The 57671-nt window shown below is 67.3% G+C and carries 49 protein-coding genes and 1 pseudogene (1 of these 50 running past the window's edge); 31 read left to right on the top strand and 19 right to left on the bottom strand.

Annotation, left to right across the window (positions count from 1 at the left end):
* Positions 1–1029, bottom strand: partial view of an MFS transporter gene (locus ACNJ7E_RS10760; protein WP_418339810.1) — the 5' portion only. Its footprint begins 171 nt before the window's first position; only the first 1029 of its 1200 coding nucleotides appear in the window; the start codon lies at positions 1027–1029; its stop codon lies beyond the left edge, outside the window.
* A 155-nt stretch (positions 1030–1184) separates the two neighbouring features.
* On the opposite strand from ACNJ7E_RS10760, the gene ACNJ7E_RS10755 reads away from it, so the two are divergent.
* A complete protein-coding gene (locus ACNJ7E_RS10755) occupies positions 1185–1628 on the top strand; it encodes a MarR family winged helix-turn-helix transcriptional regulator (RefSeq protein WP_009477657.1) in 444 nt (147 codons plus the stop codon).
* Positions 1629–1669: 41 nt separating this feature from the next.
* Here the strand turns inward: ACNJ7E_RS10755 and thpD are convergent, their stop codons facing one another.
* Genes thpD through ACNJ7E_RS10735 form a run of 4 tightly spaced genes read right to left on the bottom strand, consistent with a single transcriptional unit; the run spans position 1670 to position 4800 of the window.
* Positions 1670–2584, bottom strand: a complete 915-nt coding sequence (gene thpD, locus ACNJ7E_RS10750) for an ectoine hydroxylase (RefSeq protein ID WP_418339809.1) — start codon at positions 2582–2584, stop codon at positions 1670–1672.
* 36 nt (positions 2585–2620) lie between these two features.
* Positions 2621–3298, bottom strand: a complete 678-nt coding sequence (locus tag ACNJ7E_RS10745; protein WP_037241885.1) for a GntR family transcriptional regulator — start codon at positions 3296–3298, stop codon at positions 2621–2623.
* Positions 3285–4025 carry a maleate cis-trans isomerase family protein gene (locus ACNJ7E_RS10740; RefSeq protein ID WP_011596947.1) on the bottom strand — a complete coding sequence of 247 codons (741 nt, stop codon included), beginning with the start codon at positions 4023–4025 and terminating at the stop codon, positions 3285–3287. The genes ACNJ7E_RS10745 and ACNJ7E_RS10740 overlap by 14 nt, the downstream gene beginning before the upstream one ends.
* Positions 4026–4059: 34 nt before the next feature.
* Positions 4060–4800 (bottom strand): maleate cis-trans isomerase family protein, encoded by a 741-nt coding sequence (locus ACNJ7E_RS10735; RefSeq protein ID WP_489686828.1) that lies wholly within the window; start codon positions 4798–4800, stop codon positions 4060–4062.
* 83 nt (positions 4801–4883) lie between these two features.
* Between ACNJ7E_RS10735 and ACNJ7E_RS10730 the strand changes: the two genes are divergently transcribed.
* The 4 genes from ACNJ7E_RS10730 (at position 4884) to ACNJ7E_RS10715 (ending at position 9240) form a co-directional block, all read left to right on the top strand.
* Positions 4884–5858, top strand: coding sequence for a D-2-hydroxyacid dehydrogenase (locus ACNJ7E_RS10730; protein WP_418339807.1), 975 nt, complete (start codon positions 4884–4886; stop codon positions 5856–5858).
* Between the two features lie 36 nt (positions 5859–5894).
* Positions 5895–7265 carry an amidase gene (locus ACNJ7E_RS10725; RefSeq protein WP_105416794.1) on the top strand — a complete coding sequence of 457 codons (1371 nt, stop codon included), beginning with the start codon at positions 5895–5897 and terminating at the stop codon, positions 7263–7265.
* 140 nt (positions 7266–7405) lie between these two features.
* Positions 7406–8896 carry a protein kinase family protein gene (locus ACNJ7E_RS10720; protein ID WP_280778977.1) on the top strand — a complete coding sequence of 497 codons (1491 nt, stop codon included), beginning with the start codon at positions 7406–7408 and terminating at the stop codon, positions 8894–8896.
* A complete protein-coding gene (locus ACNJ7E_RS10715; RefSeq protein WP_247252241.1) occupies positions 8893–9240 on the top strand; it encodes a YidH family protein in 348 nt (115 codons plus the stop codon). Before ACNJ7E_RS10720 ends, ACNJ7E_RS10715 begins: the two co-directional genes overlap by 4 nt.
* Here ACNJ7E_RS10715 and ACNJ7E_RS10710 read toward each other — a convergent pair.
* The 8 genes from ACNJ7E_RS10710 to ACNJ7E_RS10675 form a co-directional block, all read right to left on the bottom strand.
* Complete coding sequence (locus ACNJ7E_RS10710; RefSeq protein WP_280779178.1) at positions 9232–10116, bottom strand: formylglycine-generating enzyme family protein; 885 nt, start codon at positions 10114–10116, stop codon at positions 9232–9234. The genes ACNJ7E_RS10715 and ACNJ7E_RS10710 overlap by 9 nt on opposite strands.
* A 74-nt stretch (positions 10117–10190) precedes the next feature.
* The gene (locus ACNJ7E_RS10705) at positions 10191–11132 is read right to left on the bottom strand and encodes an HAD family hydrolase (protein WP_280778979.1); all 942 of its coding nucleotides are present in this window, start codon (positions 11130–11132) and stop codon (positions 10191–10193) included.
* Positions 11133–11137: 5 nt separating this feature from the next.
* Positions 11138–12676 carry an arylsulfatase gene (locus ACNJ7E_RS10700; protein WP_418339806.1) on the bottom strand — a complete coding sequence of 513 codons (1539 nt, stop codon included), beginning with the start codon at positions 12674–12676 and terminating at the stop codon, positions 11138–11140.
* A gap of 107 nt (positions 12677–12783) precedes the next feature.
* On the bottom strand, positions 12784–13437 hold the full coding sequence (locus ACNJ7E_RS10695) for a hypothetical protein (protein WP_280778981.1): 654 nt from the start codon (positions 13435–13437) through the stop codon (positions 12784–12786).
* Between the two features lie 60 nt (positions 13438–13497).
* On the bottom strand, positions 13498–15699 hold the full coding sequence (gene treS, locus ACNJ7E_RS10690) for a maltose alpha-D-glucosyltransferase (RefSeq protein ID WP_280778982.1): 2202 nt from the start codon (positions 15697–15699) through the stop codon (positions 13498–13500).
* Between the two features lie 97 nt (positions 15700–15796).
* Positions 15797–16177: a DUF1937 family protein gene (locus ACNJ7E_RS10685; RefSeq protein ID WP_280778983.1), complete on the bottom strand. Its 381-nt coding sequence runs from the start codon at positions 16175–16177 to the stop codon at positions 15797–15799.
* Positions 16178–16223: 46 nt separating this feature from the next.
* Positions 16224–17012: an alpha/beta fold hydrolase gene (locus ACNJ7E_RS10680; RefSeq protein WP_418339805.1), complete on the bottom strand. Its 789-nt coding sequence runs from the start codon at positions 17010–17012 to the stop codon at positions 16224–16226.
* A 1-nt stretch (position 17013) separates the two neighbouring features.
* Positions 17014–17532: an RbsD/FucU domain-containing protein gene (locus ACNJ7E_RS10675; RefSeq protein WP_280778985.1), complete on the bottom strand. Its 519-nt coding sequence runs from the start codon at positions 17530–17532 to the stop codon at positions 17014–17016.
* A 252-nt stretch (positions 17533–17784) separates the two neighbouring features.
* Here ACNJ7E_RS10675 and ACNJ7E_RS10670 point away from each other — a divergent pair, with 252 nt between their 5' ends.
* The 15 genes from ACNJ7E_RS10670 to ACNJ7E_RS10600 all read left to right on the top strand — a co-directional run bounded on the left by ACNJ7E_RS10670 (position 17785) and on the right by ACNJ7E_RS10600 (position 35463).
* The gene (locus ACNJ7E_RS10670; RefSeq protein ID WP_280778986.1) at positions 17785–18543 is read left to right on the top strand and encodes an SDR family NAD(P)-dependent oxidoreductase; all 759 of its coding nucleotides are present in this window, start codon (positions 17785–17787) and stop codon (positions 18541–18543) included.
* Positions 18544–18670: 127 nt separating this feature from the next.
* Complete coding sequence (locus ACNJ7E_RS10665) at positions 18671–20308, top strand: GMC family oxidoreductase (protein ID WP_418339804.1); 1638 nt, start codon at positions 18671–18673, stop codon at positions 20306–20308.
* A complete protein-coding gene (locus tag ACNJ7E_RS10660) occupies positions 20305–20814 on the top strand; it encodes a hypothetical protein (RefSeq protein WP_418339803.1) in 510 nt (169 codons plus the stop codon). The genes ACNJ7E_RS10665 and ACNJ7E_RS10660 overlap by 4 nt, the downstream gene beginning before the upstream one ends.
* Positions 20815–20874: 60 nt before the next feature.
* Complete coding sequence (locus ACNJ7E_RS10655; protein ID WP_105416812.1) at positions 20875–21660, top strand: GntR family transcriptional regulator; 786 nt, start codon at positions 20875–20877, stop codon at positions 21658–21660.
* Positions 21653–23473, top strand: a complete 1821-nt coding sequence (locus ACNJ7E_RS10650; protein WP_418339802.1) for a putative nucleotidyltransferase substrate binding domain-containing protein — start codon at positions 21653–21655, stop codon at positions 23471–23473. Before ACNJ7E_RS10655 ends, ACNJ7E_RS10650 begins: the two co-directional genes overlap by 8 nt.
* The gene (locus tag ACNJ7E_RS10645) at positions 23470–24081 is read left to right on the top strand and encodes a 3'-5' exonuclease (RefSeq protein WP_418339801.1); all 612 of its coding nucleotides are present in this window, start codon (positions 23470–23472) and stop codon (positions 24079–24081) included. Before ACNJ7E_RS10650 ends, ACNJ7E_RS10645 begins: the two co-directional genes overlap by 4 nt.
* Positions 24082–24312: 231 nt before the next feature.
* Positions 24313–25776 carry an APC family permease gene (locus ACNJ7E_RS10640; protein WP_317570251.1) on the top strand — a complete coding sequence of 488 codons (1464 nt, stop codon included), beginning with the start codon at positions 24313–24315 and terminating at the stop codon, positions 25774–25776.
* 44 nt (positions 25777–25820) lie between these two features.
* Positions 25821–27260 (top strand): aldehyde dehydrogenase family protein, encoded by a 1440-nt coding sequence (locus ACNJ7E_RS10635; protein WP_418339800.1) that lies wholly within the window; start codon positions 25821–25823, stop codon positions 27258–27260.
* Positions 27257–27514: a hypothetical protein gene (locus tag ACNJ7E_RS10630; protein ID WP_280778996.1), complete on the top strand. Its 258-nt coding sequence runs from the start codon at positions 27257–27259 to the stop codon at positions 27512–27514. The genes ACNJ7E_RS10635 and ACNJ7E_RS10630 overlap by 4 nt, the downstream gene beginning before the upstream one ends.
* 36 nt (positions 27515–27550) lie before the next feature.
* On the top strand, positions 27551–28984 hold the full coding sequence (locus ACNJ7E_RS10625; RefSeq protein WP_418339799.1) for an FGGY family carbohydrate kinase: 1434 nt from the start codon (positions 27551–27553) through the stop codon (positions 28982–28984).
* Positions 28977–30416 (top strand): NAD(P)/FAD-dependent oxidoreductase, encoded by a 1440-nt coding sequence (locus ACNJ7E_RS10620; protein WP_280779000.1) that lies wholly within the window; start codon positions 28977–28979, stop codon positions 30414–30416. Before ACNJ7E_RS10625 ends, ACNJ7E_RS10620 begins: the two co-directional genes overlap by 8 nt.
* Positions 30413–31747 carry an NAD(P)/FAD-dependent oxidoreductase gene (locus ACNJ7E_RS10615; protein WP_280779001.1) on the top strand — a complete coding sequence of 445 codons (1335 nt, stop codon included), beginning with the start codon at positions 30413–30415 and terminating at the stop codon, positions 31745–31747. Before ACNJ7E_RS10620 ends, ACNJ7E_RS10615 begins: the two co-directional genes overlap by 4 nt.
* Positions 31748–31828: 81 nt before the next feature.
* Positions 31829–33169, top strand: a complete 1341-nt coding sequence (locus tag ACNJ7E_RS10610; RefSeq protein ID WP_280779002.1) for an MFS transporter — start codon at positions 31829–31831, stop codon at positions 33167–33169.
* A gap of 181 nt (positions 33170–33350) precedes the next feature.
* Positions 33351–34247, top strand: coding sequence for a dihydrodipicolinate synthase family protein (locus ACNJ7E_RS10605; protein ID WP_280779003.1), 897 nt, complete (start codon positions 33351–33353; stop codon positions 34245–34247).
* Positions 34248–34428: 181 nt separating this feature from the next.
* The gene (locus tag ACNJ7E_RS10600; RefSeq protein WP_280779004.1) at positions 34429–35463 is read left to right on the top strand and encodes a proline racemase family protein; all 1035 of its coding nucleotides are present in this window, start codon (positions 34429–34431) and stop codon (positions 35461–35463) included.
* Between the two features lie 43 nt (positions 35464–35506).
* Here ACNJ7E_RS10600 and ACNJ7E_RS10595 read toward each other — a convergent pair whose 3' ends face one another.
* Together ACNJ7E_RS10595 and ACNJ7E_RS10590 are read right to left on the bottom strand one after the other, a co-directional pair.
* A complete protein-coding gene (locus tag ACNJ7E_RS10595) occupies positions 35507–36391 on the bottom strand; it encodes an LLM class flavin-dependent oxidoreductase (RefSeq protein WP_418339798.1) in 885 nt (294 codons plus the stop codon).
* A 46-nt stretch (positions 36392–36437) separates the two neighbouring features.
* A complete protein-coding gene (locus ACNJ7E_RS10590) occupies positions 36438–37520 on the bottom strand; it encodes a LacI family DNA-binding transcriptional regulator (protein ID WP_348539582.1) in 1083 nt (360 codons plus the stop codon).
* Between the two features lie 218 nt (positions 37521–37738).
* On the opposite strand from ACNJ7E_RS10590, the gene ACNJ7E_RS10585 reads away from it, so the two are divergent.
* Genes ACNJ7E_RS10585 through ACNJ7E_RS10575 form a run of 3 tightly spaced genes read left to right on the top strand, consistent with a single transcriptional unit; the run spans position 37739 to position 41795 of the window.
* Positions 37739–38404 carry a ThuA domain-containing protein gene (locus ACNJ7E_RS10585; protein WP_005244749.1) on the top strand — a complete coding sequence of 222 codons (666 nt, stop codon included), beginning with the start codon at positions 37739–37741 and terminating at the stop codon, positions 38402–38404.
* Between the two features lie 20 nt (positions 38405–38424).
* Complete coding sequence (locus ACNJ7E_RS10580) at positions 38425–40212, top strand: thiamine pyrophosphate-binding protein (RefSeq protein WP_418339797.1); 1788 nt, start codon at positions 38425–38427, stop codon at positions 40210–40212.
* Complete coding sequence (locus ACNJ7E_RS10575) at positions 40209–41795, top strand: GMC oxidoreductase (protein ID WP_418339796.1); 1587 nt, start codon at positions 40209–40211, stop codon at positions 41793–41795. The genes ACNJ7E_RS10580 and ACNJ7E_RS10575 overlap by 4 nt, the downstream gene beginning before the upstream one ends.
* Before the next feature lie 72 nt (positions 41796–41867).
* Here ACNJ7E_RS10575 and ACNJ7E_RS10570 read toward each other — a convergent pair whose 3' ends face one another.
* The 3 genes and pseudogenes from ACNJ7E_RS10570 to ACNJ7E_RS10560 all read right to left on the bottom strand — a co-directional run bounded on the left by ACNJ7E_RS10570 (position 41868) and on the right by ACNJ7E_RS10560 (position 46253).
* Positions 41868–43091, bottom strand: a complete 1224-nt coding sequence (locus ACNJ7E_RS10570) for an MFS transporter (RefSeq protein WP_418339795.1) — start codon at positions 43089–43091, stop codon at positions 41868–41870.
* A 117-nt stretch (positions 43092–43208) separates the two neighbouring features.
* A pseudogene (locus ACNJ7E_RS10565) lies at positions 43209–44525 on the bottom strand (MFS transporter); the annotation flags it as partial.
* 186 nt (positions 44526–44711) lie between these two features.
* Entirely contained in the window at positions 44712–46253 is a 1542-nt protein-coding gene (locus ACNJ7E_RS10560; protein ID WP_280779010.1) for a PucR family transcriptional regulator, read from the bottom strand.
* Between the two features lie 132 nt (positions 46254–46385).
* Here ACNJ7E_RS10560 and hisD point away from each other — a divergent pair, with 132 nt between their 5' ends.
* From hisD to ACNJ7E_RS10525, 7 genes are all read left to right on the top strand, one after another.
* Positions 46386–47711, top strand: coding sequence for a histidinol dehydrogenase (gene hisD, locus ACNJ7E_RS10555; RefSeq protein ID WP_283352910.1), 1326 nt, complete (start codon positions 46386–46388; stop codon positions 47709–47711).
* Positions 47708–49102: an aspartate ammonia-lyase gene (locus ACNJ7E_RS10550; RefSeq protein WP_317570265.1), complete on the top strand. Its 1395-nt coding sequence runs from the start codon at positions 47708–47710 to the stop codon at positions 49100–49102. Before hisD ends, ACNJ7E_RS10550 begins: the two co-directional genes overlap by 4 nt.
* A 171-nt stretch (positions 49103–49273) precedes the next feature.
* A complete protein-coding gene (locus ACNJ7E_RS10545) occupies positions 49274–50860 on the top strand; it encodes a GMC family oxidoreductase (RefSeq protein ID WP_280779013.1) in 1587 nt (528 codons plus the stop codon).
* A gap of 35 nt (positions 50861–50895) precedes the next feature.
* On the top strand, positions 50896–52695 hold the full coding sequence (locus ACNJ7E_RS10540; RefSeq protein ID WP_280779014.1) for a thiamine pyrophosphate-binding protein: 1800 nt from the start codon (positions 50896–50898) through the stop codon (positions 52693–52695).
* A gap of 12 nt (positions 52696–52707) precedes the next feature.
* A complete protein-coding gene (locus tag ACNJ7E_RS10535) occupies positions 52708–53547 on the top strand; it encodes a sugar phosphate isomerase/epimerase family protein (RefSeq protein ID WP_280779015.1) in 840 nt (279 codons plus the stop codon).
* Positions 53548–53720: 173 nt separating this feature from the next.
* Positions 53721–55103, top strand: a complete 1383-nt coding sequence (locus ACNJ7E_RS10530; RefSeq protein ID WP_280779017.1) for an NAD(P)/FAD-dependent oxidoreductase — start codon at positions 53721–53723, stop codon at positions 55101–55103.
* Between the two features lie 72 nt (positions 55104–55175).
* Complete coding sequence (locus tag ACNJ7E_RS10525) at positions 55176–56240, top strand: LacI family DNA-binding transcriptional regulator (RefSeq protein WP_348539583.1); 1065 nt, start codon at positions 55176–55178, stop codon at positions 56238–56240.
* 1 nt (position 56241) lies between these two features.
* On the opposite strand, the gene ACNJ7E_RS10520 is transcribed toward ACNJ7E_RS10525, so the two are convergent.
* Positions 56242–57135, bottom strand: a complete 894-nt coding sequence (locus tag ACNJ7E_RS10520; protein WP_418339794.1) for a LysR family transcriptional regulator — start codon at positions 57133–57135, stop codon at positions 56242–56244.
* 111 nt (positions 57136–57246) lie between these two features.
* Here ACNJ7E_RS10520 and ACNJ7E_RS10515 point away from each other — a divergent pair.
* Positions 57247–57671 (top strand): aldehyde dehydrogenase family protein (locus tag ACNJ7E_RS10515; RefSeq protein ID WP_418339793.1); only part of this gene is annotated, 425 nt, incomplete at its 3' end.

Below are 57671 nucleotides of genomic sequence, written 5' to 3'. Positions count from 1 at the left end.
CCCGAGTGCATTGCCCACGTTGAAGGCGGCGATGTTCGCGCCGGACGCCATCGTCGGCGCCTGTGCCGCGTAGTTCATGATCCGCATCTGCAGCCCGGGGACGGTCGCGAAACCGAAGGCGCCCATGAAGAACAGGGCCACGATCGTCATCGGCTTGCTCCCCGCGGTGAGCGCGAACACGACGAGCACGACGGTGAGCACGGCGAGGATCGTGATCAGCGTGCGGGCGAGTGCCTTGTCGGCGGCACGGCCACCGAGGACGTTGCCGACGAACAGACCGCCGCCGAAGAGCACGAGGAGCCACGGGACGCTGGTCGACGCGAATCCGCCGACCTCGGTGAGGGTGAACGCGATGTATGTGAACGCCCCGAACATGCCGCCGAATCCGAGGATGGTGACGGCGATCGAGAACCACACCTGCGGAGACCGGAACGCCCGCAGTTCGGTGCGCAGACCGGCGGATTCCGGTGCGTCCGCCGGACGGGACACGGACGGCACCAGCGTTGCGATGCCGATCAGCGCCACGACGCCGATGACGGTGATGGCCCAGAACGTGGAGCGCCAGCCGAACTGCTGACCGAGGAACGTGCCGAACGGGACACCGAGAACGTTGGCGATGGTCAGTCCAGCGAACATCGTCGCGATCGCGCCTGCCCGCTTGCTCGCGGGCACGAGGTCGGCGGCGAGGACCGAGCCGATGCCGAAGAACGCGCCGTGGCACAGGGCTGCGAGGACGCGTCCGCCCATCATGACCTCGTACGTCGGGGCCAGCGCCGACAGCAGATTGCCGCCGATGAACAGCACCATCAGCGCCTGGAGCACACGTTTGCGGTCGAAGCGGGTGACGGCTGCGGTGATGACGATCGCCCCGATGGCGACGGAGAGGGCGTAGCCGGAGATGAGGTAGCCGGCCACCGACTCGCTTACCTGGAAATCGGCCGACACCTCCGGCAGCAATCCCATGATGACGAATTCGGTGAGACCGATCCCGAAGCCGCCCATTGCGAGGGCGAGCAGACCCAGTGGCATTGCAGCCACTCCTTTCGTACAGACTGGGAGATAAGAGCGCTAGCTCGAATACCGCGTCTGCATTGGTTGCAGGCGCGCCATAAATAGTTGCACACGCCTGATATGTGCGCAAGCTGGTATTCTGGCCTGACAGTCGTATCCACAGGAGGTGGGCAATGGCAGTCGCCGACGACGCCGTCGAGATCCGGTCGCAGGGATGGCGCACGCTCGCGGCCCTGCACGGGCTGCTCGAGGCGGAGCTCGAGCGCGCCCTACAGCGCGGGCACGATCTCTCGGTGGTCGAGTACACGGTGCTCGACGCCCTCAGCCGTCAGGACGGCTGGCACATGCGCATGGCGCAACTCGCCCGCGCGGCGGCGCTGAGCAGCAGCGCCACCACCAGGCTGGTGAACCGTCTGGAGAACCGCGGACTGCTCACCCGCATTCTGTGCGACGACGACCGCCGCGGCATCTACACCGAGCTCACACCGGCCGGGCGGGCGGCGCTGGACGAGGCCCGTCCCACCCACGACGCCACACTGGAAGCGGCGCTCGACCGGGCCGCCGACATTCCCGAGCTCGCCCACCTCGCCCGAGCCCTGCACGAGGTCCCCGCATAGGTGAGTGGCAAGGCGTGCCGGAGCACTCCTTGCCACTCACGTCAGGACAGCGGAGTGAAGTCGCGTGACGCGATGTACTCCGGCCGCGGACGCGCCGCGGCGAACGGCTCGACGAGGGTGTTCTCGACGCTGTTGAACACGAGGAACAGGTTCGACCGCGGGTAGGGCGTGATGTTGTTCCCCGACCCGTGCATGAGGTTCGAGTCGAACCACAGCGCGGTTCCTGCGGCACCGGTGAACTGGTCGATCCCGAACTCCGCCGCCATCCGCGTCACGTCCTCCCGACGCGGAACCCCGACCTCTTGCGAGACGAGGGACGACGTGTAGTTGTCGTCGGGGGTGGCGCCGACGCACTGGACGAATCGCTTGTGCGAACCGGGCATCACCATCAACGACCCGTTGAACGGGTAGTTCTCGGTGAGCGTGATCGAGCAGCTGACGGCCCGTGGGACGGGAAGACCGTCCTCGGCGTGCCAGGTCTCGAAGTCCGAGTGCCAGTAGAAACCGGTGCCCTTGAAACCGGGCATCGAGTTGATCCGGCTCTGATGGATGTAGACGTCGGAGCCGAGGAGTTGTCGCGCGCGGTCGAGGATCCTGCCGTCGCGGATCAGCTCGGCAACCACGTCACAGCGCCGGTGCACGTCGAAGACGGAACGAACCTCGTCGGTGCCGCGTTCGCGGATGACGCGCCCGCTGTCGCGCATCGCGGGGTCCCGGGACAGCCGGTCGAGTTCCTCCCGGCACGACATCACTTCGCTCGCGTTCAGGAAATTGTCGATGATGGTGAAGCCGCGTGACTCGTGTCCGGCGAGAGCCGACGAATCGAACGGCCCGTCGGCGGGTCTGCCCCACACGGCGGGTTCGCTTCGTTGGAGCATCGACGGCTCGGCGGCGATCCGAGTCGGGTAGCGATCGTGGCGGTTGGTGTCTCCCTGAACCTCAGCTACCTGAGTCATTGTCCCTCCTCGGCACTTACCTCTGCTTCTCCGTCGCTACGACGACAGAGTCTTCTGATCGGCGCGGAGCCGCTGGACGGCGTCGTCCAGGTGTTCGGCGAGCAGTTTCTGCACCTCTCCAGCTGTACCCGACCGGATCGCCTCGCGCAGGGTGGCATGTTCCTGCGCCTGCTCGCGGATGTCGTCGTAGGTGGTCTGCAACGCACCCAGGCACATCCGGGTCTCGATCAGCAGCGTCCTCGCCGCCCGAATGAGCCGCGGGCTCTCCGAACTCTCCACCAGGATCTGATGGAACTGCTGGTCGGCGTCCGAGACGGCGGCGGCGTCGCCGCGTTCGGCCGCGGCCTGCATCACGAGCACGGTGGGTTCGAGCGCCAGGTAGGTGGCTTCCCGGCGGCCGTCGTCGAGAATCATCTCGAGCGCCCCGCGCTCGATGACCGAGCGGCTGCGGTACACGTCGACGACGTCGTCGAGGGTCAGTTCCGTCACGAAGATCCCGCGATGACGGATGCTGTGCAGTATGCCCTCGGACACGAGCCTCTGCATGGCTTCGCGCAGCGGCCCGCGCGAGACCTGGAAATGCGCGGCCAGTTCCGCCTCGCCCAGCTGTGCACCCGGTTCGAGCGCACCCTTCATGATGGCGACCCGCAGGCGGTCCGCGATGAATTCGGCAGTCGATTGACGACTGACGGGTTCCAGGTCAGTCAGAGCCATGACTGTGGCCTTTCTCGAACAAGGTTCCTAACGACGGGTGCACCGCCGTGTGGCCCGCAAGACGCAGGCCTTCCCAGATGGTCACCTGGTTTGCCGTGAGGACCGGCTTGCCGAGGCGCTGCTCGAGAGTACTCAGCGCACCCAGCGTCCTCATGGCCGTGTCGGGGATGAGCAGGGCTTCGGCGTCCGGGTGGTCGTTCTCCACCGCGAGTTCCACCACGGATTCCGGGCTGAGCAGACCGACCTCGGCCGCGGTGTCGATTCCCGCACTCGACATCGACAGCACCTCGATACCGGCGGCGGCGAGGAACTCGACGAACAGCTTCGCGACGTCCTCCGGGTAGCTCGCGGCCACCGCGACGCGCGTGATCCCCAGCGCGTGCAGGGCGTGGACGAACGCGAAACTGGTGCTGGACGTGGGCACACCGGTGGCCGCGGCGAGCGTCTCGGCCTGCTGCTTCGCCCCGTCGGGACCGTAGACGAAGCTGCCCGAGGTGCACGCCCACACGACGGCGTCCGGCTTCTCCTCGGCGAGGAGTGCGGCCCCGCCTGCGAGCTTCTCGGGGCTCCCGAGGTCGAGCAGTTCGGGCACGGCGTGCAGGTCGGTGCCGTAGATGTGCACGACCGGCAGATCCACTCCGAGCATCTCCGCGGCGAAGGGGTAGTCGTCCTCGGCGGCGTGATCGGGGTAGATGAATCCCACAGTGGGGGTCGGCGTGCTCGTCATACGTTCTCCTCTTTTCCGTGTCGTGAGGGTGATGTCAGAAGACGTTGCGAAGCCACTTGCCGGGGCCTGTCATGGGGAGTTTCATCCGGCCGAGACAGGCCCAGATCGTGAGCTGGTTGGCGGTGAGGACCGGTTTCCCGAGCTCCTGCTCGAGCGGGGCGATGACGTCGTAGGTCGGCAGATTCGTACAGCTGACGAAGATCGCCTCCGACCTGGGGTCGTCCGCGGCGATGATCCGCTCGGCGATCGTGCGGTAGTTGACCTTCCAGATGCCACCGCCGAGCCCGAGATGATCGGAGCGCACCACCTCGGTGCCCGCCTCGTTCAGGAACGCGTGCAGCCGTTCGGTCAGCGGGGCGTCGTACGGCGTGATCACCGACAGCCTGCTCAGCTCGAGGTGTTCGATCGCCTCGACCAGCGCACCGGACGTGGTGATCGCGTGCTGGGCGCCGGCCTCGCAGATCGCGTCGCACAGGGTTCGCTCGTAGTCGAGGCCCTTGATGAAACTTCCCGACGTGCACAGATAGGCCACGACCTCGGGCTCGACGTGCAGGACGTCGCGCGTCGCCGCCATGAGGTGTCTTCGCTCGGACACGAGTTCGGCCATCTCCAGGCTGACGGGCACGGGTTCGTACGGCGTGCGCGCCAGATGGAGGCTCACCTCGAGGGGAGCCCATCGCCACAGTTCTCGTTCGAGCGCCAGGTCGAACGGGGCGATGATGCCGATTCCCCGTTGCGCGATAGGCCCCTCGAATTCGGGAATGTTCAGTTCCAACACCAGGCCTCACCTTCGTTTCGGCCGCGTCCGAGCATTATCAGATTGTTGACAATCATACGAGTTACTCATACGGTGTCAACGTGAGTCGGAACCCGATCGTCGCGGTGCTACATGCCCACGTCCTGCCGAGCGACGAGCTCATGGCACCCGTCGTGTCCCGTGCCGAAGTTCGCTACACCGGCAAGGCGGGGCTGAGCGACGCCCTCGACGGCGCGGACGTGCTGTTCCTCTACGACTTCCTCACCGACGCGGTGCCGGGAGCCTGGCACGCCGCCGGTTCGCTGCAGTGGCTGCACATCGCCGCGGCGGGCGTCGACCCCGTGATGTTCCCCGAGGCCCGCGACAGCGACGTCACGATCACCAACTCACGGGGCGTGTTCGACGGGGCGATCGCCGAGTACGTGCTCGCCCAGATCCTCTCGTTCGCGAAGGATCTGCCGGGCTCGCTGCGCCTGCAGCAGTCCCACACGTGGCAGCACCGCGAATCCGAGCGGATCGCGGGCCGCACCGCCCTGATCGTCGGCACCGGTCCCATCGGCCGCGCGATCGCACGACTTCTCCGCGCAGCGGGCATGAAGGTCAGCGGGTCGGGCCGCACCGCACGCAACGCCGACCCCGACTTCGGAACGGTTTCCGCAACGGAGGATCTCCCGGAGCAGCTCGCCGTCGCCGATTACGTGATCGCGGTGGCACCGCTCACCGAGCAGACCCGCCACCTGTTCCGCGACTCGACGTTCGCCGCGATGAAGCCGGGAGCCCGGTTCGTGAACGTCGGACGCGGTGAGCTCGTCCGCACCGACGACCTCGTCGCCGCGCTCCGGGCGGGGACGATCGCGGGCGCCGCGCTCGACGTGTTCGACACGGAACCGCTCCCCGCAGGCCATCCACTCTGGGACATGCCGAACGTCTCGATCACGCCCCACAGTTCGGGCGACTTCGCCGGCTGGCGAGATGACCTCGTAACCGTGTTCACCGACAATTTCGAACGCTGGGTTGCGGGGTACCCGCTCGAGAACGTAGTTGACAAGCACCTCGGGTACGTACCGAGCCGATGAAGACAGGGCCCGAACGTCCAGGCTGAAGGAGTTCTCATGAATCCCACCGACATGACCGCCGTCGAACTGGTCACGGCCTACTCGTCCGGAGAACTTTCGCCGGTGGAAGCGACGCAGGCGATGCTCGACGCCATCACCGAGCGTGACCGCACCATCAATTCCTACTGCCTCGTCGACGAGGAGCGCGCCCTCGCGCAGGCCCGGAAGTCCGAGGAGCGCTGGACCACCGGTTACTCCAAGGGGCTGCTCGACGGCGTGCCGATCTCGATCAAGGACATCTTCCTCACCGACGGCTGGCCGACGCTGCGGGGATCACAGGCCGTCGACGAGGACCAGCCGTGGGACGTCGACAGTCCCGTGGCCGCCCGGCTTCGCGAGGACGGGATGGTGTTCCTCGGCAAGACCACGACTCCCGAGATCGCCTGGAAAGCCGTGACCGACAGTGCCCTGTGCGGGATCACCCGAAACCCGGCCGACCCGACCAAGACGGCCGGCGGATCTTCGGGCGGCAGTGCCGCAGCGGTCGCGGCCGGACTCGGTCCCTGCTCCGTCGGCACCGACGGCGGCGGCAGCGTGCGCATCCCCGCCTCGTTCTGCGGCGTCGTCGGTTTCAAACCCACCCACGGTCGGATCCCCCTGTTCCCGGCGAGCCCGTTCGGGCCGCTGGCGCACGCCGGTCCCCTCACCCGCACGGTCGAGGATGCGGCACTGCTGATGGACATCCTGTCGCTGCCCGACCCGCGCGACCCGACGTCGCTCGCGCCGTTCGCGACCACCTTCCGCGGCGAGATCGGCCGCGACGTGGTCGGACTCGGAGTCGCGTACTCCCCCACGCTCGGCTACGTGACCGTCGATCCGGAGGTCCGGGCGATCGTCGACCGAGCCGTGCAGGCCCTCGACGCGGCGGGTCTGCCGGTCACCGCCGCCGACCCCGGCTTCAGCGACCCGATCGAGGCCTTCGAACTGCTGTGGGCAGCCGGCGCCGCGGCCATGCTGAAGAACTTCCCGGAGGGTGCGCGCGACAAGGTCGACCCGGGGCTCGGCAAGGTCTGGGAACGGGGCGAGAAGTTCAGCGCGGTCGACTATCTGGACGCTCGCGCGGTCGCCGCGGACATCGGCATCAGGATGGGCAAATTCCATCTGACGCACAACGTCCTGCTCACCCCCACCGTCCCGATTCCGGCCTTCGAGGCCGGCTACGACGTGCCGCCGGGCAGCGATCTCACGAGCTGGCCGCAGTGGACCCCGTTCACCTACCCGTTCAACCTGACGCAGCAGCCGGCGATCAGCATCCCCGTCGGCCGCACCGCAGCGGGTCTGCCGGTGGGTCTGCAGATCATCGGCCCCCGCCACTCGGACGACCTGGTACTCGCGGTCGCGCGATACGCGGAGCACGTCCTCGGCTAGGTCGGCCGAAAAGCACACGGTTCGCTCGGCATCCGAGGATGATCAGCAGTAGGCCCGGTGCTGTGCGAATGTCTGCTCTGCTGCCGGGTGACAGTTGCCTGACAGGGATTTTCGGGGTCGGGGAGAGCCCGGGAGAGTAGATGACAGCGACGCCGGTGTCCGGGGGCCTGCCGCATTCGCCGCAGGGCCGGGATCCGCTCGCCCCGGGCATGCTCGTCGCCACCCGATATCGGCTCCTGGGACGGTTCGCCGGACCCGACTGGGTGCAGTGGTGGCACGCGCACGACACCGAACTGTGCCGGGACGTCGCGCTCAGCCTCGTCGACTCGGCGCACGTCCGCGCCACCGACACACGTCCGGATCCGGTGGCGCGCTTCTGCCGGAACACCACCGGAACCAGCTTCAGCCACGAGGGCCGGATCGCGCAGGTCTACGACATCGCGGCAGTCGGCGACCGGATCGCCGTCGTCGCGGAATGGACGCCGGGGTGGCGTGTCGCGGATGTCGCGCATACGGTCCCACGGCCGTTGGATGCCGCTCGCACCGTGCGGCACCTGGCCGCCGCGACCGCAGACGCACACCATTTCGGTGCCCGCATCTCACTCGATCATCCCAACCGGGTGCGGATCTCCCACGACGGACTCGCGGTCCTCGCCTTCCCCGCCACACTTGCCGACGGCAGCGCGGCCGACGACGTCGCAGGGCTCGGTGCGCTGCTGTACGCCCTGTTGCTCGGCACGTGGCCGTTGCCCTCGTCCGGCGCGACCCGAGCAGCCGGGCTGCCCCCGGCCGGCAGGCGCGGTGACGGTTCCGTCGTCCCGCCGCATCGTGTGCGGCCCGCGATTCCACGACGTCTGTCCGACGTGGCCATGAACGCGCTTGCTCGGCGACCCGGGATGTCCACCGCGCAGGCGGTCGTCGACGCCCTCGACCGCATCCTGGCGGACGCGCGGGCCCGCTCGGCATCCGCATTCGCTGCGACCACGAAGAGAGCCCGCCCTGCACCCGCCAACCGGGCACCCCGGCCGAACGCGCCGCTTCCCGCGTTGAGCGGCGCACTCGCCCTGATTGTCGCGCTCGGCGCCGCCGGGTGGGCGGCGGGCGCCACATTCAGCTCGTCGGACGCTCCCCCGGCCGCCGTCGCAGACAGCATGCTCAGCCAGATCGCGCCGGTTCCGGACCCCCGTCAGGCACCGCTCACCCCGTCGTCCGCGGCCGCCTACTCCCCGCTGCGCTTCCCCGACAACGGTGCCACTGCCTCCCTCGCCGTCGACGCGAACCCCGCGACATCCTGGGCGACCGACCGTTACCCGCAGCAACTGTCGGCGACGAAGCAGGGAATGGGTCTGATCGTGTCGTTTCCCGGGCCCGTCGATCTGCGGACAGTCTGGATCGACTCCCCGACACCGGGCACCACGGTCGAGATCCGGACCGCGCCCGTCGCGTGGGCGAGCATCGATCGCACCCAGCTGATCGGCAGCGCCACGCTCGGCGACGGGGTCACCCAGATCGTGGCCCGGACGCCTGTACCCACCGACCGGGTCCTCATCTGGATCTCGGGACTGTCCGGCGGCGAGTCCGGGTTCCAGTCGCGCCTGTCGGAGATCGGCTTCCTGGGTCGCGGCGCATGAGCCGCAACATCTTCGGCCCCACGCAGCCGAACGAGGGAAGCACCGCGCGCGACCATCTGGCCAACGAGCGGACCTACCTCGCCTGGCATCGCACCGGCATCAGCGTCGCCGCACTCGGTGTGGCGGTCGCGAAGTTCGCGCCGCACCGCGGCGGCCACGCCGTGGCTGCCGGATTGATCCTGATCGGCGCGGGACTACTGGTCTCCGCGTACGGCACCGTCCGCTATCGGGTCATCAGCCGGCAGATCGAATCCGGGGAATTCGCGCCGGCGACGTTCACCGCCGTGGTCACCTCCAGCATCGTCACACTGCTCGCGCTCCTCGCCGTGGTGGTCCTACTCTGACCCGGGTAGGGCCGTGACGCAGCGGAATCCGATGTGACTCATCCCGGTGTCGACCATCTGCGGCCGCCGTGCCGCGGGCCGATACCGCCGGCAGTAACTGTCCGCACACAGGAACGACCCACCCTTGATCACCCGCCGGGGCACCCGGAATTGGGGCTGCCGGGCGTCGAAGCTCTCCGACATGCCGGGCCCACGCGGATTGCGTGGCGCGCAGCACGACTCCGCTGTGTCGGCGTGCCGATCCGAGTACCAGTCGGCGGTCCATTCCCACACGTTGCCTGCCATGTCGAACAGACCGTAGTCGTTGGGCGGATAGCTACCGACGGCGGTCGTGGTGCCGTACCCGGGGTCCGGGCGCCACGGGAACTCGCCTTGCCAGTAATTCGCCAGCGGAGGGGATTCACTCTCGGCGGTGTCACCCCAGGTGAATTCGGCGTGGTCGAGTCCGCCGCGCGCCGCGGCCTCCCATTGCGCCTCGGTGGGGAGGGACCGCCCTGCCCACTCCGCGTACGCTGCCGCATCCTCGTGGGCGACGTGAACGACGGGATGCCGTTCGCGGCCGGTGATCGTCGATGCCGGCCCCGTGGGGTGCCGCCAGGACGCACCGACGGTCCAGGTCCACCACTGACTGAGGTGACGGAGATCGACCGGGCCCCGAGTGGGGGTGAACACCATCGATCCCGGTTGCAGATTCTCGGCGGGAGCACCGGGGAATTCGGCGGGGTCCAGCGGCCGCTCGGCGACCGTCACATAACCGGTGTCCCGGACGAACGCGGCGTACTGCGCGGTGGTGACCTGGTGGGCCTCGATGGCGAAGGCGTCGACCGCGACCCGGTGCGCCGGACCTTCTTCCGGGTAGTGCCGATCCGAACCCATCGTGAAGGTCTGAGCGGGGATGTGCCGGACTTCGGAGACGGTCTGGGTATCCACACGCCTTCCCTTCTGCCTGATCAGGTGACGGCCGGCGAGAAGACGCTCGTCCAATCGTTCTTCATGCTTACCACGGTCCAGTTCTTTTCTCGTGCGTGTTCGAGGGCCTGCTCCGCGCCCGCGACGTAGTCGAATTCGCGATCGGCGTCGTCGTGCAGGATCAGCACCCGAAGCGACGGGCGATCGGGTAGCCCGGAGAACGCGAGCATCGGCAGGTCGCCGTTGGAATTGCCGACCGACAGGATCGGCCGTCGCCCGATCCGACTCCAGATTCGGACCGGTTTCTCCGGCCCGTCGTCGAAGAAGTCCATCGCAGCCTTGTAGAGCAGGTCGCTCGTGTCCGCCCCTTCACGGTACGAGAGGCCGAGGGCACTGCCGATGACGCGTTCCGGCGGAATCCCGTAGAGCCGTCCGGCGACCGGGCGCATGAAGTCCCGGTCACCACCGGACGCGATGTAGATCGTGAATCCGTTCGCCTCGAGATGGCGAAGCAGTTCGACCATCGGCGCGTATCCGCAGCCGGCGTACGGGCGGCCGAGCGTCGGGTGATCCGCGTCGTCGAAGAAGGCCCGCACCCTTGCGTCGTAATTCTCGACGGTGATCGAATCGAATGCCTCGGTGACTGCGCCCATCAACAGTTTCAGGTCGCCGTCGTCGCCCTGGTAGTGCTTGACCATCGCCGCACCGAGCCACTGAAGGTCGTGCTCGTGGGCCGCCTTCCACGGTTGCGTCTGCTGGAGGCCGGGATCCTTCGCGGCCATCTCGGCGAAGCGCCGGATGGTGAAGTCGAGCTGGATGGGCATCGGCTTCTCGCACCAAAGTGTGCCGTCGTTGTCGAATACGGCCACCCGGTCGGCGGGCTCGACGAAGTCCGGTCCCCGTGTCGTCACCTGCCCGACGAAGTCCTCGATCGCGGACCGCGTCGATCCGTCCGCCCAGGAACCACCCAGCCCGGCCCCCACGTCGGTCAGTCCTTCGCCAGGAAGGCGTGCAGCTTCGCCACCGCGTGGTCGATCGTGAAGCTCGCCGGCTCCTGCCTCGGGGGGAACTCCTTGAACGTCTCGAGGAATTGGGTCGTGATGAATGTTCCGTAGATGGCGATGTAGTCGTGGTCGAGGAACCAGTCCCAATAGGTGTTCGACGTGATGTCGGCCCGCTCGAACGGATCGGTGCGCAGGTTGAACAGTTTCGGCAACCGCAGTTGGGTGAACGGCTCCGCCCACAGGCCGAGGGTTCCCTGCGCCCGCTGCTCCATGAACACGATCTTCCAATTGTCGAAACGGATGCCCAGCACGTCGCAGTCGTCGGAGAAGTACACCATTCCCCGGCGCGGCGACGTCTCTACCTCACCGGTGAGGTACGGGAGCAGGTTGTAGCCGTCGATGTGCACTGTGAACGTCTTCTCGCCGATCGTGTGCCCGGTCTTCAGTTGCTCGACGACCTCGGGTGCGCCCGCGGCGGCGAGGAAGGTGGGCAGCCAGTCGTGGTGCTGCACGATCTCGTTGGACACGCTGCCCGCGGGGATCCTGCCCGGCCAGCGGATCACCTCGGGGACGCGGAACGCACCCTCCCAGTTGGTGTCCTTCTCACTGCGGAACGGGGTGGTCGCGCCGTCCGGCCAGGTGTTCGCGTGAGGACCGTTGTCGGTGCTGTAGATGACGATCGTGTTCTCGGCGAGACCCAGCTCGTCGACCGCGTCGAGCAGTTGGCCGACGTGCTTGTCGTGATCGATCATGGTGTCGTGGTACGGCGACTGCCAGTGCCCGGCCTGACCGACGCTTTCCGGCTTCGTGTGGGTCCGCAGGTGCATGTGCGTCGTGTTCATCCACACGAAGAACGGGGTCTCCGCTTCCTTCTGCCGCGTGATGAAGTCGATTGCCGCGGAAACCGTCTCGTCGTCGATGGTCTCCATCCGCTTCTTGCTCAGCGGACCGGTGTCCTCGATGCGCTGCTTCCCGAGCGGCCCGTACCGCGGATCGACCTCGCCCGCGTCCTCCTCGGTGGCCCAGCAATGCAGCACACCGCGCGGCATCATCACCTCGTGCAGTTTGGGATAGTCCTGTGCGCTCGGGTAGTCGGGAAGCTCGGGTTCTTCCTCGGCGTTGAGGTGATAGAGGTTGCCGAAGAACTCGTCGAATCCGTGAGCGGTCGGCAGATACTTGTTCAGATCGCCGAGATGGTTCTTCCCGAACTGTCCGGTGGCGTATCCGAGGGGCTTGAGGAGTTCGGCGATGGTGGGGTCTTCGGGCGACAATCCGACGTCGACTCCCGGGATTCCGACCTTGCTCATGCCGGTGCGATACACGCTCTGCCCCGTGATGAACGACGCGCGACCGGCAGTGCAACTCTGCTCACCGTAGGAGTCGGTGAACTTCATGCCCTCCTCGGCCAGACGGTCGATGTTCGGTGTGCGGTACCCCATCAGTCCGTCGCTGTAGCAGCTGAGATTGGTGATACCGATGTCGTCGCCCCAAATGACCAGGATGTTGGGTTTCGCGTCCGTCATCTGTCTCTCCTCGCATCATCGGGGGAATCGCAGTCCTGACGTTGCTCGCGGCACCGACGCGCCACATCACCCGTACCGGGTGAGAACCTCGTGTCCCGGAGCGGCGGTCAGTCCGGGGGGATCGACGGCGGCCGATCCACGGTGAGGATGTACACGCTGATCACCATCACCCAGGCCGGGAAGACCAACGTCACCCAGAGACTGAAACTCACGACCACCAGCAGGGTGAGGGACAGCGCGTAGGTGGCGACAGCCAGCCACCGCGGCATCAGTCCGGTGCGCAGCCAGATGGTTCCCAGCGAGATCATGAACACCCCGGCCATGCGCACCCCGTAGACGTTGTTCACATGCAACATCACCTCACGCCCGAAGAAGACGAGGTCGTTCTGCGGAACGTTGGTGAGCCGCGAGACGGCGAGGAGCCCGCCGGCGACCGCCGTCGACACGAACGTCATGGCGAGAAACAGCAGCCCACTGCCGAGGAAGACGGTCGAGAAGAATCGGTCTTCGAGGTCCCCGAGCCGGTCGCGGATGACACCGATGAACCACAGGAACGCGATGCCCGCGAACGGTGCGAGTATCAGGGCCGTCGTGATCTGCCGTTGGTGGTGTAACCACGGGGTGGCGGCTTCGCCGGGCAGCCCGGTGCGCAGCAGAACGATGCTGGAGGCGAACAGGACACCGAAGACGACACCGGCGACGGCCGCGGCCCGTGGAGTCCGTAGCTGGTGGAACTCGGCCTCGCTCTGTGTGCCGGCCATGAGATCAGTCTTCGCCGAGGTCGAGCTCCAGGGCAACAGGGACGCACAAGCGTGACCGGATCAGCCCGCGTCGTCCGCCCTGCCCGGTCGCACGACGACGGGAACCCCCTCGTACGGGGCCAGGGTGATCGGGAAGCTGTGGAGTTCGTCGACGGTGCCGATCTGTTCGTCGGTGAACAGATTGACCGCAGGCGATCCGGCCGGCAGGCAGTGGGACTGCACGGTCGCGGCGATCTCCTCGGACGTGAAGTTGAGAACGGTGACTTCGAGACTCGAGTCCGCCAGTTCGTGGACCATGACGAGCAGTCCCTTGTGCGACACCGTGGGCACGTCGAGCTGGACCGCGGTGGCGATGCCGAACCGGTTACGGACGTCGATGATGCGGGCGAGACCGCGAGCGAAGGACGCCGGGTCCTGCAGTTGCACCGGCAGACTTCCGTACAGGCTGGTGCCCCGGGGAATGCCCGACTCCGACCGGTCGGCTTCGGGATTGACCCCCATCAGGTCGTGCGCGCCGCGGTTGATCCAGCGGGTGTCCCCTTCGGCGAGAAGGTCGGCGACGTCCTCGGACGGCACGGGCAGCAGCCCGCACAGATCCCAGCCCGACAGGGCGAAGACACCGGGTTGGAGCGCGTTGAACATCGCCAGGAGCAGATGCGCCTGCTTGACGGTGTCGATGTCCGCGGCATCCATCCTGTCGAGGTCGCGGATGCCGAGCGCCGCGGTGATGACGCTGGCGGTCGTGCAGGCGATCCCGTTGGTCGTGAACGTGCGGTTGTACGGGGCCCAGCGTCCGGTGAGCCTCTCGCACAGATCCTTACGGATGCGGTCACCGAGATCCGACCCCTTGATCGACTCGCCGCCGTACGCGAACTCGTCGTCCTTGTGCAGCGTCGCGAAGTGGACCAGCTCGAACGTCAGCTCGTCGTGGTTCTGCAGGGCATGGACGAGTGACGCGGCGTCGACACCGTGATCGCGGGCGAGGTTCATGGTGAGCCGGAGAAATTCGGTGTTCCCCATGACGAGGGCGTGATGGTAGGCGGGACGATTGATGAAGTCGTAGGACAGGTCGGCTCCGGTCGTGCCCATCGCCTTGATGTCGTCGATGGTGAGGTTCAGTTCCTGGAACGTGAATCCCCCCATCTTCCGAACGATGCTGGCGATCAGGTGATTCGCCGCCTCCGACAGTGGATGCCCCTCCGACCAGCCGGGCAGTCCCTCGGTCCGGCGTTCGACCCCGAGGAATCCGTTGGCATCCAGTCGAAGTGCACCCGCACCGAGGTCCGCGATGGAGTGGCAGGCATCCCCGATGACGAGGCGCATGCCCGCGAACGACGGATCCAGCCAGTTGATGGAGGGCTGCCCGGCCTTGAAATAGTGCAGGTACACCCACCTCCGCTCGATGCCGTCCACCCCCTTCACCACGGGGGTGACACTCCAGTTGGTTTCCTTGACACCGAGTTCGTAGAAGATGACGCGCTGGAGCTGACCGATGATGTACCCGGCCCGGGCGAGTTGCGCCTCGGTGTCGGCGTCGATGTTGACCGAGTCCCGGCCTTCCGGCACGCGGGGAAGCAGGTGCCAATCCTGCTGTTCGATCTCCACCATGTGATAGATGCCGGGGTAGTCGGCGTACGCCATCTCGGCGAGCCGGAAGTCGGCACCCTTGCCGGTGTGACCGGGGACGATGTCGTCGATGACGATGCCGTCGTACGCGGCGGCGACGACGCAGAGCTTGCGGAACTCCTCCTCGGTCCCGAAGGCCGAGTCGATTTGCATGCTGATGCGATCGAAGTGGCCGTCCACCGACGGCGTGGCCCGCCACCCGTTGATCCCGCCCGCCTGCTTCACCGGCCCGGTGTGGACGGCCGTCACCCCGATCTCGGAGAACGCCTGCCACAGGGACTCGTCGCCGAGCGAACTCAGGAAACTCGCACCTGAAGCCGTGATGATCGAAATCGGGTACGCCGTGAACCACACCGATCCGCGTTCCACCGCTGCGCGCGGATTCGGATCGGCATACGGGTTCTGCCACATGCTGCCCTTGCCGGACAACTGCTCCGCGATCAACTTCGCATCGTGCAGGATCGACTGACTGATCAGCCACTCCACATAGTTCGGGTTGTCCGGAACGGGCTCGCCCGTCTGCGCATCGACCCTGGTCGCACGGCGGACCGACGGTTTCAACGGCCGAGGGCGCGCCGGGTAGAACTGCTCGTCGTAGCTGATCTCGCTGGGCTCGTGATGGATCTCGGGGTTCATGGTCCTCCGTCGTCATCTCGTTTGCTCCGCCGCACGGTCGGCTACCCGTCCACCGTCCCACGGAAACGACCGCCCGGCATGGGGAGTTGGACGACCGTCAGCGGACCGCGGAACTTTCGGGTGCGACGAACTCGGCGGAGGCCTCGGACCACAGGCTCACCCGCCTGTCCCGGCTCTCGAAGAACTCGACCTCGCGTCTGATGCCGGAACTCTGATCCCATCCGGGGAGGTCGAGGATGATCAGTTCCTCCATCGCGTCCATGAACACCCGGTCGACGGGTCCCCACATCCTGCCGATCGCCGTGTTGTCCTTTCCGGTGAAGGTCAGGTTGACGGGATGAGACATCGACACCTGACTGAACACCGCATGGCCGGATTCGACGATGTATCCGGCTACCTGGTTGCTGGCGAGAAACCGCTCGTGCGTCACCGCCGGATCGGCATGGCTGTAGGGGCAGGCCAGAAAGATCTTTCTCATGGTTTCCTCGTGATTCGTGGGGCGCAGGCCGCGGTACAGGGCCCGCTCATCGAGACCCCGCCGGGAGTGGATGCACGGTCCGGCACCATCGCGAGATCGCCTCGATCATCAGCGACGCGACCTCCCGGTGGGCGACGTCGTTCGGAATGTCGTGGTAGCCGCCCGGGATGACGACGCTCTGTCCGTGCTGCAGTTCTCGCGCGAATTCGGCAGCGCGATCGGGTGTCGCGAAGGCGTCGAATTCGCCGTTGACCAACAGGATCGGCATCGTCATCGCGGGCAGACACGCCCGCACTTTTCCTCCGGCCACGGTGAGCGCCTGCCAGAGGTTCGGTTCGGCGGGAGCCGTGTCGAAGCCGAGCGGATCGTTCTCGAGCGCATCGAGGTACGACCGGTCCTTCGCCATGACGAGGTCCGTCCGGCCCTCCGCCTCACGCGGCAGTCCCCAGAGGGGCGCTCCCGTCATGATCAGTCCGGTGCGCAGGGACGGTGTGCGAACCGAGAGGAGGGCCCCGGTCAGTGCGCCGAGCGAGTGGCCCAGGACGACCACCGGCACGCCGGGCCCGTCGCCGGCCATGATGTCGACCAGAACTCCTGCATTGGAAGCGAGTTCGTCCACCGAGGGGAAGAGCCCTGCCGGTCCGCCGGTGTGACCGTGGCCGAGGTGATCGGGCGCCCACACGTCCACACCGGCCGAGTTCAGCTGTCCCGCGAGCCGGTGATAGTGACCGGAGTGCTCACCGAATCCGTGCAGGAGCAGGATCCGCGCCCAGGGCTGCGAGGCTTCCCACTGCCGGTAGTAGACCTTGTTCCTGACACCGTCGAAGTAGGGCATGTCAGGCCTCCGGACTTCCCGGATCGGTCGACGGCGGTGCGGTCGGCAAGTCCTCGAACCAGGTCGGGGACGTGAGCCAGTTCAGCGGAATCGGCGGGCTCGGGTAGCCCGCGACGAGAACGACGTTGCCGTGCACCGAGTAGTCGCCGGTCTGGACGAAGACCTTCACCCGGTCGCGGAGGTTGTAGAACTCGGGGAGGTACCGCAGCTCGTGGACGTTCTCCTCCCCCACCAGTGCTGAGACGAACTTCCGGGCTTCGGGGTTGGCGGTCACCATGTCCTCGGTGACGACGGCTGCTTCGAAATCCCCCACCTCGCACAGCACCGACAGCAGATCCCCGACCGACGGCAATCCCGGTGCGATGCCGAGATCGATGGTCTCGACCTGCGGCGACAGTGGAACGAGGCTCGCGGAAGACGTGCCGCTTCCCGCGTCCGCGACGTAGATCATCTCGCCGTGCCGGAGCTGGCTCACGACGGCGGCCAGGCGTTCGTGCAGCAATCGGGTTTTTGGTGCCATGGGATTCGTCCTTCGATCGAGGGCGTGAGGTGTGCGGCGCAGCGCGCCGGGCACAGAATGTGCTCTAGTCGACAATCGACTAGAAATCTAAGACGTCCCCGCCCGGAGGTCAAGCACTGAACGGATCCGGATCCAACGCTTGACCGATCGTCCGGCGAGGGCGCACACTTTCCTGGTCGATTGTCGACAAGGAGTCAATCGCTTCCGCGTATTCGCGCTTCCACATCCACATGACCCTCGAGGGAGAACACCATGGGCCAGCTGCTGCAGGGTAAGACAGTCATCGTTACGGGTGCAGGCGGAGGAATCGGCCTCGCCACGGCGTTGCATCTCCACGACGAGGGGGCACAGGTGGTCGCCACCGTGCACTCAGAGTCCAGCCTTCCCCAGCTGAAGGTCGACGACGATCGCCTGATCGGCCGCGTCGTCGATGTCACCGAAGAAGAGCAGGTCAAGAACCTCGTCGACTTCACGGTGGCGACGTTCGGCAAGCTCGACGGCATCGTCAACAACGCAGGCATCCTGAAGCCCGGCACCATTCTGGACGCGTCGGTCGAGGACTACCAGAAGACGTTCGACGTCAACGTGAAGGGCGTGTTCCTGGGGTCGAAGTACGCGATTCCCGAGATGCTGAAGGTGGGCGGTGGGTCGATCGTCAACTTCGGTTCCATCAACTCGATCGGCGCCGAGAAACTGCTGACGACATACACGGCAAGCAAGGGCGCCGTGCTCACGCTGACCAAGGCCATCGCCCTGGACTTCGGCGCGCAGGGCATCCGCGCCAACACCCTCTGCCCGGGCTTCGTCGACACCCCGCTGAACGTGCCGCACTACACGGCACTCGGCGGCCGCGAGGAACTCGAGGCCGGGCTCCCCGACTTCCAGCCGATCGGACGCGCCATCCTCCCCATCGAGATCGCGCACTCCGTCGCCTTCCTGCTGTCGGACCACTCCACCGCCATCACCGGGACGGCGTTCGTCGTCGACGGCGGCGTTCTCGCCGGGGCCTGACACACCAACCCTTGCGGTGGGGGGCCCTGCCGCCTCGGGCTCCCACCGCAATCCCATTTGACAGCCGACGTGACTCCCATCACCATTGATGTAATGTCGACAATTAGACGAAATGAGGTCGACCACGATGACTTCCACTGACTCCGATGTCACCCAGCACGACGAGGTCGACGTGTTGGTGATCGGCGCGGGTCCGTCCGGCGCGGTGGTCACGCACACTGCCGCCACGGCGGGACTGAGCACCCTCTGCCTCGAGCAGGGCGACTGGGTCAACCCCAGCGACTTCCCCGCCAACCACCCCGAGTGGGAACTGCTCATCCAGCACGACTGGGCGCACGATCCGAATGTCCGTGCCCTGCCGTCCGACTACCCGGTCGACGTGACGGAATCCGACATGTGGCCCGTGATGTTCAACGCCGTCGGGGGAAGTTCCATCTTCTACGGCGCGGAGTGGCCGCGACTGCTGCCCTCGGACTTCCGGGTCAAGACGCTCGACGGTGTCGCGGACGACTGGCCGATCAGCTACGACGACCTCAAGCCGTACCACGACGAGGTCGACGAATTCATCGGCGTCTCCGGAGTCGACGGCGACACCGCCTACCCCGAAGGTCTCGAATACCCGTTGCCGCCACACCCGTTGGGCAAGCCCGGGATGAAAGCGGCCGAAGCCGCGAACAAGCTCGGCTGGCACTGGTGGCCGGGCACCAACGCGATTCCCAGTCAGAAGAACAAGACACTCGAGCAGTGCGGCCGCTGGGGCGTCTGCGAATGGGGTTGCCCGCAGGGCGCGAAGGCCTCGTTCGACTTGATCTACATGCCGCAGGCGCAGCAGGCCGGCGCCCGCGTGGAGACCGGTGCGCGTGTCCGCAGGATCGTCACCGGCGACGACGGCCGTGCAGCAGGCGCCGAATGGGTGGACCGCACCGGCGCCGTCCATTTCCAGCCGGCCCGGGCAGTGATCGTCTGCGCGAACGGCATCGGAACACCGCGACTCCTGCTGCTGTCGGCCGACGAGAAGCATCCGGACGGCCTGGCGAATTCCTCGGGCCAGGTCGGCCGGAACCTCATGCTGCACCCCAACTGCACCGCCATCGGGTACTACGAGGACAATCTGGAGAGCTGGCGTGGGCCGGCCGGACAGCTCATTCACTCCATGCAGTTCTACGACACGGACACCTCCCGCGGGTTCGTCCGCGGCGCCAAGCTGCACGCCCTCCCGACGCCGGGACCGCTGAACACGATCGAGACCCACCGGCAACTCGATTTCGACGACCTGTGGGGACCGGCCATTCACGATGTCGCGCGCGCGGCGTCCAACGGCATCCTCTGGGCGGCCAACGTGGAGGATCTACCCGAGGAACACAACCGGGTCACCCTCTCCACCGAGGAGTTCGATGCCGACGGCCTGCCTGCGCCGAAGGTCGAGTACCGCGTCAGCGAGAACACCCGCAAGATCCTGAAGTACACCGTCGACCGCATGGTCGAACTCCACGAGGCGGCGGGCGCGAAGCAGATCTTCACGCAGGAATTGTGGGTCGACCAGCCGGGGCACCTCCTCGGGACGGCCCGGATGGGCGACGACCCGGCGACGTCCGTGGTCGATTCGTACGGCCGGGCACACGATGTCGAGAACCTCTACATCGCGGACGGCAGCATTTTCGTCACGTCCGGCTCCGCCAATCCGACCTGCACGATCAGCGCCCTCGCCCTCAGGGTGGGCAAGAAGGTCGTCGAAGACGTCACCGCACGGAAGGCATCGGTATGAGCACCACATCCCTCGACCTGCACTCGACGCCGAAACGGCGACTGTCGGTACCGGGCAGGCACACGGCACCGCCGCGGCCGCTCACGGATTCCGAACTGACGACGCTCCTGCGGATCGCGGACTGCCTGATCCCCGCGTCCGGTGAGAATCCCGCCGCCAGCGACGCCGACGAGTACCTCCGCTACCTGAATCTGGCGCTCGCCGCCCGGGCCGACGTCTTCGACGCGGTCCTCTCCGCGGTCGACAAGACGGCCGGTCTGCACGGCGACGGCCTGCGCGCCGAGATCAAGCGGATGTGGGCCGAAGACAAGTTCACGTTCGATCCGCTGTCGTCGATCCTCGCCGGCGCCTACTTCATGACTCCCCAGGTCAAGGCGTTGATCGGGTACCCCGGGCAGCACCGCGACGCCGCCGGATTCGAGGATGCCGCCAACGAACTGGACACCGGGATACTCGATCCGGTGCTCGAACGCGGACACTTCTACGTGTCCGCGAACGGCGAATAGCCTGCTCGGACGCTCCCCCGTCCCGCACTGTTGATCTATTGTCGACAAGAGGCTCCCGGCGTGGTCAACGTCGAAACAACCACCATCAGAAAGGACAACCCGATGACTCTGTCACCGAATCGTCCACCGGGATCGACTGTGGGTCGACGCGAGGACGGCGACATCTCCCTCGGGCGGATCCATCAGCGCACCACTCCGGGCACGGTCGCGGGCGTCCTGCGCACGGCGATCCTCGACGGCACCCTGGCCCCCGGCAGTCAGCTCCGCGAGGCACACATCGCCGCCGACCTGGGTGTGAGCCGGGCGCCGCTGCGAGAGGCGCTGAGCATCCTCGCCGACGAAGGCCTCGTGGTGAAGATCGCGTACAAGGGTGCGTTCGTCGCCGAGGTCAGCGCGAAGGGGATGGCCGAGATCGCCAGCCTGCGCAAACGGCTCGAGCCCTACGCGATCGAGTTGGCACTGCCACGACTGTCGGGGGCAGGCCGGACCAAGATCGTGCGGACCCTCCAGGACATGGCCCGGGGCGCGGACGACGGTGACCTGACCCGGACCATCGACGCGCACATGAGCTTCCACCGGGTGATCTACGAACTGTCCGAGCACGGCCTCCTGCTCGACCTGTGGCGCAGCTGGGAATCCCAGCTCCAGTTGTTCCTCTCGGCGGATCATCAGTCGTTCCCCGATCTCCACGACGTCGTCGCCGAACACGAGCGCCTGCTCACCATCATCGATACCGGCGACCTCGAGGCGATCACCCGCGAGATCGACCGGCACGTCCACGGTTCGACCGACGCTGCCCCGGCCGCAACCGCTCCAGTCGACGGTTCTCAACCGTCGAATGCGTGAGTACGTCGACTTCCTCGGCAGTCAGCCGCCCTACGACGCGCTGGATTCCGCCGACCTCGATGCCCTGGCTCGGACGGTGGAGGTCGAGTACTTCGCCGCCGGCGCACGGATCGTCGAGGCAGGCGAGGCCCCTCTCGATCACTTCTTCGTAGTCCGCACCGGAGAGGTCGAGGTGATCGACCGCGGCCGGGTCGTCGACCTGCTCGGCCCCGGCGAAACCTTCGGGCAGATCTCGGTGCTCTCCGGTTTGCCTCCGCCTCTCGCGATCCGCGCCTCGGAAGACACACTCTGCTACCGCTTCCCCGACCCGCGGCCGGTGCTGCAGCACCCGCAGCGACTCCAGTTCGGGCACTACGGCACCCTCGTCACGCGGGAACGGTTGGCCCGCTCCGGTTTGGTCGATCAAGCATTGCGCGCGGCCCGGCATCAGATGCGACCCGTCGTCTGGTGCCCCGCCGACGCGACCGTGAGCGAGGCGGCGTCCGTGATCACCGACGCAGGCCAGTCGTACGCGTTGATGGACCGGGGCGGCGCGATCGGCATCGTCACGGACAACGACTTCCGGCGGGCGTTCGCCGACGGGCACGTCGACGCGCACAGCCCGGCATCGGTCATCGCCTCGTTCCCCGCCCGGTCCGTTCCCGCCGAGACTCTCGTGGGCGATGCGTTCCTGACGATGGTCGAGTCGGGGGTGCACCACCTGGTCGTGACCGGCACCGGTGAAAGACCGGTGGGGATTCTCCGCGTCGTCGACCTCGCGTCGGCCGAAGTGCGCAATCCCCTCGTCGTCCGCCGCGCGATCGACGACGCGACCACGGTGGAGGACCTGGCGTCCGCGGCGGCCCTGCTCCCCGGAACCTGGGTCGAGTTGTACGACACCGGCGCGTCCGTCATGCACGTCGCGGGACTGATGTCCGCGGTGATCGACGCGATCATCCGGCGGCTCGTCGAGCTGACCGACGTCGGCGACGACCACGTTCCCCACCGGACGTCCTGGCTGCTTCTCGGATCGGTGGCCCGCCGCGAACCGCTGCCCAGGTCGGACGTCGACACCGGCCTGGTCTGGGAAGACCTGCCCGGCACCGACTCGCCCGCCCGGAAGTTGCAGACTTGGGCCGGACGCGTCCTGGACAACATGGAACGCTGCGGCCTGCCCCGCTGCGCCGACGGCGCCAACGCGACCAACCCGCTGTTCGCGCGTTCGCGCACCGACGCGGTCGCCGCCGCGACGTCGTGGATCACGAATCCCACCCAGAAGAACGCTCTGCTGCTGTCGTCGATGATCGCCGACAGCAGACCCGTCAGCGGGATGTCGCTCGGACGTTCGGTGTCCGACGCCATGCTCGCGACCACCCGCAGTCGCGAGTATCTGTCGGCCCTCCTGCGCTTCACCACCTCCCGGCGACCTCCGGTCGGGTTCGTGCGCAACTTCGTCGTCGAGCACTCCGGCGCCAACCGCGGCCACCTCGACCTCAAGGCGGGTGGACTCGTGCCGATCGCCTCCCTCGGACGGTGGATCGCGGTGGTCACCGGCGACGATCGCGGCTCCACCCTCACCCGGTTGCGGCGCGGCGAGGCCGCCGGTCTGCTCACCGCGGACGAAACCGAGACGCTCGTGCGCGCGTTCGAGTATGTGTACGGATTGGTCCTGGGCCGCGAGATCGAAGCCATCAAAGGCAGCACCGACGCGACGACGTGGGTCGCGCCCAACCAACTGGACACGCTCACCCGCCGGTATCTGCGTGAATCGTTCCGGGCGGTGGCCGAGGTCCAGAACCGGCTGGAAAGCGAATGGGTGGCGCGCCTTCCATGAGGACACACCTGAGGTTCCGCCGCGCCGACGCTCTGGTGCGCCCGTGGCGCGACGCCGAGTTCGCGGTCGTCGATCTGGAGACGACCGGACTGGACCTCGCGCGGGACACCATCGTGTCCTACGGGGCGGTCGTGGTCCGGCACGGTCGCATCGTCGTGTCGGAGAGCGTCTACGGACTGGTCCACCCCGAGTGCGACATCCGCCCGGAGGCCGTTGCCGTCCACACGCTCCGGGAGGCGGACGTCGCCGACGCCCCGCCGTCGAGCGAGGCCGTCGGGGTCCTGCAGCGCCTCCTCACCGACCGTGTCCTCGTCGCCCACGCGGCCTGGGTCGAGACGGCCTTCCTCTCCCGCGCCTTCCGCGACAGCGGGCTGAAGTTCCGGCCGATGGTCGTCGACACCGCGGCCCTCGCCCGTGCGGTCGGCGTGGCGCCACGGCAGCACCGGTGCGAGCCGAACCTCGAATGGCTGGCCGACACGCTCGGCCTCCCCGTCGTCGATCCCACCACGCGCTGGGTGACGCCGTCACCACGGCACAGGTGTTCCTCGCACTGGCGTCCCGGCTGGAGCGCCTCGGTTACGACACCGCGCGCTCCCTGGTCGATCTGAGTGCCGGCGAACGTCGCCTCGGGCGCGGTTGACGCAGACGTAATCCAGCCGAAACAACTGGTGATTGAGGTCACACCGATTTGTGGTAGATTGTCGACAGTAGAACAAGCGCGGCGCATCCAGTCGCCTTCTTCCACGACAACCGAACCTCGTCTCGGCACATCCCCCGCCGAGATACCCGCGACAGAGACCAGCGAGGTCACGATGGCCATAACCCCGGAAGAGCCCCCGGTGTCCACTCAACCGCCCACCGAGCCCGAGCGTCCGCTCCTCGACTCCGGAGCGGACACCGATTCCGCATATCTGGAGAAGCTCGGCTACAAGCAGGAACTGAACCGAACGCTGGGACTGTTCTCCGCCTTCGGAGTCCAGTTCACCTCGATCGCGATCGCCTCCGGAATCTTCACGACCCTGATCGTCGGCTTCGGATTCTTCGGGCCCGCGTCGTTCTGGTCGTTCCTCGTCGGCGGCGGCCTGCAGGTATTCACGGTCGGACTCGCGGTCGCGCAGCTCGTCTCCGCCTACCCACTGGCCGGCGGCGTGTACCAGATCACCGGGCGGATCACCGGGAAGCCGTGGCTGGCCTGGCAAACCGGATGGTGGCTGCTGATCGCGCACACCGTCGCGGTCACCACCGTCGCCGTGAGCATCGCCCCCTTCGTCGCCGGCTGGTTCGGCGTCACGTTCGAGGACAACACCGACGCACTCCCGTGGGCGCTCGGTCTGATCGTGCTCGGCACCGTCATCAATATCGCCGGAGTCAAGGTCGCCGCCGTGCTCAACAACATCGGCGTGGTGGCGGAAGTGCTCTGCGTCGTCGCGCTGGTAGCCGTGCTGCTGATCGTGAAGCACCCCACCCAGCCGCTGTCGTTCCTGAGCGAGTCCGGCGGAACGACCACCGGCGGCAACTGGTTCGTCCCCTTCCTTCTCGCGATGATCCTTCCCGCATATGCGATCTCGTCGTTCGACGCGACCGGAAACGCCTCCGAGGAGACCAAGGACGCCGCCCGCAAGGCGCCGATGGCATCGGTCATGGCCAACGTCTCCTCCTACGTCGTCGGCATCTTCATGGTCGCGCTGATCATGCTCGCCATCCAGGACCTCCCGGCGGTCATGGAGAGCACCACCCCGGTCAAGCTGATCCTCGACACCGCGGTCGGTGCCGCGTTCGCGAACATCTTCGAAGCCGTCGCTATCGTCGCCCTGTTCGCTGCCCTGGTCATGCTGCAGCTCACCGGCATTCGCGTCCTGTGGTCACAGGCACGCGACGGCCAGATCCCCGCGGCCTCCTGGCTGCGCAAGGTCAGTGCCCAGCGGATCCCGATCAACGCGACCCTCACGATCTTCGCGATCTCCGTGGTGTTCGCGCTGTGGTCCTCGCTGCTGTCCGTACTCGCAGCGATGACGGCACTCGCCTGGGGAATGGCCTACGGTGTCGTGGTCGTCGTCGGCTTCTACGGACTGGTCAAGCGCAAGCTGCCGTCCCACCCGTGGCACTACGGCATCGTCAGCCCGGTCATCTTCGTTCTGGCGATCGCCTGGTCGGTCGTGCTGTGCGCGCTCCTGATCTACTCCGACCCCACCCATGTCGGCCTCGGCATGCTGCTGGTCATCGCGTCGGGCGCCGTCATCTACATGCTGATCCCCAAGAGCAGGCGCGGGAAGTCCATCGACACCCAGGCCGGACACCTCTGACAACCCACCTCCCCGACCACCGACCCACATTCGAAAGGACTTTCATGTCTTCCACGCTTCGTTCCGTCACCAACATCATCGACGGCAAGGCCGTGGCAGGATCCTCCGAGCAGGTGCGACAGGTCCGCAACCCGTCCACCGGCGAGGTCGTCGCCGAACTCCAGGAATCGACCGTCGAGGACGGCTACCGCGCCGTCGACGCGGCCCGCGCCGCCTTCCCCGCCTGGGCCGCGAAGACGCCCGGCGAGCGCTCGCAGATTCTGCACGACCTCGCCAACCTCCTCGAGGCGAACCTGGACGAACTCGCCGACCTCGAGACGCTCGATTCCGGCAAGCCGACGACGGCGGCGAAGGGTGACGAGCTTCCCGGGATCGTCGCGGCGTTCCGGCACTTCGCCGGAGCGGGCCGGGCATTGTCCGCGCAGGCCGCCGGGGAATTCACCGCCGGCAACACCAGCTTCGTCCGGCGCGAACCCCTGGGCGTCGTCCTCGGCATCACACCGTGGAATTTCCCTCTCTGGCAGGCGATCTGGAAGCTGGCCCCCGCACTGGTCGCCGGCAACACCGTGGTCATCAAGCCGGCCGAGCTGACCCCGCTGGCCACCACCCGGTTCGCGGAGCTCGCGCAGCAGCTGCTGCCCGCGGGTGTCCTCAATGTCGTGCACGGCAAGGGCAGTGTGGTCGGGGACGCTCTCGTTCGTCACCCCGACGTCAACCTCGTCTCCTTCACCGGCTCGACGTCCGCTGGACAGCGGATCGCTGAGGCTGCGGGTGCCACACCCAAACGGCTGGTGCTCGAGCTGGGCGGCAACGCTCCCGTCGTCGTCTACGACGACGTCGACCTCGAGGCCGCACTCCCGATCCTCACCAACGGCATCCTGTTCAACGCCGGCCAGGAGTGCATGTCGGCAACCCGGCTGCTGGTGAGCGAGACCATCCACGACACGTTCGTCGCGGCGCTGGCCGACAGCCTGCGGGCGGCCAGGATCGGCGACGCCGCCGACACGTCGACGGTTCTCGGACCTCTCATCTCGGAGGGCCAGCGCGCCCGCGTCGCCGAGCTCGTTGACGGCAGGCCCGACCACGCACGGGTCGTGACCGGCGGCAGGATCGTCGACGGTCCCGGCTACTTCTACGAAGCCACCCTCATCGACGGTCTGCAACAGGACGATCGGCTGGTGCAGGAAGAGATCTTCGGCCCGGTGGCGACGGTCCAGACGTTCACCGACGAAGCGGACGCGCTGGAGAAGGCCAACGCGGTCGAGCAGGGTCTCGCCGCGTCGGTCTGGACCCGCGACATCGGCCGAGCCCTGCGCAACGTCAACGCGATCGAGTCCGGGGTCGTGTGGGTGAACAACCACATGGCGGTCGGCCCGGAAGGACCGCTCGGCGGTTTCAAGGGCTCGGGCTACGGCAAGGAGGGCGGCGCGGCCGGTCTCGAGGAATTCACCCGGGTCAAGCACGTCATCGTGAGCCTGTCGTGACGGCACCGAGCCGCCACGACACCGCGTGGGGCACGTGGGTGCCGGCAGAGCCGGAAGATGCGGTCGGACGGGCGATCCGGCGGATCGACCTGCGCAGTGGAACGGCATCGCCCTGGGCGCACGCCACCATGGTCGTGCCGTCACGAGGGCGCACGTGCTGGTTGGTGACGCTGTGGGACGGCAACGTCGACGTGTGGCGGGTCGACGACACGACCGCGAGATACGAGTTCGATTTTCGCACTCGGACCGACTAGACCAGCTCCACCCCTCCGATTCGAAAGGAAGAGCGCGTGACAGTCCTTGCCATCGACCAGGGCACGTCCGGCACGAAGGCTGTCGTCGTCTCCGAGGACGGCGACGTCCTCGCGATCGCCGAAACACCGGTCCGTCCGGCATATCTCTCCGCAGGCGGCGTGGAGCAGGACCCGATGGAACTGCTGGGTTCGGTCCTCGAGGCAGGACGGAGCGCGGTCGCGAAAGCGGGTGTGCCCGTGTCTGCCGTCTCCCTCGCCAACCAGGGTGAGACCGTCCTGGTGTGGGACCCGGACACCGGCCGACCCCTCAGCCAGGCCGTGGTGTGGCAGGACCGCCGGTCGGACCAGCTGTGCCGCACCAAGTCCGAGTCCAAGGCATGGGTCGAACAGCGGACGGGCCTCGTGCTCGATCCCTATTTCTCGGCGCCGAAGATGCAGTGGTTACGGCAGAACGCCACCACGGCGGGGGTGGTCACCACGACGGACACCTGGATCGTGCACTACCTGACCGGGGAGTTCGTCACCGATTCCGCCACCGCCAGCCGTTCGCTGCTCACCGACCTCGACACGGTCGCGTGGGATCCGCAGCTTCTCGAGTTGTTCGAACTCTCCGCCGAGCGGATGCCTGCCATCGTCGCCAACGACGTCGTCGTGGGAACCACGAATGTCTTCGGATCCGACGCTGCCGTCGGCGGTCTCGTCGTCGATCAGCAGGCGGCTCTGCTGGCGGAGCGGTGCTTCGACGCGGGCACCGCCAAGTGCACGTTCGGCACCGGGGCGTTCCTGCTGGCCAACACCGGCACGCTCCCGGTCCGCTCGGCCGCCGGGTTGGCGTCCTGCGTCGCGTGGAATGTGCGCGGGAAGACGTCGTACTGCGTCGACGGCCAGGCCTACACCGCCGCCTCCGCCATCCGGTGGATCCAGGACCTCGGCTTGATCGAGTCGGCGCGCGACCTCGACAGTGTGGCCGCACACGATTCCGGTGGAACGTATTTCGTGCCCGCACTGGCCGGCCTCGCCGCACCGTGGTGGCGGCCGGACGCGACGGCATCGTTCTCCGGGATGACGTTGTCCACCGATCGGTCCCAGTTGGTGGCCGCCGTCCTCGAGGGGCTGGCGGCGCAGACGGCGGAGCTGGTGTCTGCCGTCGAAGGTGACCTGGGCGCTCCCCTCACCCGGCTGCGAGTGGACGGCGGGCTCACTCGGTCCCGCCGCCTCATGCAGGCCACGGCCGATCTGACCCAGATCCCCCTCGACGTCTATCCGTCGTCCCACGCCACCGCTCTCGGTGCGGCGGCCTGCGCCAGATTGTCACTGAACCCCGACCTGTCCCTGGAGGACGCGGTAGCCGACTGGGAACCGGCGACCACCTACGAGCCGCGGTGGTCGGTCGACCGCGCGGCAGAATTCCGACACCACTGGCGGGCGGCCGCACGAGCGGCGCTGCCACAGGAGAAAAGCGATGACTGACACCCCTCCGCCCCCCGATTACGATTTCGTCGTGCTCGGTGCGGGCATCGTCGGCTCGGCGATCGCGCGGGAGCTGGCCGGATATCACCACACCGTGGCACTCGTCGAGGCGCGGGACGACGTGGGCGACGGGACGAGCAAGGCGAACACGGCGATCCTGCACACCGGATTCGACGCGAAGCCGGGCACACTCGAATCCCGCATGGTGAGCCGCGGTTACACCCTGCTCTCCGAATACGCACAGCAGACCGGGATTCCCGTCGAACGCTCGGGCGCCATCCTCGTCGCATGGAACGACGAGGAACTGGCCGCACTGCCGGGCCTGCGCGACAAGGCCGCCGACAACGGCTACCCCCACTGCGACATCATCGACGCCGACGAGATCTACCGGCTCGTGCCCGCGCTCGGTGACGGCGCGCTCGGCGGACTCACCGTCCCCGACGAGTCGATCATCTGCACCTGGACCACCAACCTCGCACTGGCGACGGATGCCGTCGCCCGCGGAGTGACGCTGCGGACGCGGACCCGCGCCGAATCGGTGACCACCCTGGCCGAGCGGACGATCCTGCACACGTCGAGCGGCGACATCGGCGCGCGGTGGGTGATCAATGCCGCCGGGCTGGGAGCCGACTACATCGACAGGGAATTCGGCTACGACCGATTCCACGTCACCCCGCGGCGCGGCGAACTGCTCGTCTACGACAAGCTCGCACGAACGCTGATCGACAAGATCGTGCTCCCCGTCCCGACGTCCCGCGGCAAGGGTGTTCTGGTCAGCCCGACGATCTACGGCAACGTGATGCTCGGGCCCACCGCGGAAGACCTCACCGACCGTTCCGCGACGGCGACGTCGGAAGCCGGCTTCGAGTTCCTGCTGGACAAGGGCGCCAAGCTGATGCCGCGCCTGCTCGAGGAGGAGGTCACCGCCACGTACGCCGGACTCCGTGCCGCCACCGATCACGGCGACTACCTCGTCGAGGTCGACCACGATCGGCGTTACGTCCTGGTCGGTGGAATCCGCTCGACCGGGCTGACGTCCGGAATGGCGGTGGCCGAGTACGTCGGCGAACTGCTCACCAAGGCAGGCGCTCTCGACAGCGCACGCACCGAATTGCCGCCGCCGCCCCGGATGCCGAACATCGGCGAGGCATTCACTCGCCCGTATCAGGACGCCGAACTCATCGCTCGTGACAGTGAATACGGCAGGGTGGTCTGCTTCTGCGAGCGCGTCACGGCGGGTGAGATCCGCGACGCGTATCAGTCGCTGATCCCCCCGGCCGGACTCGAAGGGCTCCGTCGCCGCACCAGGGCGATGAACGGCCGGTGCCAGGGCTTCTTCTGCGGCGCCGAGATCGGTTCGCTCGTCGATGCACACCGATGCCCCGCCGGTTCGCCCGAGGCGACCGAGACCCGGAAGGAAGCCGTCCGATGAGCGCTCCAGATACCTCACGCACGGTGATCACCGCCGAGGTCGCCATTGTCGGCGCAGGTCCCGCCGGGTTGGCTGCGGCCACACAGCTCGGAAAGGTCCACGGGCGCCAGGCTCTCGTCCTGGACCGTGAAAGCCGTGCGGGTGGGATCCCGCGCCATTGCGATCACCCCGGCTACGGCATCCGAGACCTGCACACGTTCATCGGCGGCCCGGCCTACGCCGAACGCCTGGTGCGGGATGCGAAGTCCGCGGGCGCCGACATCATGCCGAACGCGATGGTGACGGCGGTGCATCCCGACGGCGCGCTCGACGTCACCTCACCCGCGGGTCTCCTCCGCATCGAGTCCAGGGCACTCGTCCTGGCCACCGGTGCCCGCGAGCGTGCCCGCCCGGCCCGCATGATTCCCGGCGACAGACCGTCCGGGGTCTACACCACCGGACAACTGCAGAACATCGTGCACCTGCACCACGGACGGGTCGGAACGCGCGCGGTGGTCGTCGGTGGCGAACTAGTGAGCTGGTCCGCGGTCATGACGCTGAAGCACGCCGGGTGCAGGACCGTGCTCATGACGACGCAGCACTCGTCGCCGGAGTCCTACGCCGCCTTCACCATTCCCGGCAAGGCACTGTTCCGGCTCCCGATCGCCACCCGCACCCGCGTCGTGCGCGTCATCGGCCACGGCAATCTGGAGGCGGTCGAGATAGAAAATCTCGACACCGGCGCACGCGAGATCGTCGAGTGCGACACCGTCGTCTTCACCGGCGACTGGATCCCGGACCACGAACTCGCGCGCACGGCGGGTATCGCCATCGACCCCGGAACGAAGGGACCGCTGGTCGACACCGCCCTGCGCACCAGCCGGCCGGACGTCTTCGCCGCGGGCAACGTCCTGCACCCGGTCGACACCGCCGACATCGCAGCCCTCGACGGCACGTTCGTCGCAGACCGGGTGGCCGCGTTCCTCGACGCCGGCGAAGCGATCGATCCGGGTACGACCGCGGTACGCATCCTCGCGGCCCCGCCGTTCCGCTGGGTTTCCCCGGGACTGCTCCGGGCAGGCGACCCCGCCCCACCACGCCGGCGCCTGCTGCTGTGGACCGATCAGCTGGTCCGCTTCCCGAAGGTGACTGTCTCGCAGCGGGGTCGCGTCGTCGCGACCACGCTGCTGCCGTGGGCCGCGTCACCGGGGCGGGTCTTCCGCGTGCCGTGGTCGATCATGGATGCCGTCGACCCGGCGCAGGGGCCCGTGACCGTCGGTCTGGCCAACGCGCCTCACGGGGAAACCACGCGCAATGCGGCAGGGGAATTCATCCCGACCCGCTGCAGCTGAGCACACCCCGACACCCATCTTCGTTCAGCACCATCTCGCACACAGATTGTCGACAATAAACCTCGATCGATCGGAAGACTCATGACGGAAGTACAGGGCGGTTTGCACGGCCCCGAGATGCGGCGGGCCATCACGGCCGCCGCGATCGGAAACTTCATCACCTGGTTCGACTTCGCCGCATACGGATTCCTCGCCGTTCTGCTCGGCAGGATCTTCTTCCCCTCCGAAAATCCGGCGACGAGCCTGCTGGCAACGTTCGCCGCGTTCGGAGTCGCGTTCCTGATGAATCCGATCGGCGGCTTCGTCTTCGGCCGACTCGGAGACAAGGTCGGCCGCAAGAAGATTCTTGCGACAGTGATCATTCTGATGTCGCTGTCGACGTTCGCGGTCGGTCTGCTGCCGGGATACGCCACCATCGGCCTCGCGGCCCCGGCACTGCTGGTGACACTGCGGATCATTCAGGGTTTCGCCGCCGGCGGCGAACCCGGCGGTGCGGCGACGTTCCTCGTCGAGTCCGCAAAACGTGGCAGGCGGGCGCGCACCGTCAGCTTCTGGCACTGCTCGAGTTATCTCGCCAACGCGGCGGCCTCGGTTCTCATCCTCGGCCTCAACGCCGCACTGAGCGAAACGGCGATGTTCGAATGGGGCTGGCGGATCCCCTTCCTCATCGCGGGACCGCTCGGGTTGGTCGGTCTCTACATTCGCCTGAAGCTCAGCGACACTGCGGAATTCGAACGACTCCAGTCGTCGGGAGAAGTCAGCGAGTCTCCGGTCAAGGATGCCCTCGCGACCAGTCGCCGGCAGATCGTGCAGGTGGTCGGGTGCATTGCGCTGCAGGCCGCGGCCTTCTACTTCATCTTCGTCTACATGGAGACGTATCTGCAGTCGGAAGTGGGATTCTCGTTCGGCCTGGCCTCCGCGTCGACGGTCACCTGCCTGTGCTCGGCGGCGGTCGCCATCTTCGTGTTCGCCCGCTTCTCCGACCGCTACGGCCGCAAACCGGTGATCATCCTCGGTGCCGTATCGAGCACGCTGATCGTGTATCCCGCGTTCATGGTGTTCGCGACGGGGAATGTCCCCGCAATCGTCGTTGCGCACGCCGCGATGGGGATCTGCCTCGCCATGTTCATGTCCGCGTCGGGCGCGGCGATGGTGGAGATCTTCCCGAGTCGTGTTCGGTACGCAGGATTCTCGATCGGATTCAACATTTCGGTGGCAGTCTTCGGCGGCACCGCGCCGTATGTGGCGACGTATCTGATCGCGGCAACCGGCAGTCCGTTGGCGCCCTCGGTCATCCTGATCGTGACGGGCGTGATGGCCATCGTGGCGGCGGCGACGCTCCACGAAACCGCGGGCCGGAAAGTCGATGCGCGGGCGGAGGCGGAGCCCCTCCGCCGCGATCCCATCACCGTCGGCGAATAGCGGCCGAAGAACCCCGGCCGATCCCTTGACACCACCGAGGATCGACCTTAGATTTGACATCGTTCTCTTGTCGACAATCGTCAATTCAACAATTGTCGAAGGCCAGAGCGAGTTCCCGGAAGTTCACCAGTCGAGGACCCCACAACGGGCATCGACCACCACCACCGAACAAGGACACGACATGACCAAGAAGCTGGGTGGCATCCTCGCCGCCGTCTCCACTCCCTTCGCCCAGGACGGCTCCGTCGACGAAGGCGCACTGCGCAACCACGTCGACTTCCTGATCGAGAACGGACTGCACGGCCTGGTCCCCGGCGGCAGCACCGGAGAGTTCGCAGCACTCACGCTCGACGAGCGCAAACTCGTCAACACGGTCGTCATCGACCAGGCCGCCGGTCGCGTGCCCGTCGCACCCCAGACCGGCTCTACCCGCACCGCGGAGGCCATCGAACTGTCCCGGCACGCAGCCGACGCAGGCGCCGACGCCGTCCTGCTGGTGCAGCCCTTCTACGAGGCCCCCACCCGCCACGAGGTCATCGAGTACTTCGCCACCGTCGGCGAAGCGGCGAACATCCCGGTGATCGCGTACAACCTGCCGGGTGTCACGGGAATGAACCTGGATCGCCCGTTCTACCGTGAACTGCTGGAACGCACGGACGCCGTCCGGTACATCAAGGACACGTCCGGGTCGATCGAGCAGGCCTTCGACCTCATCTTCAACCTCGGCGACGCCATCGACACCTTCGTCGGCTGGGACACGATCGTGCTGCCCGCCTTCTCCGCCGGTGCCGCCGGTTCCATCTGGGGTGCGCCCAACTTCGCCCCCAAGGAGTGCGTCGCGATCTACGAACTCGCCAAGGCCGGCAAGTACACCGAGGCCCTCGAAATCTTCAAGCGGCTGTGGAACGTCCTGGACTTCCTCGGCAAGGAAGGCTACGCCGTGGCCACCAAGGCCGCCGCTCAGGCCGTCGGCGTGGACCTCGGAGTGCCCCGCGCACCGTACGGTGAGCTGTCCGCGGACAAGAAGGAAGAGCTCACCAAGCTCATCGCCGAGACCGGACTCACCTACGCCCGCTAGTCACCACCAAGAAGACCGCGCGCGTTCATCACGGAGTGACCCTTCCCCGACACGTGCGCAGAGGCCGGCAGCAATCACCCCCGCTGCCGGCCTCGCCTCTCGCCCGCAGGCGCAGAGAAGTTCAGCCCTGGCAGGGTGGAACCAGGCCACCGCAACGCAGACGAACACACGGAGGAAGATCGTGCGCTGGAGTCGAGTAGTCAACGTAGTGAAGTGTCACGTCGGGGGCGAGATCAACAACGTCGTCACCGGCGGAATCGGCGACGTCCCCGGCGCCACGGTCTTCGACAAGATGAAGCACTTCCGCGAGCACCGCGACGACCTCCGGCAGCTGCTGCTCCACGAGCCGCGGGGCTCGGTGACCCAGTGCGTCAACTTCGTCGTCCCGGCGACAGATCCCGAGGCCCAGATGGGTTACGTCATCGCCGAGTCCACGGAGTACCCGGCCATGTCGGGCAGCAACACCATGTGCGTCGCCACCGCGCTGCTCGAGACCGGCATGATTCCCATGGTCGAACCGGTCACCGACATCGTGCTGGAAGCACCCGCCGGGCTCATCCGCATTCGCTGCACCTGCGAGAACGGCAAGGTGACGAGCGTCGAATTCGAGAACCAGCCCGCGTTCGCCTACGAGATCGGGGTGCCGCTCGAACTCGACGGCTACGGCACCCTGACCGTCGACGTGGCGTGGGGTGGCATGGCCTACGTGCTCGCCGACGCCGACCAACTCGGATTGAAGTTGCAACCCGACGAGGCCCGCGAGATCTGCGACCTCGGACAGAAGCTCAAGACCGCCGCCGCCGAGCAGATCCCCGCGGTGCACCCGACCAATCCCGAGTTCGCGGGAATCACCCAGACCGAGTTCGTCGGCCCCCTCTCACGCACCGACGGGGTGCTGAGCGCCCGGAATGCCGTGGTGGTCTCCCCCGGCCGACTCGACCGCTCGCCCTGCGGCACCGGCACGTCCGCTCGACTGGCGGTGCTGAAGGCGAAGGGCCTCATCGAGGTCGGGGAGAAGTTCGTGCACGAATCGGTGATCGGCAGTCGCTTCGAGAGCCGGATCGACCGACTGACGAAGGTCGGAACGTACGACGCCGTGGTTCCCCGCGTGAGCGGCCAGGCGTACATCACCGAACTCAGCCAGGTCGGGCTCGACCCCGCCGACCCGTTCCCGACCGGCTATACCCTGTCTGACACCTGGCCGACCGGCAACTGACCCGCACGTGAGTGGGAAAGTGTGCCCGGGCACTCTTTCCCACTCACGTGGGGATGAGGGGTTTGACGGCGCGACCGAGGAACTCGACGAATCCCAGCAGATCCGGTTCGTCCTCGGTCGGTGCGAAGGCCACCGACGTCGCGCCCAGGCGGGCGAGCCTTCGCACCTCCTCGGCGACGGTGTTCGCGTCGCCGGCGATCCCGATTCCCTTGTCGGCCGGCTTCTCCCACCGCGCCAGTTCCTCGTCCACCCGCTGTCGCGCACCCTCGCCGGTGGCGGCGATCTTCGGGACGACCATGCGATGCGACGACGCCCGTTCGTCGCCGATCTCCTCGACGATCAGGTCGCGGGTCCTGCGGATGTCGTCGTCACCCACCGCAGAGGTGACGAGGTTACCGTCACCCAGACGTGCCGCGAGGCGAATCGACTTGGGCCCCTCGCCGCCGAGCATCAACGGAACCCGTTCGGTGGGAGGCCAGTCGAGTTTCACACGATCGAGCCGGACATACCGGCCGTCCGTGCTCACCGATTCACCGTCCAAGAGGGCACGGAGCGCCACCGCATACTCCTCGAGGAGCGTCATCGGTGACGCCACCCGCGCGCCCACCTGCTCCATCCACCTCTGCACCCCGTGTCCGACGCCCGCGATCACTCGACCGGGAAACAACCGGGTTAGCGTGGCGATCTCCATCGCGGTGAGCGCGACGTTGCGCAACGGGACGGGCATCAACCCGACACCGACGTGGATTCGCTCCGTCCACGCGAGTGCCGCGGCCGCCGCAGCCACGCCGCTCTCCTTGAAACAGTCTTCCCACAACCAGATCTCGTCGAGGCCGCTGTCCTCGGCCACCCGCGCGAAGTCCTTCAACTTCTCGGGTTCGATCGTCGGGATGAACGTCACGCCCAGTCGCGGCACCGCAGTCGTCATCGATCCATCATGGAGGATGACACCCGGCCGTCGCGGAGCATCGCCATCATTCGCGCGGCGGCGCGGTGCTGGATTCGCGCGGCGGCGCGGTGCTCGCGCGGACGACCAGCGACGTCTTCATCAACGATCGTGTGCGGGTGCCGCCGCCCAGCCGATCGAGCAGGATCGTCGCGGCCGCGCGGCCCTTCTCGACGATCGGTTGATGAATTGTGCTGAGACCGAGAAGCTCTGCGACGGGTGCGTCGTCGAAGCCGATGACGGACATGTCGTCGGGCACCGTCAGGCCGCGCTCGCGTAACACCTGCCACGTCGCCACCGCGTGCACATCGGACGTCGCCACCAGAGCGGTCGGCCGAGCCGCGTCGAGCAGGATCCGGGTGGCCTCGGCGCCCGCGGCGCGATCGATGTTGCCCGCCACGACGATCGACAGTTCCTCCACCGGGAGGTGGTGGTCGCGGGCGGCGGCGAAGTAGCCGGCGAGCCGCTCCCGCGCGTTGCGTTCGGTCGCCGCGCCGACGTCGTCCGCCGTGACCATCCGGCAGTCGGAATCCTGGCCGAGCTTGTCGACGATGATCCCGATGCGTCGATGGCCCAGGCTCAGGATGTGGTCCATCTGCAGGTAGGCGCCGTGGCGGTCGTCGATGGCCACGAACGGCAGTCCCGCGCTTCTGGGCGAATCGACGACGACGGCCGGGATACCGCGCGCGATGATCGCCTCGACCAGGGGATGACCGTCGGGGACGTTGTGGATGACCACGCCGTCCACGAGTCCACGGAGAACCAGCGAGTTCGGTGGTGAATCCGGGGAGCCACCACGTGAGGCCGGAAACAGGGTGAGGGCGATGTCGGCCGAGTTCCCGATCTCCGCGATGCCCTTCATCAGCAGGGTCACGGACGGATCCTCGAGCGCTTGAACCGGGGAATCGGGCACGATCACCCCGACCGCGCCGATCCGTCCCGACCGCAGACTGCTCCCGGCGATGTTCGGCCCCGCGTAGCCGAGTTCCGCGGCGACGGAATAGATGCGTTCCCGTTGTGTCGCAGAAACCTTCGACGATTTGCTGAAGGCGTAGGAGACGGTGGCGACCGATACTCCGGCCGCTCGGGCGACGTCCTTCATCGTGACCAAGTGGTGCTCCCTCGTCGGCGATCATCGGCCGCAACCGGCCGTTGCGCACCGGAGCGCACAATTGGCAAAGCCCGATCCTAGTCCGCGTCCGGACGCGTCCGGACGCGTCCCACGTTCCCTCGACATCAGCCATTGACAGCTCTCCAGCCGGTGATACGATTCACCACCATAAGTTAATCGTTTCACCATTTCCGGTTTCATCATCCATGGGAGCACTCATGACCAAGGTCCTCTACCTCTACGGCGGCTGGCCCGGCCACCATCCGTACGACATCGCCGCATGGGCACGCGAACTGTTTTCCGAGCTGAACTACCAGGTCGAGGAGTCGCAGGACATCTTCACCCTCGATCGCGACCTGACCGGATACGACCTGATCGTGCTCGGCTGGAACAACGCGCTCACCACCGAAGACCTGAGCGATTCGCAGGAGAAGAACCTGCTCGACGCCGTCGCGGCCGGAACCGGGGTCGCGGCGTGGCACGGCGCCGCCGCCGCGTTCCGGGCGAGCCTGAAGTACCACTTCCTCCTCGGCGGCGACTTCGTCGAACATCCTGCGGGAGAGGCCTTCCCGCAGCCGTACAAGGTGAGCATCACCGACCGCGAGCACGAGGTGACCGCCGGTGTCGAGGACTTCGCGGTGGCGTCCGAGCAGTACTACATGCACGTCGACCCGAACAACCGGGTGCTCGCGGAGACCGAGTTCAGCGGCGAGCACCTGCCCTGGCTGGAGGGCTTGCGCAGCCCGGTGGCGTGGGTGCGCCAGTGGGGCGCCGGTCGGGTCTTCTACCACTCGATCGGCCACACGCCGGCAGACCTGTCGGAGCCGAACGTGCGCCGACTGACCAAGCAGGGACTGCGCTACGCCGCCCGCGTAGCGAACTGACACAGCAAGGAGAAACGATCATGGCGAAATTGACCGGCGGGCAGGTGGTCGCCCAGGTCCTGAAGCAGTACGGCGTCGAGTACGTCACCGGAATTCCCGGCCACGGGATCTGGTCGCTCACCGATGCGTTCCTGGAGAAGGGGTCCGAGATCCCGTTCATCCAGGTCTACCACGAGCAGAGCGCCACGCACCTCGCGGACGGGTACTACCGGGTGTCCGGGAAGCCGATGGCCGCGGTGGCGTCGATCGGGGCCGGCGCGGCGAACACCGTGCTCGGTCTCGCGACCGCGTACAGCGACTCGACGAGTCTGCTGTGCATCACCGGCGGGCCGCCCACTCACATGCGCGGGCGTGGTCTGCTCCAGGAACTCGAGCGGCACACCGACAACGGCTTTCCGCAGGTCACCGACGCAGTGTCGAAGCGCAGCTGGGTCGCCACCCGCGTGGAGGAACTGCCGTTCATCATGCACCGTGCGTTCAGCACCATGCTGACCGGTCGCCCGGGGCCCGCGCACATCGAGGTGCCGATGGACGTGCAGGCCGAGGCCGCCGACGTCTCCCTTCACGACCTCGCACGGCGGCTGCCGGTCGGGCTCCAGCAGCCCGACCCGTTGGCGATCGACAAGGCCGTCGACGTGCTCCGTGACTCACGCCGGCCGGTGATCGTCGTCGGCGGCGGCGCCATCACGTCCGACTCGGCCGACGAGGTGCTCGCCCTCGCCGAGGCGTGGCAGATCCCCGTGGTCACCACGTGGAACGGCAAGAGCGCGTTCCCCGAGGACCACGCCCTGTTCGCGGGCAGCGTCGGCCAGACAGGAACGATCGTGGGCAACGCCGTCGCGTCCCGCGCCGACGTGGTGATCTCCATCGGATGCCGGTTCACCGACTGGTCTTCCTCCAGCTACGCGCAGGGAGTCACGTTCTCGATTCCGCCCGCCAAGCTCATCCACATCGACATCGATCCGCACGAGATCGGCAAGAACTACCCGGCCGAGGTCGGCATAGTCGCCGACGCCAAGCCGACCGTCGCCGCGATCGTCGCCTCCCTCCCCCGCAGCAGCGCCGACCGGTCCGAATACCTCGCCGAACTCGAGCAGCTGAAGGCCGAGTGGGAGACCAAGCTCGCAGGCCGGCGCGATTCCGACCGGTTCCCGTTCACCTCCCAGCGCCCCCTCGGCGGTCTGCGGTCGGTGATGGAACGGGACGGCATCATCGTCGCCGGCTCCGGCAACAGCCAGGGCGCCGTGAAGCAGACGTTCCCGGTGTATCACCCGCGCACCCACCTGACGTCCGGCGGATTCTCGTCCATGGGCTGGGCCGTGCCTGCCGCGATCGGCGCCAAGCTCGCCGCCCCTGACCGGCAGGTGGCGTGCGTGCTCGGTGACGGCGACTTCCTCATGACATCGCAGGAGATCGGTGTCTGCGTGCAGCACGACATTCCGGTGCTCTTCGTGGTCCAGGACAACGCGGGCTTCATGTCCATCCGCGGTGGGCAACGCAAGCAGACCAGCCGGCACATCGGCACCGAGTTCAATCGCCCCGACGGCACCCCGTACAGCCCCGACTTCAAGGCACTCGGCCAGTCGTTCGGACTCGAATCGTTCCGGGTGGACGACCCGGCCGACCTCGAGAGCACCTACCGGAAGGCCTTCGACTCGAAAGCGCCTGCGCTGATCGAAATCCCGACCGATCGTGATGCGGCGGGACCGTGGGTTCCCGGTTGGTGGGACTTCCCCGTTCCCGCGTACATCGAGGACGAGCGTCAGGACGAGTACTGGGCGACCCGAGCCAAGGAACAGCACCTGTGAGAACGTCCGGACACGATCAGATCGACGCGTATTCACCGCTGCGCGAAGGCGCGGTGGTCGATGTGGGCGACTCCGACACGGTCACCGCCGATGTCGTGGTCGTCGGATCCGGGATGGGTGGTTCGACGCTGGCGTGGGCGCTCCGCGATCGGGACGTCGACGTCCTGGTCGTCGAGCGCGGGCGGTTCCTCCCCCGCGAGGTGGAGAACTCGCAGGCCGCGGAAATGTTCCTCGAAGGCCGGTACAAGACCGCGGAACCGTGGTTCGACGGCAGCAACGGTGAACCGTTCCAGCCCGGCGTGTACTACTGGGTGGGCGGTAACACCAAGTTCTACGGCGGCAGCCTCCCCCGCTTCCGCGTCACGGATTTCGAGGAGACGCAGCACTACGACGGCATCTCACCGAAGTGGCCGTTCGGCTACGCCGATCTCGAACCGTTCTACGCCGCGGCGGAGCGCCTCTACCAGGTGCACGGTATCGACGGCGAGGATCCGACGGAACCGCCGCGGTCGTCTCCGTACCCGTTGCCGCCGTTGCCGCACGAGCCGACGATCGAGCGTTTCGCGTCCTCGCTTCGTCGACAGGGACTGCACCCGTTCCACACACCGAACGGCATGAACCTGACCACGCAGGAGCATCGCAGGCAGTCGACGGCGTCGGACGGCACCCCGTCGCAGACCGATCACAAGAGTGAGGCGGAGAACCGCGCGCTGCGGCCCGCTCTCGAGTCGGAGCGGGTGCGTCTGCTCACCGAAGCGAAGGTGACGCGTCTGCTCACCGATGCGAAGGGCACGCGAATCGTCGCCGCGGAGGCCGAGTTCCGTGGTCGCACGATCCGGATCACGGCCAACCAGTTCGTGGTCTCGGCAGGGGCGGTCAACACCGCGGCACTGCTGCTCCGATCGGCCGACGAACGGAATCCGGACGGCCTCGGCAACTCGTCAGGGCTGCTGGGCCGGAACTACATGGTGCACAACAGCACGTTCTTCATGGGCGTCAACCCCTTCCGCACGAACACGACTGCGTGGCAGAAGACGCTGGGAATCAACGACTGGTACGTCGCGGGCCCGAACAACGAGTACCCGCTCGGCAATCTGCAGATGCTCGGCAAACTGCAGGCCGCGCACGTGAAGGGGGCGCGGCCCTGGGCTCCGACGTGGGCGCTGAAGGCGGTGGTGGATCGCAGCCTCGACATCTACCTCACCACCGAGGATCTGCCGACGCGGAACAACCGGGTCCGGATCGACGGCGACCGGATCATCGTCGACTGGACGCCCAACAACACGGCACCGCACAGTGAACTGGTTCGCCGCGTCTCCGCGGCGGTCCGCAAGGCGGGGTATCCGATCATCCTCACCGAGCGGATGGGGATCGCGACGAACTCGCACATGTGCGGAACCGCGGTCGCGGGTACCGATCCGGCGGCGAGTGTCCTCGACCCCCACTGTCGCAGTCACGACGTCGACAATCTGTGGGTCGTGGACGGCTCGTTCTTCCCGTCGTCGGCGGCGCTCAATCCCGCGTTGACCATCGCGGCCAACGCGCTGCGCGTGGCGCCGGAGATCGCTTCTGCCGCAGTGTGATGTGATCCGATCACGGTTCGCCCGGCCTCGTTCTCAGAGGCCGGGCGATCGCGTGCTCACCTCGAGCCGCTCTCACCTCACGCGGGCGAGCGGAGACTCCTCGGTCTCACGGGTTTCCCCGGCCTTGCTCGCCACGAGCCCGGCGAGGACGGCGCCGGCGAGAACGACGTAGAAGGCCTGCAGGAGTCCGAACTGTTCCCCGAGCAGCCCGAGGAGCGGCGGACCGACCAGAAATGCCATGTACCCGAGCGTCGACACCGCGCTGACGCGTCGCGCGGCGTCGGCCCCCGAGTCGGCCGCCGCGGACAGCGCGAGCGGAAATCCGAGAGCGACACCGACACCCCACAACGCACAGCCGAGCGCGGCGAGTACCAGGTTCCCCGCCAGGATCACGATCAGGACCCCCGCCACCGCGAGCGCCGCGGACCAGCGGACGGTCGCAGCGCGGCCGTACCGGTCGACGACACGCCCGCCGAGCAGGCGGCCCGACGTCATCGCGGCCACGAACACGACGTAGAACGCGGCGCCGGTGGCCGATCCGACGCCGTACCCGTCGACGATTCCCAGTGGAAGCCAATCGTTGGCGCTGCCTTCCGCGAACGCCATGCCCAGTGCGATCAGGCCGAGGAGAACGATCCGGGTGTCCCGCCAGATGGTCGGACCGCCGGACGTACCGGATCGACGGCGGGTGCGCCCGGCCTCTCGTCCGGTAGCCGGAGGTAGCAGCGCCACGACGCTCACGCTCGACACGAGGACCACGACGGCCAGCACCCCGAGATGCACCGGCACCGGAACATCGAGCAGTTCGGCGACCGCCCCGAGGCCCGCGCCGGCGAGCGTTCCGAGACTGAACGCACCGTGCAGCGACGGAAGGAAGCTGCGTCCCATGCGCTTCTCGATCGCTGCGCCCTCGACGTTGAGGGCCACCTCGCACATGCCGAATCCCGCACCGGTGAACGCGAGTCCCAGACCGACCAGGGCCGCGATCGCGACACCCGAACCGAGCCCCACCGTGAACAGGCCGAGGCTCGCGACGGTGGCCGCGGCCGTGATGACGTGACGGGCACCGATCCGGGCGACGACGGGACCGGCGAGCAGCAGTCCCGCCATCGATCCGATCGACAGACCGAGAATGATCAGACCCATGTCGCCCGTGCCGACTCCGAGGGACGAGCGAATGGCCGGGGTGCGGGTCACCCAGGACGCATAGGTGATCCCCGTTCCGACGAAGATGACGAAAGTTGCTGTTTTCCAGCCACGCTCACCGCGCTTCAACGGTGGACTCTCGGTAGGCACAGCTGTCTCCAGTTCGTGTCGAGGGATGGTTAATCGTATCACCTGGTCAGGACACGAAAGGCGGTCCGGCACCTCGGGAGAGGTACCGGACCGCAGGAACCGGAAGTGGCGGACGACCTATCCGGTCGCGACCTCGTGCCTGGTCGTCTCCGACGCCGGCTTGTGGTAGCGCGGCACCAGGCGCATCAGCGTGGGACCGCCGATCGCGATCAGCGCGAGAAGGATGGCCGGCAGCAGCGGCATCCATTCGATACCGAGGTTGTCGACGACGACGGTGATCGCGGCCGGCCCGACGAGCATGCCCACGTAGCCGATTGCGTTGACCAGACCGATGTTCCGTCCCGCGTTCTCGGGATCGCGTCGACCGGCCGCCGACAGCATGAGGGGCGCCATGCACGCCAGGCCCAGGCCCAGCAACACGAAACCGGTGAGGGCGAGCGGCGCCGAGCCACCCAGCATCGCGAGAAGCGCACCGGCGGCACCGATGACACCGCTCGCACCGACGATGAGTCGAGCGCCGAAGTACTCGGCCAGCTTGTCGCCGAACAACCGGCCGACGAACTGCGCTCCCGAGTAGAGCGTGACAGCCGTCGCTGCCAGGCCCGCCGTGGTGCCGACCGCGCGGCGAACGAATTCCTGACCCCAGTCCAGGACCGCGCCCTCGCTCAACATCGATCCGAGCAGGAGCACACCGAATCCGATCATCACGAGAAGCGTCGCCGTGGTGGCCGAACGCTTCCCCGGGTGCGCGGGGTCGGCGGCGCCCGGAATCTCGTCCCGTTCCGGAGGCAGCAACTCGTCAAGGGAGAGAAGCCACTTACCGAAGACGACACCGAGTACCGACAGGACCACGCCGATCGAGATGTAGGCGACGGCCGGGCTGTCGGTGAAGTGCCGCGCCAGAGCGCTGCCGACGAGTCCGAGAACGAAGCCACCCGCCGGGTAGGCGGCGTGGAACGCGGACATGATGGGTCGCCCGTAGTACCGCTCGACCTGCACACCATGGGTGTTGAACGCCGTGTCGAAGGCACCGCGGAGCAGTCCGATGAGCACGCCGATCACCATCGCTCCGACCAGTCCGTCGAGGAACGCGAGGGGGATGTAACAGAGGGGGTAGACGACCATCGTGGGCATGGCCGTGTTTCTCGGACCGTACCGATCGATGAAGGGGCCGATGGCGAAACAGCCGACAGCGGCGCCGATACCGATCGACAGCGCGAGGAGGCCGAACTGAGAGTCGCCGCCGTCGCCTTCCCATCCGAGGTGACTACGCAACGAGGTGGTGCTCGTCGACCACATCAACATCACGGCGCCCAGCTGGAAGAAGCCGAAGAACGTCGCGATTCGCGCCTTACGCACGCGTGTATGGTCGAGCACGGGAGCGGTGCCTGCTCCATGTGTTGCCATGATTTCGTCCTTGCGGTAGGTCTCGGACCGCCGCGGGCGCCTACGGGGGTAGGCGTCCGTTCAGCGAGTAGCGAGTGCGTGAACTTTCGATCAACGCCGACTGGATGGCCGGAATCTTGGTGAAAACACTACGAAGGTGACGCGCCGCACAACAGGTACAGACCGTGTACCTCCTGCGCGCAGACTGCACAGAATGAGAAGCCGGCGACAGCGTCATGGTCGCCCGCTCCGTCGAGCCACGACCGACGACCCCTCGAGCAGATCCAGCCCCTTCACCGCGAGCAGCAGGCTTTGGCGAGTGGCGGCATCGTCCAGGGATTTGCCCAGGATCGCGGCGATGCGGTCGAGCCGGTTGTACAAGGTCCGGCGCTGGATGAAGAGTTTCTCCGCCGCTTCGGTCTTGCGGCCGTCGACGGAAAGGAATGCTCGCAGCGTCGGCAACAGCGGGGTCGTGGACTGCGCGTCCTTCGTGAGCAGTGGGCCGAGCTCGTCCTCGACGAAACTGGCGAGCTCGGGCCCCTGCGCCAACGTCACGAGCAGACGTTCGACGCCGAGGTCGTCGAAATGCAGCATGGGTGAGGCAGGCAGGGAGCGCGACACCGCGGCGGCACTCTTCGCCTGTGTGACCGCGACCTGCAGCATCGATGCGGGCACCGCGCGGCTCATACCGCCGCCGTGCTCCATTTTCCCGAGCAGACCCGCGAGCTCGGCGCGGGTCCGGCCGGACTCCGCCGCCACAGCCACGACGTAGTCGCCCATGTCGGCGCTGATCGCACCCGTGTCGATCTGACGGCCGGCGCGCGGACCGGACGACTCGTCGCGGGCATCCTTGTTCGCGATGACGACGACGATCTGTCCCGACCCCAGCTGGTACCCGAGTCTTCCTGCCTGATCGACGAATTCGGCCCCGGAGAGATCGCCGATCAGTAGTCGCGTGATCAGTGCCGTGCTCCGCTGATCGTCCCTCGCTTCGCGGCTCCGGTCGGTCAGCAACGAGATCGCGACGGCCGCGGCGGCACGTTCGGTCGCGAAGGCCGCGGTGGACCGTTCGGTCGCGGGCCGGTCGGTGAAGACGTGAATCCAGCCCCACGGCTGACCGCGCATCAAGACCGGTCTGCGGACGCATCCGCTGTCGTCGCTGTGGAGGCCCCGCGCGTGCCGGTCCCAGTCCTCGATGCCGGCCTCCTCGTCGAATTCGCCGACGTACGCCATCACGCGATGTGCGATGTTCTCGAGTACCACCGTGCCGTCGGTGAGTTCGGCCAGCGTCTGCACGATCGAGAGGTAGTCGGCGCCGTCCAGGAGGAGATTCGAGAACGTGGACTCGACTTCTCGTTCGTGGGTGAGCGCCTGCAGGCGCTTGTCGGTCAGGATCTCGTGCACCTGCGACGAGACACCGGCGAACGACACCTCGCGGGCAAGGGCGATGATCGGCAGGCCGCAGGCCTGCCCTTCGGCGACCACTGCATCCGGTACGCGGTCGAACATCCGTCCCGACTCCTCGATGACGAGAGCGGCGGCCCCGGCATGAGCGGCTGCACGGACGAACACCTGTTGAAGGGCGCCCGTGCTGCCCATTCCGAGCCCGGCGGTCAGGAGTAATTCTCCACCCCGGAGGAAGCGGGCGATATCCGAGATCTCCGACGAATGCACCCAGCGGACCTCACGGTCGAGGCTGTCCGATCCGGTCAGGACACGGGCTCCCGCGTCTTTCAGGAGATCGATGTCGAGAGCGTCGGCGACGGTGAAGACCATGCTCAATGGTACACAGAACGTGCATGAACCGACGCAAATAGTTCCCACAATGCAACTGTCGGAAACGTGTGTGGCACCGCGATGCTGAGTGGCAACAGATCCAGCCCCTCGCTCATCCGAAGGAAGCATCCCATGTCATTCGTTCTCAAGGCCGCCGTCGGTGAACCAGCGCAGCGGGCGAGCAACCCCGCCGTGGTCGACACCGTCGCCGCCGTCATCGCCGATGTCCGCGCGAACGGCGACGAGGCCGTCCGGAAGTACTCCGAGAAGTTCGACGGTTGGTCCCCCGAATCGTTCCGGCTGAGCGAGGACCGGGTGGCGGAGATCGTGAAGTCCGTTCCCGAGACCGTCCTCGACGATCTGCGATTCGCGCAGCGCCAGATTCGCGACTTCGCCCAGGCGCAGCGGGACTCCATCCAGGACCTCGAGGTCGAGACCCTGCCGGGCGTGTTCCTCGGGCACCGCAACGTCCCGATCGACGCGGCTGCCGCCTACGTTCCCGGCGGGCGCTACCCGCTGACCGCTTCCGCGCACATGACGGTCCTCACCGCGAAGGTCGCGGGTGTCGAACGCGTCGCCGCGACGACGCCCCCGAATGCCGGCGAGCCGCCGCAGATCAGTGTCGCGGCGATGCACCTTGCCGGCGCCGACGAGATCTTCGTTCTCGGCGGAGTGCAGGCGGTCGCCGCACTCGCACTGGGCACCGAGTCCATCGACCCGGTGTCCATCCTCACCGGCCCCGGCAACGCCTACGTGGCCGAGGCGAAGCGCCAGCTGTTCGGCGAGGTCGGGATCGACCTCTTCGCCGGGCCGACCGAAACGCTCATCGTCGCGGACGATCTGGCCGACCCGTTCACCATCGCCGTCGACCTGCTGAGCCAGGCCGAGCACGGCCCCGATTCGCCGTGCGTGCTGATCACCACGTCGGAGTCCGTGGGACGGGCGGTGATCGACCATATCGACGCCTTGCTCCCCGGATTGGTCACCAACGCCATCGCCGGCCCCGCGTGGCGTGATCACGGCCAGATCCACGTGGTGGACACGCTCGACGAGGCGTACCGGCTCGCCGACGTCTTCGCGTCGGAGCACGTCCAGATCCTCACCGAGGACCCCCGTCAGGCCCTGACCTCCATGCGGAACTACGGCGCCCTGTTCCTCGGCGAAGGCACGTGTGTTCCCTACGGCGACAAGCTGATCGGGACCAACCACGTTCTCCCGACGCTCGGTGCGGCCCGCTACACGGGCGGTCTGTGGGTGGGCAAGTTCCTCAAGACGCTCACCTACCAGGAGGTGCGCGACCTCGGCAGCAGCGCGAAGCTCGGCGAGGTGTGCGGCCGCCTGTCGCGGCTGGAGAAGTTCGAGGGGCACGCCCGCTCCGGCGACCTTCGCGCCGCCAAGTTCGGCAGCGCCCCGCTCCCGTGGGGCGACCTCCCGACCCGGGTGACGTCCGAACGATGACCCGCACCGAACACGACCTCCTCGGCGACCGCGAGGTCCCCGACGACGCCTACTACGGCATCCACACTTTGCGGGCGACGGAGAACTTCCCGATCACCGGCATTCCGCTGGCCAGCCATCCCGACCTCGTGTCGGCGCTGGCGTCCGTCAAGCAGGCTGCGGCGCAGACCAATGCGAGCCTCGGCCTGCTGCCGCGGCGCGAAGCGGACGCCATCGTGGCGGCCTGCGAGGAGATCCGGGCCGGTGCCCTGCGCGACCAGTTCGTCGTGGACGTCATCCAGGGCGGCGCCGGCACGTCGACGAACATGAACGCGAACGAGGTGGTGGCCAACCGGGCTCTGGAATTGCTCGGTCACCGGCGCGGCAGCTACGAGTATCTCCATCCGCTCGAGCACGTGAACATGAGCCAGAGCACGAACGACGTCTACCCCACCGCAATCAAGGCCGGCCTGCAAACCGCCCTGACCAGGCTGCGGGCGGCCATGCGGGACTTGGCGGCGGAGTTCGCGGTGAAGTCGACGGAGTTCTCCGACGTCCTCAAGGTCGGCCGCACCCAGTTGCAGGATGCGGTTCCGATGACCCTGGGCCAGGAGATCGCGACGTTCGCTCTCATGATCGACGAGGATTCCCAGCGGCTCGGGGAGGCGGCGACGCTCATCTCCGAGATCAATCTGGGTGGAACGGCGATCGGGACCGGTCTCAACGCGCACCACGAGTACGCGTGGCGGGTGCGCGAACATCTTGCCGCGATCACCGGAATCGAGGTGACGACGGCGTCCGACCTGATCGAAGCCACGCAGGACGTCGGGGCGTTCGTGCAGCTGTCCGGGGTGCTCAAACGCACCGCGGTGAAGCTGTCCAAGATCTGCAACGACCTTCGGCTCCTGTCGTCGGGGCCGCGTGCCGGTTTCGGTGAGATCACGTTGCCGCCCGTACAGGCAGGATCGTCGATCATGCCGGGCAAGGTGAACCCGGTGATCCCGGAGGTGGTGAACCAGATCGCCTTCCGGGTGGTCGGCAACGACCTGACGGTGACGATGGCGGCCGAGGGTGGGCAGCTTCAGCTCAATGCCTTCGAGCCGGTGATCGCGCACAGCCTGTTCGAGACGATCGAACTGCTCACGCGCGGATGCACCGTCCTGCGGGAACGCTGCGTGGTCGGCATCGGCGCGAACGTCGACCATCTGAAGAACATGGTGGACGCGTCCATCGGCGTGGTCACGGCCCTCAACCCGCACATCGGGTACACCGCGGCCACCGCGATCGCCGCCGACGCACTCGCGACCGGGCGCACCGTCGCCGCGCTCGTGCTCGAGCGGGGTCTGCTCAGTCGCGAGCAACTCGACGACGTGCTGCGGCCGGAGAACCTCACTCGACCGCTCGTGCCCTGACCGCCGCGAGCAGCTCATCCCCCGCCGGGATGAGTTGCTCGTGCGGGGTTGACATCCCCGGCACTGCCGCTAACCTTTAGTTATACGTATAACCATCCACCGACTGCCGGTTCACGTCGACCCGCCCGGCAGATCCGTGACACCACTCTCTACGACCGAGGAGCAGGACCCATGAGAGACGCATCCGTGGGGGAGCCCACAGGCCCGAGCAAACACAGCTACGACGTCGTCATCGTCGGCAGCGGAATGGGCGGCGGAACGCTCGCCTACGCGCTCGCGGACTCGGGAGTCGACGTGCTTCTGATCGAGCGCGGCGACTTCCTGCCGCAGGAGAAGCAGAACTGGGACCCGCAAGAAGTCTTCGAAGGTCACCGGTACGCGAACGCCGAGCAGTGGTACGACACCGAGGGCAGGCCGTTCAGCCCCGGCACGTACTACTACGTCGGCGGGAACACGAAGCTGTACGGCTCGTCGCTGGTGCGGTTCCGGCGTGAAGACTTCCAGTCGACGCAACACGAGGCCGGCGAATCTCCCGAGTGGCCCTTCTCGTACGACGACTTCGCCTCGTATTACGCACGGGCAGAACAGGTGTACCGGGTCCACGGCGATCACACCGACGACCCGACGCTCCCCCGCGACGAACCCTTCCCCTACCCGGCGATCGGACACGAGCCACCGGTACAGGAGGCGGCCGACGCACTGCGGCGCCTCGGGTACACGCCGTCCAACATCCCACTGGGCATCGACCTGCGCGACGGCGGCGGATGTATCCGATGTCGGACCTGCGACGGGTTCCCCTGCCGGGTGCTGGCGAAGTCGGACGCGGATGTGTGCTGCGTCCGACCCGCCATCGCGTCCGGCTCGGTGGAACTGCTGACCAACGCGTACGCCGAGCGCGTGCTCACCGACGAGACCGGGCACCTGGCCACCGGCGTGCAGATCCGGCACCGCGGCACCGAACTCGTCGTCGATGCACGCACCGTGGTGGTGTCCTGTGGCGCCGTCAACTCCGCGGCACTGCTGCTCCGGTCGGCGAACGCCGCACACCCGGACGGTCTCGCCAACTCCTCCGGCATGGTCGGACGAAACTACATGGTGCACAACAACTCCATCATGGTCGGCGTCAACCCGCTGAAGAAGAACACGTCCGAGTTCCAGAAGACGTTGTACATCAACGATTTCTACACTCACGGCACCGCCGACCACCCCTACCCGCTGGGACACGTGCAACTCATCGGCAAGTTGCAGGGCGAGATGATCAAGGGCCAACGGCCGCTGATCCCCAAGTGGGCACTGAGCCAGGCCACCGCCCGCAGCATGGACTGGTGGCTGTTCACCGAGGATCTGCCCGATCCGGACAACCGCGTCACCCTCACCGACGACGGCAACATCCAGATCGCGTGGACCCCCAACAACACTCGCGCCCACGAGGTACTCGTCCGCGAGGTGCGCAAGATCCTCCGGAAGATCGGCTATCCGTTCGTCTTCAGCCAGGGCACCGGCATCGAAGTCAACTCCCACCAGGCCGGCACCGTGCGGGCCGGAACCGACCCCGCGACCTCCGTCCTCGACGCCGACTGCCGCGCCCACGACGTCGGCAACCTGTACGTCGTCGACTCGTCGTTCTTCCCGTCCCTGCCCGTGATGAACCCTGCCCTGTCCATCGCGGCCAACGCCTTCCGCGTCGCCGAGAGCATCGCCGACCGAATCGGCAAGACCCGTTCCCACGACACCCCGGCCCAGTCCGCGTCCCTGTGACGCTTCGCCCCCACCACACCCAGAAAGCCTCTTCGATGACAACACAGAAACTCACCGGCGGACAGATGGTCGTCGACTTCCTCATCCGCGAGGGAGTCGAGAAGGTCTTCGCGATCCCCGGACACGGCAACACCGCCCTCCTCGACGCGTTCGTCGACCGAGCCGACGAGATCGAACTGGTGCCGGCCATGCACGAACAGGGCGCCGCCCACATGGCCGACGGCTACTACCGGGCCTCCGGCAAGATCGCCGCGATCTGTACCTCCATCGGACCGGGTGCGACCAACACCCTCACCGGGCTCGCGACGGCCTTCGCCGACTCGATGCCGATGCTGCTGATCACCGGTGCCGTGCACACCTACATGGAGAACCGCGGGGTGCTTCAGGAGATCGACCGCCCGCACGGCAACAACTTTCCCCGCATGGTGGAGCCGGTGGTCAAGCGCTGGTGGCAGCCCAGCCGCCTCGAACAGCTGCCGGTGGCGCTCGCCCAGGCGTTCAACACCATGCACGAGGGCAGGCGCGGACCCGTGCTCGTCGACATCCCGCAGGACCTGCAGGCCGAGTACGGCGACTACACCCCCGACACCGGTGCCCGCCGTCCCGCCACCCGCGCAACCGGTGACCCGGCCGTGATCGCCGAGGCCGCACGCCTGCTCGCCGGTGCGAAACGTCCCGTCATCGTGGCCGGCGGCGGCGTCATCCACGCCGAGGCCGCCGCCGAGTTGATGGCCGTCGCCGAGCACCTCGGCGCGCCGGTGACCCATTCGTTCCAGGGTAAGGGCGCGTTCCCCGCCGACCACGACCTCTACGCGTGGCCGTGCGGCGACATGGGTTCGATCCCCGGCAACGGCGTCACGCGCACCGCCGACGTGATCCTCGCCGTCGGCTGCCGGTTCAGCGACCGCATCACGTCGTCGTACCGCCCCGGCGTCACGTTCGACATCCCGAACACCAAACTCGTGCAGATCGACATCGACGGCTTCGAGATCGGCCGCAACTACCCGGTCGAGGTCGGCGTCGTCGGCGACGCGAAAACGTCACTCGCCGCGCTGCGCGACGTGCTCGCCGACCTCGGGCCTGCCCTCGACTACCGCAGCACCGGCTACTTCGCCGAACTGCAGGACCTGAAGGCGCAGTGGGAAGAGCACCTGCGGCCGATGCGGACCACCGACTACCTCCCGATGACCAACTCGCGGGCGATGGTCGAGATCCGCAAGGCCCTTCCGCGCGAGGGCATTCTGGTCACCGACTCGTCCAACCCCGCGAACCAGGCGTTCAACGAGTTCCCGATCTACGGCCCGAAGACCAACATCGTGGCCGGCGGCTTCTCCGGCATCGGATTCGGTGTGCCCGCCGCGATCGGCGCGCAGATCGGCGCCCCGGACACCCCGGTCCTGGCGATGGTCGGCGACGGCAGCTTCCTCCAGACCGGCACCGAGATCGCGACCGCCGCGATGCTCGGAGTGCCGCTGGTGATCGTCGTGCTCAACAACGGCGGCTGGGAGGCGATCAAGGACCTCCAGATCAGCCTGTTCGGTGAGGAACGCGAAATCATCTCCGGGTGGAAGAACCTCGACGGGACACCGTATTTCGCCGACATCACCCGGTTCGCTCAGTCACTCGGCTGCAGCGCCGAGCGCGTCGAGGACCCGGAGAAGCTGGCCGACGCGATCGAGCGCGCCTTCGCGACACCCGGCCCGGTGATCATCGAGGCGATGAGCGCCCACGAGCTGCCGTGGACCGAGATGCACCCGACCGGCTGGTGGGACATCACCGTTCCCGCCTACCACGGCGAGGTCCGCGACGACTACGTCGCGCAACGCGGATTCTGATCGGAGACCGGCATGGGAGAGATCAAGCTCGGCCTGAACCTGGAGTTCGCCCGCTTCGAGAACGGGTCGTTCGACTGGGCCATGGACCAGGCCGCGGCGATCGGCTACAAGTACGTGGAGCCGATGGTCTACTGGGGCCGCGAGTTGCTGAGCACGGCCGGGTACTTCCACACCCGGTCGATGCTCGACGACCCGCTGATCATGCGGGACGCCGCCGAATCACGCGGGCTGAGCATCTCCTCGCTGTCCAGTCATGCACCGCTGGCCAAGCCGGACGTGAGCGTCGACTATCTGAAGCAGTCGATCCGCTACGCGGCCGAGGTCGGGTCGCCGATGATCATGGTCGACGACGGGCCGCTGCCGACGTGGACCACCGAGGCGGAGAACTACACGCTGATGCGGTACACACTGCAGGAGGCGGCGAAGGTGGCCGAACCGCGCGGCATCAAGATTGCGATCGAGACGCACGGCGAGTACACAGCGACCCCGGAGCGGCTCGAGAAGATCATGACGCTGATCGACAGCCCTGCGTTGACGATCAACCTCGACACCGGCAACAGCTACCTCAGTGAGAACGACCCGCACGAGTGGCTCGAGCAGATCGTCGGCGGCGTCACGCACCTGCACGCCAAGGACATCGGTATCGAGGACGCGAAGAGGCTGCGCGGCAAGGTCCGCGGCATGCTCGGCTGCGCCTGCGGCGACGGCGTCATCGACTGGGAACGGATCGTGAAGACCCTCCACGACGCCGACCACGACGTCGTCCTGTCGGTCGAGTGCGGTGGTCTCGAGGCCGCGAAGAAGAGCTACACCTACCTCACAGATCTGATCACCCGCACCCAGGGCAGCTGACAACGGCGTCGCCGGTCCCGCAGGTGATCTCGCGACACGCCGGATCCTGAACCGACATTCGAGTCTCCGGTGCGTCGTGTCCACCGTGCCGCCCGACGCCCCGTGTCGGGCGGCACGGTTCACCCCTACCAGTACTGCGGATGGCGATAGACGCGATCCGGGAAGAGCGTGTGATGAATACTCCTGCCCGCACCGAGGCACGTCATCGCGTGGTGATCATCGGTTCCGGATTCGGCGGCCTGTTCGCCGCGAAGGCGTTGCGCCGCGCCGACGTCGACGTGCTCGTCGTCGACCGCACCAGCCACCACCTGTTCCAGCCGCTGCTGTACCAGGTGGCGACCGGAATCCTGTCCGAGGGAGAAATCGCACCGTCGACGCGGATGGTGTTGAGGAAACAGTCGAACGCCTCGGTGATACTGGGAGACGTCACCGACATCGACCTGACCGCGCGCAGGATCACCTCGGCCCACCAGGGCAGAACCACCACCACCGAGTACGACAGCCTGATCGTCTCGGCCGGGGCCCGGCAGTCGTACTTCGGTAACGACCACTTCGCCGAACACGCCCCCGGCATGAAGACCATCGACGACGCACTCGAACTCCGCGGCCGGATCCTGGGCGCGTTCGAACGCGCCGAGCTGTCCACCGACCCCGAGGAGCGGGCCCGCCTCCTGACGTTCGTGGTGGTCGGCGCGGGACCCACCGGGGTGGAGATGGCCGGTCAGATAGCGGAACTGGCCCACCGAACCCTGGTCGGCGCGTACCGGAACATCGATACCCGCGACGCCCGGATCGTCCTCCTCGACGCCGCGTCCGCGGTGTTGCCGCCGTTCGGTGACCGGCTCGGGTCCACCGCCGCCGAGCGTCTCGAGAAGATCGGTGTCGAGGTGCGGCTCGGGGCGGCCGTCACCGACGTCGACGCGGACGGCGTGACGATCAAGGACGGGCGAGGCGAGACCGTCCGCATCGAATCCGCGTGCAAGGTGTGGTCGGCGGGTGTGGAAGCCAGCCCGCTGGCCAGGCAGCTGGCCGAGCAGTCGGAGGCCGAACTCGACCGCGCCGGGCGGATCGCCGTCCGCGAGGACCTGACGGTGCCGGGACACCCCGAGGTGTTCGTGATCGGAGACATGATGGCGCGCGACCGCCTTCCCGGGGTGGCGCAGGTCGCGATCCAGGGTGGCCGCTACGCGGCGCGGCAGATCGCGGCCGGCGCCCGAGGACGTGACTCGTCACCCGACCGCGTTCCCTTCCGGTACCGGGACAAGGGGTCGATGGCCACGATCTCGAGGTTCCACGCGGTCGTGAAGGTCGGGGGCATCGAACTCGCAGGATTTCTGGCGTGGATCCTGTGGCTGGCCGTCCACGTCGTCTACGTCGTCGGGTTCCGGAGCCGGCTGTCCACGCTCATGTCGTGGACGTGGACCTTCCTCGGGTCGTGGCGGGGACAGATGACGGTCACCGATCAACAGGTGGTGGCACGCAACGTCATGGGCACACTCGTTCTCCTCGACCGGGGTGAGGACGACGATGACACCGTTGTCGCCAGAGCGAGCTGACACCCGGGGGACGCGCACGGTCCGGCCGATAAGCTGGGGTCGGTAACCGTGCGACGGAGAGGATCGGCATTCGTGACCACGATGCACGACGTCGCCCGAGCGGCAGGCGTGTCCCAGGCCGCGGTCTCGTACGCGTACAACCAGCCCCACAAGCTGTCGGCAGCCCGGCGCGCCCACATCTTCCAGGTGGCCGCGGAACTCGGCTACGCCGGCCCCAACCCCGCGGGACGCAATCTCCGCACCGGGCAGGTCGGTGCGCTGGGGCTGATGATCACCGACTCGTTGCGCTACGCCTTCGACGACCCGGCCACCTCGCAGTTGCTGAAAGGCATATCGGAGGTTGGTGAACTCGCCGAGGTCGCGCTGACGCTGCTGCCCTGCCCACTCGAGTCGACCCGGGTGGCCGAGGGTTCCGGCGTGCTCGTGCGGGGCGCGGTGGACGGCTTCCTCGCGTACGCGATGCCGGACGGCCACCCCGGAATGCAGACGGCGATGAGCCGCCGGCTGCCGATAGTCGTGATCGACGGTCCCAATCCTGGCGGACTCCCGCGGGTCGGAATCCGGGATCGGCAGGCCGCCAAGGAGATCGCGGAGCACGTGCTGTCGCTCGGGCACCGCCGTGTCGGATTTCTCGTCGACCGGCTCGTCCCCGACGGCAAGGGTGGGCCCGTCGACGCCGCCCGCACCCGGGCCGCACGAGATCACGTGATGAAGGAACGCCTCGCCGGATACGCGTCCGCCTGCCGCAAATACACGGTGCCGTGGTCGTCCACCGTGGTCGTCGAAGCAGGCGGGTTCGACTACGAACTGTCGCGCACCGCCGTCGAGACGTTGCTCGATGCCGGTCCCGTGACCGCCGTCATCGCCGCCTCCGACCTGCTGGCCCTCGCGGCCATCGACGTCGCACACGAACGTGGTCTCCGGGTGCCACAGGATCTGTCGGTGGTCGGTTTCGACGACATTCCCGCGGCCCGGGCCGCCGGACTGACGACGGTCCGGCAACCACTCGTCGACAAGGGCCGCGAGGCCGCGCAGCTGCTGCTCGACATCATCGGCGGCGGAGCGGGACGGGAAATCACACTCCCCACCGAGCTCGTCGTCCGCGCGAGCGCCGGACCCGTCCCCGCGGACCGGTAAGTTACCCTGTTGCACCTCGCAGTTCGGGATTGCCGTCGACGATGGAGTAGAGCGCCTCGGTGATCGCTTTCACCCGCGCGAGTCGCGTCAGTTCCCGCGGTACCACCAGCCAGTAGATGCGGTGGGCGATGAAGTCGTCGCGGAGAACCGGCACCAGATCCTCGTCCAGCGCGCCGATGTAACTCGGCAGCGGAGCGATCCCGACTCCGTGCTTCACGGCCTGGTAGTGGCCCGCGATGTTGTTGGTCTGGATCTGGGCCTGGAAGTCCGGAATCAGCGCGTCGAGGATCCGCAGCGGCTCGACGTCCAAGAACGCATCCACGTACCAGATGAGCGTGTGGTGCCGGAGATCCTCGAGTGACGTGATGGGGTCGTGTGTGTCCAGGTAGCGCCGCGACGCGTACAGACGAAGGTCGTACTCGGCCAGTTTGCGGACCACGACGGACCGCGGCGACGGACGTTCGAGGGTGACCGCGATGTCGAAGTCGCGCCCGGTCAGCAGGTCGTGGGTGGTCGACGTGACCAGTTCGGTGAACAGGTCGGGGTGCTCGGACCGCAGAGCGGCCAACCCCGGCACCAGCACGAACGACCCGAAACCGTCGGGAGTGATGATGCGGACGGTGCCCGTCAGCCCGCCCAGGGACGACGTTTCGTCGAGAGCGGCGAGCACCGCGGATTCCACCGCCTCCGCGTGGGGAACCAGTCGCCGGCCCGCCTCGGTGAGCTGCCACCCCGACACGCCACGATCGAAAAGTCTCGTGCCCGTGTCTTTCTCGAGCCGGGTGATTCTCCGCGAGACGGTCGTGTGATCGACGCCGAGCCGCTTCGCCGCATCGGCGAGGCGGCCGGTTCTCGACAACTCGAGGAGGTAACGCATGTTGTCTGCGGTGAACATCGCCCTCATCCCTCGTGCAAAAGTGCAGTCCGAAGTGCCATTTTACTCGTTGACGCAGGCATTGTTGCCCAGCAGACTCGTGGGCACCCCACCTTTCCCAGGAGTGAACCCATGGCCGTCATCTCGCATTGGCTCAACAACAAGTCCTACCCCGGAACGCGCGTCGATACCGCTCCGGTGACGAATCCGGCGACCGGTGCCGTGACCGGTCAGGTCGCCCTCGCCAGCGTCGAGGACGCCCGCGCCGTCATCGACGCCGCCGCCGCCGCGTTCCCCGCCTGGCGCGACACCTCCCTCGCCAAGCGCACCCAGGTGATCTTCACATTCCGGGAACTGCTCAACGCCCGCAAGGGCGAACTCGCCGAGATCATCACCGCCGAGCACGGCAAGGTCGTCTCCGACGCCCTCGGCGAGGTCAGCCGCGGCCAGGAAGTCGTCGAGTTCGCCTGCGGCATCGCCCACCTGCTCAAGGGCGGCATGACCGAAAACGCCTCCACCAACATCGACGTCTCCTCCCTCCGCCAACCCGTCGGCCC

This window comes from Rhodococcus mengyinensis (genome assembly GCF_048381435.1).
Taxonomy (GTDB): Bacteria; Actinomycetota; Actinomycetes; order Mycobacteriales; family Mycobacteriaceae; genus Rhodococcus_F; species Rhodococcus_F opacus_D.
Note: the sequence above shows the minus strand (reverse complement) of the source record. Positions and strands in the feature narration are given on the sequence as shown.

Coding starts and splice junctions, on each gene's coding strand:
- ACNJ7E_RS10755 (WP_009477657.1), top strand. CDS start 1,185: ATGGCAGTCGCCGACGACGCCGTCGAGATCCGGTCGCAGGGATGGCGC.
- thpD (WP_418339809.1), bottom strand. CDS start 2,584: ATGACTCAGGTAGCTGAGGTTCAGGGAGACACCAACCGCCACGATCGC.
- ACNJ7E_RS10745 (WP_037241885.1), bottom strand. CDS start 3,298: ATGGCTCTGACTGACCTGGAACCCGTCAGTCGTCAATCGACTGCCGAA.
- ACNJ7E_RS10740 (WP_011596947.1), bottom strand. CDS start 4,025: ATGACGAGCACGCCGACCCCCACTGTGGGATTCATCTACCCCGATCAC.
- ACNJ7E_RS10725 (WP_105416794.1), top strand. CDS start 5,895: ATGAATCCCACCGACATGACCGCCGTCGAACTGGTCACGGCCTACTCG.
- ACNJ7E_RS10720 (WP_280778977.1), top strand. CDS start 7,406: ATGACAGCGACGCCGGTGTCCGGGGGCCTGCCGCATTCGCCGCAGGGC.
- ACNJ7E_RS10715 (WP_247252241.1), top strand. CDS start 8,893: ATGAGCCGCAACATCTTCGGCCCCACGCAGCCGAACGAGGGAAGCACC.
- ACNJ7E_RS10710 (WP_280779178.1), bottom strand. CDS start 10,116: ATGGGTTCGGATCGGCACTACCCGGAAGAAGGTCCGGCGCACCGGGTC.
- ACNJ7E_RS10700 (WP_418339806.1), bottom strand. CDS start 12,676: ATGACGGACGCGAAACCCAACATCCTGGTCATTTGGGGCGACGACATC.
- ACNJ7E_RS10695 (WP_280778981.1), bottom strand. CDS start 13,437: ATGGCCGGCACACAGAGCGAGGCCGAGTTCCACCAGCTACGGACTCCA.
- treS (WP_280778982.1), bottom strand. CDS start 15,699: ATGAACCCCGAGATCCATCACGAGCCCAGCGAGATCAGCTACGACGAG.
- ACNJ7E_RS10685 (WP_280778983.1), bottom strand. CDS start 16,177: ATGAGAAAGATCTTTCTGGCCTGCCCCTACAGCCATGCCGATCCGGCG.
- ACNJ7E_RS10680 (WP_418339805.1), bottom strand. CDS start 17,012: ATGCCCTACTTCGACGGTGTCAGGAACAAGGTCTACTACCGGCAGTGG.
- ACNJ7E_RS10675 (WP_280778985.1), bottom strand. CDS start 17,532: ATGGCACCAAAAACCCGATTGCTGCACGAACGCCTGGCCGCCGTCGTG.
- ACNJ7E_RS10670 (WP_280778986.1), top strand. CDS start 17,785: ATGGGCCAGCTGCTGCAGGGTAAGACAGTCATCGTTACGGGTGCAGGC.
- ACNJ7E_RS10665 (WP_418339804.1), top strand. CDS start 18,671: ATGACTTCCACTGACTCCGATGTCACCCAGCACGACGAGGTCGACGTG.
- ACNJ7E_RS10660 (WP_418339803.1), top strand. CDS start 20,305: ATGAGCACCACATCCCTCGACCTGCACTCGACGCCGAAACGGCGACTG.
- ACNJ7E_RS10650 (WP_418339802.1), top strand. CDS start 21,653: ATGCGTGAGTACGTCGACTTCCTCGGCAGTCAGCCGCCCTACGACGCG.
- ACNJ7E_RS10645 (WP_418339801.1), top strand. CDS start 23,470: ATGAGGACACACCTGAGGTTCCGCCGCGCCGACGCTCTGGTGCGCCCG.
- ACNJ7E_RS10635 (WP_418339800.1), top strand. CDS start 25,821: ATGTCTTCCACGCTTCGTTCCGTCACCAACATCATCGACGGCAAGGCC.
- ACNJ7E_RS10620 (WP_280779000.1), top strand. CDS start 28,977: ATGACTGACACCCCTCCGCCCCCCGATTACGATTTCGTCGTGCTCGGT.
- ACNJ7E_RS10615 (WP_280779001.1), top strand. CDS start 30,413: ATGAGCGCTCCAGATACCTCACGCACGGTGATCACCGCCGAGGTCGCC.
- ACNJ7E_RS10610 (WP_280779002.1), top strand. CDS start 31,829: ATGACGGAAGTACAGGGCGGTTTGCACGGCCCCGAGATGCGGCGGGCC.
- ACNJ7E_RS10605 (WP_280779003.1), top strand. CDS start 33,351: ATGACCAAGAAGCTGGGTGGCATCCTCGCCGCCGTCTCCACTCCCTTC.
- ACNJ7E_RS10595 (WP_418339798.1), bottom strand. CDS start 36,391: ATGACGACTGCGGTGCCGCGACTGGGCGTGACGTTCATCCCGACGATC.
- ACNJ7E_RS10585 (WP_005244749.1), top strand. CDS start 37,739: ATGACCAAGGTCCTCTACCTCTACGGCGGCTGGCCCGGCCACCATCCG.
- ACNJ7E_RS10580 (WP_418339797.1), top strand. CDS start 38,425: ATGGCGAAATTGACCGGCGGGCAGGTGGTCGCCCAGGTCCTGAAGCAG.
- ACNJ7E_RS10560 (WP_280779010.1), bottom strand. CDS start 46,253: ATGGTCTTCACCGTCGCCGACGCTCTCGACATCGATCTCCTGAAAGAC.
- hisD (WP_283352910.1), top strand. CDS start 46,386: ATGTCATTCGTTCTCAAGGCCGCCGTCGGTGAACCAGCGCAGCGGGCG.
- ACNJ7E_RS10550 (WP_317570265.1), top strand. CDS start 47,708: ATGACCCGCACCGAACACGACCTCCTCGGCGACCGCGAGGTCCCCGAC.
- ACNJ7E_RS10545 (WP_280779013.1), top strand. CDS start 49,274: ATGAGAGACGCATCCGTGGGGGAGCCCACAGGCCCGAGCAAACACAGC.
- ACNJ7E_RS10540 (WP_280779014.1), top strand. CDS start 50,896: ATGACAACACAGAAACTCACCGGCGGACAGATGGTCGTCGACTTCCTC.
- ACNJ7E_RS10535 (WP_280779015.1), top strand. CDS start 52,708: ATGGGAGAGATCAAGCTCGGCCTGAACCTGGAGTTCGCCCGCTTCGAG.
- ACNJ7E_RS10530 (WP_280779017.1), top strand. CDS start 53,721: ATGAATACTCCTGCCCGCACCGAGGCACGTCATCGCGTGGTGATCATC.
- ACNJ7E_RS10520 (WP_418339794.1), bottom strand. CDS start 57,135: ATGTTCACCGCAGACAACATGCGTTACCTCCTCGAGTTGTCGAGAACC.